The organism is Kribbella sp. NPDC049227, assembly GCF_043197265.1.
GTDB lineage: Bacteria > Actinomycetota > Actinomycetes > Propionibacteriales > Kribbellaceae > Kribbella.
This window is the reverse complement of record NZ_JBICST010000012.1, coordinates 226,261-280,299: the sequence shown is the minus strand read 5'-3', so window position 1 is coordinate 280,299 and position 54,039 is coordinate 226,261. Positions and strand designations below refer to the sequence as shown.

The following is a 54,039-nucleotide window of genomic DNA, read 5'->3' as shown; positions in this document are numbered from 1 at the left end:
GAATGACGCTGTGACGAATCCGTTCGAGGAAGAGTCTGACGCGGCGAAGGACGCGCTGGACCTGGGGGGCGACAGCAAAGAGGACCTTGCTGCCGCAAAGCGCAGTGGTGGGGACGTCGAGTTGAAGCGCAGTGGTGGCGACGTCGAGTTCAGCGGCGGTGACGTCGAGTCCGACTCCGGCGGCGACGTCGAGTCCGAACCTGACGGCAGCGGTGGTGACGTCGAGTCCAGGCCCGGCGGCGACAGCTAATTCCTGTCACGACGGCTGCGGTGCAGGGTCCCACAGTTCGGGGCCGGGAGATGCGAAGATCACCGCTAGCTGTCCGTAAGCAGTTCACTACGCAGGAATGGGAGCCCGACGATGGGCATCTTCGACAAGTTCAAGGGCAAGGCCGAGGACCTGAAGGACAAGGCCGGCGACCTGGTCGACCAGCACGGCGACAAGGTAGGCCAGGGTCTGGACAAGGCCGGTGACTTCGTCGACGAGAAGACCGGCGGTAAGTACGGCGACAAGATCGACCAGGGTGTCGAGAAGGCCAAGGAGGGCCTGGACGGCCTCGACGGCCAGAACGACGACATCCCCGGCACGAACCGCCCCGCCTGACCGCACCACCCGAAGGGCCGCGAGCAACCTCGCGGCCCTTCGGCCTGCAAGGACACCCCACCGCTCCGCAGATCCGGGAAGCTGGAACAGCTTCTCCGCACCCAGCGATCTGACCTGGTGCGAGGTGGTGGAGTGCCGCGCCATCGCCGACGCCGTACGAGAGGTCAACGCGCGCTCGATGGTTACGCCTCAGGAGCCTTGCGGCGAGTGAATCTCGAGCGGAACTTGGAGTCGTACTCCAGTCGCACGTACCCCGAGGAATGCACTCCCACCGCGACGAACCCCACGGCCAGGAACACGATCCCCGCGATCATGGACATGTGCCAGAACGCCGCGGTGATGCCGACGAACGCCGAGCCTTGTGCGACCGCCTTGGCCAGTCCGACCAACGGTGACCTGCTCGCTCGACGGCGAAACTCCTCCTGCCGATTCAGCACCAGGAGCGCAGCCAGCAACGGGATCGAGACGGCGAACGCGATGACGCACACCATCGCCGACGGGTCGAGCGAGGGCTCGGTCAGGAACGGCTGCACCACGACCAGGCCGGCGGCACCCAGTCCGCCGTAGATCAGGTTGGACTGGCGGATCCACTCCTGCTGAGCCGCCGGGTCGGCGGTGGCGTCCTCAGCCTCCTGCCGGATCCGTTCGGCATCGGCTTCGGCTTCCGCCTCGGCGAGCCGCGCCTGCTCAGCCAGGAAGTCCTCGTCCTCGTTCATGGGCACATCCTCCCCGACGCCTCGCTGGTCACGTCAGCCGCGGCCGGTCGGGGCTGAGGGCTAGGCAAGCGTCTTGCGGAGGACGGTGATCATCGTTTCGTACCGGGTCACCGTGCCGTCCGGTGTCTCCCGGTTCCAGCCGCCCGGCTCGCGGCCGACAACGACGTACCCGAGGCGTTCGTAGAGTGCACGCGGCCGTGCGGCGTTCTCGTCGATTCCCAGCTCGGCCAAGGTGAGACCACGTCCGCGGATCCGCTCCTCCAACGCCTGCACGAGGACCGTGCCGATGCCACACGACCGTAGCGGCGCATCAACCTCCAGCTGCCAAAGCACCGGAACACCCGAAGGCTTGGCGTAGTCGACCCCGCCGGTCGCCACAGGAATCCCCGACGGCGGACAGACCGCGAGGAAGTCCACCTCCCCGCGCTTCGCCCGCTCAAGAGCCTCGAAGGTCCCCGCGAGATGCGTATCCGTCCAGCCGGCGAACCCCGGATACAGATCCTCAGCAGCCAGATCCCTCACCGTCAGCGGCACCACGACATCCGACATACGCGCCACCATGTCACCCGCCCAGCGACCACCGCCACAGAATTCCCTACCCATAGCTCCTACGGGGTTGTCGGCGGGGGTGGTTAGGGTCGTGGGCATGGATCGGTTTCGGGTGGTTCCGGCGGCTTATGTGGTGTTGCGGCGGGGGGATGAGGTGTTGATGTTGCTGCGGGCCAACACCGGTTACATGGACGGGTACTGGGCGGTGCCGGCAGGGCATGTGGAGAAGGGCGAGTCGGTGCTCGAGGCGGCGGTGCGGGAAGTGCGGGAAGAGGTTGGGGTGGAGATCGATCCGGCAGACCTCGTGCCGATCACCGCGATGCACCGGACCGGTGGGAACGGTGACCCGATCGACGAGCGGGTCGATTTCTTCTTCACGACGTCCCGCTGGAGCGGTGAGCCCCGGCTGATGGAGCCGGACAAGGCAGGCGGCCTGGAGTGGTACTCGCTGGACAAGCTTCCCGACCCGGTCGTTCCGCACGAGGCGCGGGTGCTGGCCGGTCTGGCCGGTGACGGCCTTCCCGCGGTGATCGCCCACGGTTTCGACTGAGTTCACCAACGCTTGGATCGCCTCGCCCTAGAGTTCGCTGCGATGTCAGCGAGCTTCGGAGGCGAGCGATGAACGAGCGGTACGACGGGACGAGCCGGCGGCGACTGTTGCAGGCGGGTGCACTCGGCGCGGGCGCGGTGCTCGCATCGGGCACGCTGAGCACCGGAGGGGCCGCAGCCGCGGCGACCCAGGCGAGCAGGGCATCGGGTGGGCGGATCGACACCGAGCACCCTCGGTTCACGGTCGCCGTCGTACCGGACACGCAGTACCAGTTCGACCTGGACCGCGGCGACCCGGCGCCGCTGACCGCGAGCTTCGAGTACCTGATCGACCAGCGCTCGGCCGAGAACATCGTGTTCACCGCGCACCTCGGTGACGTGGTCGAGAACGCGCAGGCGTCCGAGTTCGCCCAGGCGGACCCGGTGTTCAAGATCCTCGACCGGGCCCGGATGCCGTACTCCGTCCTGGCCGGCAACCACGACATCGACGCCTCGAAGGACGACACCCGCGGCGACTCGGCGTACCTGCGGACGTTCCCGCCGCAGCGGTTCCGGCGGATGGCGACGTACGGCGGCTCGACGCCCAACGGGTACAACTCGTACCACGTGTTCCGCGCGGCCGGCCGGCAATGGTTGCTGCTGGCAATGGACTGGCGGCCGTCGGACGCCAGCTTCGCGTGGGCGCGGGACGTGATCGCCAGACACCCGAAGCTGCCGGTCATCCTGACCACACACGAGTTGGTGAACGCCGACCACGGCCGGCCGGTGGCCTACTTCACCGACCACGGCAACCGGGTCTGGGACGAGTTGGTGAACGGCAACGACCAGATCTTCCTCACGCTCAACGGCCACTTCTGGCCGCCCGGTCGGGTCGTCCGCCAGAACGCCGCCGGCCACGACGTACACCTGCACCTGACCAACTACCAGGACCGGTACTACGGCGGATCCGGGATGATCCGGCTCTACCACTTCGACCTGGCCCGGAACACGATCGACGTCGAGACGATCGCGCCGTGGCTCCTCGGCCAGGACCCGGCCGAGCGCAACGCGCTGGCCGAGGGCGACCTGGAGCTGACCGACGACACCAACCGGTTCAGCATCCCGATCGACTTCGCCGAGCGGTTCGCCGGCTTCGACCCGGTCCCGGTCCGCCCGGCGCGCCCGGCCGCGCAACTCGTCATTCCGGGTACGGCGGCGTACTGGCGCTTCGACGGGCCGATCACCGACAAGGTGGTCGACCACTCGGGCAAGGGCAACCACCTGACCCGCGTGCAACTGGCCGGCGACGGGCCGCAGGCGTCGACAGAGTTCCACCCGGATCAGCCCGGGCACGCCAGCTGGCTGTTCTCCGGCGGCAAGAACCCGGCCCGCGGCGGCTACCTGCGGACCGCCGACGGCGCGCCGCTCAACGCCCTCACCTTCACCAACGGCTACACGATCGAGGCGTTCGTGAAGCTGGCCGACGACGGCGCCGACCACGCCTGGGAGGGTCTGCTGAGCCGGATGGGCACCGGCGCGGATGCGGGCAAGACCGGCAGCGATCCGTCGGAGCCGGTGGTCAACCTCGCGTTCTCCGGCGGACGCCAACTGCAGTGGGCCGTGTACCCGCTCGACCGCAACGACACGTTCACGAACTGGGGCCACGAACAGGTCGCCGTACAGTGGTTCCACCTCGCGGTGGTCAACGACGGACGGCACAGCACCTTGTACGTCGACTCGTCGCCGCTGCTCCGCAATCCGGCAACGACGTCCAACGGACTGGCGACCGCCGGCAAGCCCTGGCTCGTGGGTGCGAATCACTACGCCAACGTGATCGAGCAGTCCTTCGCCGGCCACATCGGCGAGCTCCGCATCGTCACCCGCGCCCTGAAACCGTCAGCGTTCCTGAACGCCTAGAGATGTGAGCGGATCAGGGCTTCCTGCGCCGGCAGCATCGCCAGCTCTTCGCTGGAGAGGGTGGGGTTGTTGCTACGAGCACGGAGCGCGGCGGGCAGGCCGGGCGTCGGGTCGATGGAGTGCGCGAGGTAGCTGCCGAGGGCCTCGCGCAGGAGGGGTGTCAGCTCCGCGAACGCCGGGTCGAGGGCGACCTGGGCGAAGATGATCGCGCTCATCGCGACGTCGAACTCCGCCGGTCCCTCCTCGGCGTTGCACCAGTCGATGACGACCGGACCATCGGTCGTCGCGATGACGTTGAGCGGATGCAGATCGCCGTGCACGACGACCAGCCCGTCGGCACCGCTCGGAGGCGGGATCGCATGCAGGCGCCGGTGCAGGTCGGCGTGCAGCTCACCCAGTTCGGTCGCGGTCAGCTGACCCGCGATCGCGGCGTCGCCCAGCGTCGGACCGTCGATCCGCTGCATCACCATGTCCGGCCCGTCGACCTCGAAGACCGTCGGCACCGGGTAGTCGTACTTCGCGACATGCCGCATGTACTCGGCCTCGTCGCGCACCGGGTGCCCGTTGCGGTACCGCCGCAGTACCCGGCCGTCGCTCAGGGCGTAGACGTCCGCATCGCGCCCGTTGGCGAACGGCTCGGCGCCGGCTGGAAGCTTCACCCGACCTGACACCCGCCGGTTGCGGGCTCCAGCGGTTCGGCGCCGATCGTGGGCATGCCGAGCATCACTCCTGGTGTCGAGGCCGGTGCGTCCTGGGCTCGCTCCCAGGCGTCGCCGGCGCGCGTACGTCGCACTGCACCGAAGACATCCGCGACGAGGTGGTGTGGCGCGGCGTAGGTGACCTCGACCGTTGCCATGTCACCCGGTCGCGGTGCCTCGACGCTCTCCGGCAACGCGAAGTGGACGAGCCGGTTGTCCCGCGCGCGGCCGCTGAGGCGATGAGTGGCGGCGTCCTTGCGCCCCTCCCCCTCGGCCACGAGCACCTCGAGGGACCGGCCGACGACCTTCTTGTTCTCGTCCCAGGCCATGTCGTCCTGCAGGGCGACCAGACGTTCGTACCGATCCTGGACGACGTCGCGCGGGACCTGGTCCTCCATCGACTCCGCCGGCGTCCCGGGACGCTTCGAGTACTGGAAGGTGAACGCACCCGCGAACCGGGCCTGCCGGACCACGTCGAGCGTGCCCTGGAAGTCCTCCTCGGTCTCACCGGGGAAGCCGACGATGATGTCGGTGGTGATCGCCGCGTCGGGCATCGCGGCCCGCACGTCCTCGATGATCTTCAGGTACCGATCGCGGCGGTACGAGCGCCGCATGGCCTTCAAGACACGGTCCGAGCCGGACTGCAGCGGCATGTGCAGCGAGGGCATCACGTTCGGCGTCTCGGCCATCGCCTCGATCACGTCCGCGGTGAAGTCACGCGGGTGCGGCGAGGTGAACCGGACCCGCTCCAGCCCGTCGATCGTGCCGCAGGCCCGGAGCAGTTTGCCGAAGGCGTAGCGGTCGCCGAACTCGACGCCGTACGAGTTCACGTTCTGGCCGAGCAGGGTCACCTCCAGCACGCCCTCGGCGACCAGCGCCTCGACCTCGGCGAGTACCTCGCCCGGCCGGCGGTCCTTCTCCCGGCCGCGCAGCGACGGCACGATGCAGAACGTGCAGGTGTTGTTGCAGCCGACGCTCACCGACACCCAGGCCGAGTACGGCGACTCGCGCCGGGTCGGCAGCGTGGACGGGAACACCTCGAGCGCCTCGAGGATCTCGACCTGCGACTCCTGCTCCACCCGAGCACGCTCCAGCAACGCCGGCAGCGACCCGATGTTGTGCGTCCCGAAGACGACGTCCACCCACGGTGCCTTCTTGGTGATGCTGGCCTTGTCCTTCTGCGCCAGACACCCACCGACGGCGATCTGCATGCCCGGCGTCTTCGCCTTCACCGGCGCCAGGTGACCGAGGTTGCCGTACAGCTTGTTGTCGGCGTTCTCCCGGACCGCGCAGGTGTTGAAGACGACCACGTCGGCCTGGTCGCCCTCGGGCGCGCGGACGTAGCCCGCGTCCTCCAGCAGACCGCGCAGCCGCTCGGAGTCGTGAACATTCATCTGGCACCCGTAGGTGCGGACCTCATAAGTACGCATGACAGCCACCTAGAGTACGTGCCGCGGTAGACATTTCCCTACCTGGGACCGGGTCCCTGTAACCCCTGACCAGCAAGCCCCCGGCGAGAATAGTGAGGGGCATGAACAGTTCTCGTCGCCAGTTCCTCGCCCGTACCGCCGCCGGCGCCGCCGTGATCGCCGGGGGCTCCTTCACCGCCACCACCGCGTCTGCCCTCGTGAAGCCCACGGTGAACTCCGTGGGTACGACGCCGATCACCGCCCTCACCAACGCCACCGTCATCGACGTCGCCACCGGACGCCGGGACCGTAACCAGACCGTCCTGATCAGCGGCGACCGCATCATCGGCGTCGGCCACAACCTCCCGGTGCCCCGCGGGGCCGTCCGGATCGACCTGACCGGCAAGTTCGTCATCCCCGGTCTCGCCGACATGCACGTCCACAGCCTGGGCGACGAGCGGGTGTCTCCCCCGCTGTACCTCGCCAACGGGCTGACCATGGTCCGCGAGATGGCCGGCAGCGATCCGGCCCTGTACGACTGGCGCGACCGGATCGACGCCGGCACGCTGCTCGGCCCGCGGATGGTGGTGGCCAGCCAGATCATCGACGGCGATCCGACCCTGTGGGACCCGAACCTGCTGCATGTCCTGGTTGTCGAGGACGCTGCCGCCGCTCGGGCCGCCGTACGCCAGGTCAAGGCCGAAGGCGCCGACTTCGTGAAGGTCTACTCGCGGCTCGGCGGGCCGGCGTACGCCGCCATCCTCGACGAGGCGCGCAAAGTGGGCCTGACGGTGCACGGCCACGGTCCCGACGAACTCACCTCGAAGGAGGTCAGCAACGCCGGCCAACGCAGCATCGAGCACATCCATTCACTCGGCCTGTCCGTCTCCACCCGCGAGGCCGAGGTACGCCGGATGGTCCGCGCGATCAGCGTGAAGACCGGTGACTACAACGCGTGGTTCCGGCAGATGCACCCGATCGAGTGGATCGCCGCGAACACCTACAGTCCGAGCCGGGCCGCCGATGTCTTCGGCACGCTGCGGCGCAACCGCACCCGGGTGACGCCGACGCTGACCATGCACAACGTGCTGGACCGGCCCGACTACACCGCCCTCGACCCGGCGACCACGAAGTACCTGAGCGCGGACTCGATCGGCACCTACGACTACGTGATGGAGAACCTCTACAAGGCCAACCGGACCACGGAGGAGATCTCCCACCAGCGGCAGATGTGGGAGTGGCGGCAGCGCTTCGCCCACGAACTTCTCGCCCACGACGTCCCGCTCCTGGCCGGCACCGACACAGGTACGCCGTACTCCGTCCCCGGTTTCGCTCTGCACGACGAACTCGAGCACCTCGTCCGGGCCGGCGCCACCCCGCGTCAGGCCCTGCACGCGGCCACCGTCGAGCCGGCCACGTTCCTCGGACTCGGCAACGACCTCGGCTCGGTCGAACCCCGCAAGATCGCGGATCTCGTTGTATTGGAGGCCGATCCACTCAAGGACATCCGCAACACGCGACGGATCCATTCGGTCGTCACGCGCGGCCGGGTGATCTCGCCGGCCGCCCGTCAGCGCATGCTGGCCAGCGTCGAGGCCGCGGTCCAGGAGCCGCCGTCGGCCGCAGCCATCGCTGCAAGTGGCTGTTGCGGAACAGGGGTTAATGGACACTGAAGCGCAGATCATGCGGGCTGTGACCGGCCGGTCACAGCCCGCTCCGCTTTGTTGCAGATCGTTACCACCGTGGAACCGGGGGGTCGTTTGTCCGTGCCCCCCGCTCCAGTAGGTTCTGGCCATGAGCGATTCCGGAACCTTGACGAAAACCGGTCTGGTCGCCCTGACCGATGTCAACAAACATTTCGGTGACCTGCACGTCCTGAAGGACATCAACCTGTCCATCGCCAAGGGCGAGGTCGTCGTGGTGATCGGTCCGTCCGGATCCGGCAAGTCGACGCTGTGCCGCGCGATCAACCGGCTGGAGCCCATCGACTCCGGCACGATCACCCTGGACGGCCAGCCGCTGCCCAGTGAGGGCAAGGCCCTGGCCCGGCTCCGCGCCGACGTCGGCATGGTGTTCCAGTCGTTCAACCTGTTCGCGCACAAGACGATCCTGCAGAACGTCACCCTCGGCCCGAGCAAGGTGCGTGGCCAGTCCAAGTCCGAGGCCGAGGAGAAGGCCCGGGGGCTCTTGGAGCGGGTCGGCGTCACCGCCCAGGCCGACAAGTACCCGGCTCAACTGTCCGGCGGTCAGCAGCAGCGGGTCGCGATCGCCCGCGCGCTGGCCATGGATCCCAAGGTGATGCTGTTCGACGAGCCGACCTCGGCCCTGGACCCCGAGATGATCAAAGAGGTCCTGGACGTGATGGTCGACCTGGCCAGGCAGAGCATGACGATGATCGTCGTCACGCACGAGATGGGCTTCGCCCGTCGTGCGGCGAACCGGGTCGTGTTCATGGCCGACGGCCAGATCGTCGAGGAGGCCGAGCCGGAGCGGTTCTTCACCGATCCGCAGACCAAGCGGGCCCAGGACTTCCTGTCGAAGATCCTGACCCACTGACCGTCCACAACGCCGTCCCAGCGCAGTACTGATCAACGGAGGAAAAGACAATGCGACAGCGAATCATCGCTGCCCTCGGCATCGCGGGCCTGGCGGCGACCGGACTGGTTGCCTGTGGCGACGACTCTGACGCCGGCTCCGGTTCCGGCTCCAGCGGTGGCGAGAAGGTCACCATCGGCATCAAGTTCGACCAGCCGGGTCTGGGCCTGAAGGAGGGCGCGGACTACACCGGCATGGACGTCGACGTCGCGAAGTACGTCGCCAAGGAGCTCGGATACGCCGAGGACGGCATCACGTTCAAGGAGTCCCCGTCGGCCCAGCGCGAGACGCTGCTGGCCAACGGTCAGGTCAAGATGATCTTCGCGACCTACTCCATCACCGACGCCCGCAAGGAGAAGGTCTCCTTCGGCGGTCCGTACATGGTGGCCGGCCAGGACCTGCTGGTCCGCTCCGACAACACCGACATCACCGGACCGGAGTCGCTGGGCGGCAAGAAGCTGTGCTCGGTGACCGGCTCCACCTCGGCGCAGAAGGTCAAGGACCAGTTCGCCGACACGGTGCAACTGCAGGAGTACGACACCTACTCCAAGTGTGTCGAGGCCCTCGGCGCCGGCGCGATCGACGCGCTCACCACCGACAACACCATCCTGGCCGGCTACGCCGCGCAGGAAGCCAACAAGGGCAAGTTCAAGGTGGTCGGCAAGACCTTCTCGACCGAGCGCTACGGCGTCGGCCTGAAGAAGGGCGACACCGAGACCTGCACCAAGGTCAACGACGCGCTGAAGAAGATGGTCGACTCCGGCGAGTGGCAGAAGGCCTTCGACAAGAACCTCGGCCAGGCCGGTCTGAAGCTGGACACGGCCACCAACCCGCCGAAGACTTTCGACGCCTGCGCCTGATCTAGCATGCTCCGGGGAGGGACCGTCCGCGGTCCCTCCCCGGTGTGCTGGTCTCCGCCTCGTTCCCCAGCAGGAGAATCATGGACGTGATATCGGAGTTCTTCTCCGAGTACGACGGTCTGCAGGCGTTCCGCACGACCATCTACCTCACGCTGCTGTCGGCACTGTTCGCACTGCTGATCGGCACCGTGGTGGCGGTGATGCGGGTCTCCCCGGTCCGGGTGCTGCAGGTGATCGGCACCGCCTACGTGAACATCGTCCGGAACACCCCGCTGACGCTGGTCATCGTGTTCTGCAACCTCGGGCTGTTCCTGCAGCTCGGCGTCTCGCTGGCGAACAAGGACTCGAACACCTTCATCAACGACAACAACTTCCGGCTGGCCGTCCTCGGCCTGTCGGTGTACCACGCGTCCTTCGTCGCCGAGGCGATCCGTAGCGGCGTGAACACCGTGCCGCTCGGCCAGGCCGAGGCGGCCCGGGCGATCGGCCTGCCGTTCCTGAAGACGCTGTGGTACGTCGTTCTGCCGCAGGCGTTCCGCGGCGCCATCGCACCGCTCGGCAATGTGCTGATCGCGCTGACCAAGAACTCGACGGTTGCCTCGGTCATCGGCGTGACCGAAGCGTCGGCGGTGATGAAGGTGATGATGGAGGACCGTCCGGACGTGCTCTTCGTCGTGTTCGGCATCTTCGCGGTCGGCTTCGTGATCCTGACCCTGCCGATCGGCATCCTGTTCACCTCGATGTCGAAGCGACTGGCGGTGAAGCGATGAGCGGCACCGTCCTGTTCGACGCACCCGGCCCGCGGGCCAAGCGCCTGTACGCCGCGGTCGGCGTCGCCAGCGTCGTACTCCTGCTGCTGGCGCTGTGGTTCGTGATCGACAAGTTGAACGAGAAGGGTCAGCTCACCGCGGCGAAGTGGCAGCCGTTCCTGACCGGTGAGATCTGGACCGAGTACCTGATCCCCGGTCTGATCGGCACGCTGACCGCGGCCGCGATCTCGGTCGTCTTCGCGATGACCCTCGGCATCCTGCTCGGTGTCGGCCGGTTGTCCACCCAGGTCTGGGTCCGGTGGCCCTGCGGCATCGTCGTCGAGTTCTTCCGCGCCGTACCGGTGCTGCTGATGATGCTGTTCACGTACGCCCTGTACGCGAACTACAACCTGTTCCCGCCGGATCGGCTCGCCCTGGCCGCGGTCGTCACCGGTCTCACGCTGTACAACGGCGCGGTGGTCGCCGAACTGGTCCGCTCCGGGGTGTACTCCCTGCCGAAGGGGCAGAGCGAGGCCGCGATGGCGATCGGCCTGACCACCGGGAAGTCGATGCGGATGATCCTGTTGCCGCAGGCAATCACCGCGATGCTGCCGGCCATCGTCGGCCAGCTGGTGGTGATCCTGAAGGACACCGCGCTCGGCTACATCATCACCTACGAGGAACTGCTGCGGAAAGCCGAGCAGATCGGCAACTTCAAGTCGAACCTGCTCCCGGCACTGATCGTTGTGGGCGCGATCTTCGTGATCATCAACTACCTGCTGACCGTGCTCGCGCACCGGGTCGAGCGCATGATGCGCCGTCGCGGCCGCTCCGCCGGTGGTCCGCTCACCGCCGAACCGCTCGGCCAGTCCGCGGTCGGCACCACCGAGGCGCTGCCCGTCGGCGACGGGCCGCCCTCGGCCAACTGAGCACGCGAAAGGGTCCCGGGGAGTTGCTCCCCGGGACCCTTTCGCTTGCTCGACAAGCTCCTCAGCGCAGGGTGTTGAAGGAGTCGCGGATGATCTCGAGGGCTTCGGTGGCCTCTTCCTCGGTCAACGTCATCGGTGGCGCCATCCGCAGGACGTTGCCGTACAGCCCGCCCTTGCCCACCAGGAGGCCGCGGTTCTTGGTCTCCTGCTGGAGTTTGGCGGTGGTGGCCGGGTCCGGGCTGTTGTCGTCCGGCTTGACGATCTCGGCGGCCAGCATCAGGCCCTTGCCGCGGACGTCGCCGAGCTCGAGGAACTCCTCGGAGATGCCGCGCAGACCGTCGACCAGTTGCGAGCCGCGCTTGGCCGCGTTCGCCTGCAGGTCGTGGTCGAGCAGGTAGTCCAGCGTCGCCTTCGCCGCGCTGGTGGAGATCGGGTTGCCGCCGAACGTCGACAGCGAGTTGGCGCTCAGGCTGTCCATCAGCTCCGGCGTCGCGACCACACCGCCGATCGCGAACCCGTTGCCGAGGCCCTTGGCGAACGTCATCGCGTCCGGCACCATGTCGTGCGCCTGGATCCCCCAGAAGTGCTCGCCTGTGCGGCCCCAGCCGGTCTGCACCTCGTCGGAGATGAACAGGATGCCGTACTCGTCCAGCACCTCCTTGAAGGCGGCGTACAGGCCGTCAGGCCCGGACGAGAAGCCGCCGACGCCCTGGATCGGCTCGGCGATGAGGCAGGCGACGTCGCCCGCGGTCGTGGTCTCGATGACGTTGCGCAGATCGTCGACGCAGACCTTGATGTAGTCCGCGTCGGGCAGGTCCCGGAACGGGCTGCGGTACCGGTAAGCACCTTGCACGTACTGGACGTTGACCGGTGACAGGCTGCTCGCGGACCAGCCGCGGTTGCCGGTGATCGCGACCGTGCCGAAGCCGCGGCCGTGGTACGAGTTCCGCATCGCCAGCACCTGGTTGGACCGGCGCCGCTGGGTGGCCAGCATCAGGGCCGCCTCGTTCGCCTCGGTACCGGAGTTGGTGAAGAAGACCTTGGCATTCGGGATCCCGGACAGCTGGGCGATCTGCTCGGCCAGCTCGATCTGCTTGCGGATGAGGTAGACCGTCGAGGTGTGCGCGATACCGGTGGCCAGTTGCTCACGCACCGCGTCGGAGATCTCCGCGATGTCGTAGCCGATCGCGTTGGTCAGGATGCCGGCGAAGAAGTCGAGATAGGTGGCACCTTGGCCGTCAGTCACCCGGCGGCCCGATCCCTGCACGATCTCGATCGGCTCCTCGTAGTACAACGCGAGCCAGTCCGGCATGACGGCCTTGTGACGCTCCCAGAGCTCCGCATGTGTCATGCCTAAGCATTACCTCATCGCGTCGCTTGCTCATAGTGGGCATCTATCGCAGTGGCGTCCTGCGCCGGACAGCGCTCGAGTGATTGCGGTGTCCAGGTGCGTGCATCGGGGTGCTTGAGCGGCGTCCTCGATGCGGAGCATCGTGGATGCTGCTCAAGTGCCGCGAGGTGCGTGCCTGGGCGCCGCAAGCGCCGAGAGCTGTCCGGCGCAGGACGCTAAGGTGCTCTCCGTGACATTGCCGAGCATTCCGCATGTGGACATCGAGTCACTGCGGCATTTCGATCGGATCGTGGCGGCGGGCGCCACTTCGATGGCGGGCTGGCGGGTGCAGTCGGTCGACCTGACCGGCCGGACGGCGGAGCTGCTCGGGCTGAGCCCGATGGGCGCCCTGTTCCTCGGCTGCGTGCTGGAGGAGAAGGCCGACGCCTGGATCCGCGACGGCGGCGGGCTCGTGTTCCCGGCGATCCCGTCCCTGCCCTTCGACGCTTACCGCGGCACGCTGTACGACGCCGAGGAGCTCTACGCCGGCCTCGAGGACGGGTACGACGCCACACCGGACGCGCAGATCTACGCATGGTCCCGGCAGCACGACGAGAAGGGCGACACCAGCCGGACCCTCGCGGCCGCCCTGCACGACCACTCCATCGCCGACGCGCTCCACGAGTTGCCCACCGACCAGCCGTGGATCGGTGTCATGGGCGGACACGGTGTCTCCCGCGGGAGTACGTCGTACCGGTCGGCCGTCATGCTCGGACGCAGCCTCGCCCAGGCGGGCCGCACCGTGGTGACCGGCGGTGGTCCTGGCGCCATGGAGGCGGCGAACCTCGGTGCATCCCTGTCCGGGTACGACGAGTCCGCCGTCGACACCGCACTGGCCGCGCTGGCCGCCGTACCGTCGTTCAAACCCTCGGTGGCCGAGTGGGCCGCCGCAGGGCTCCGCGTACGGCGTGAGTTCCCCGGCGCCGGCGGGGTGTCGATCCCGACGTGGTTCTACGGGCACGAGCCGCCGAACGTGTTCGCGTCGTCGATCGCCAAGTACTTCTCCAACGCCCAGCGGGAGGACGTACTGCTCAGCCGGGCGAAGGGCGGGATCGTCTACCTCCCCGGCGCGGCCGGAACGGTGCAGGAGGTCTTCCAGGCGGTGACACCGAACTACTACGGCGATCCGGCGACCCAGATCCCGCTCATCCTCGTCGACGTCGAGCACTGGACCGTCAAGCTGCCGGTCTGGCCGCTGCTGCAGTCCCTGGCCGCGAAACGTGCGATGGCAACATCACTCCACCTGGTCGACACCATCGACGAGGCGACCGCACTGGTCAGCTGAGGACCCTGGTGAGCTTCACGTCCTCCTCCTCGAAGCCGAGGCTGCGGTAGAAGCCGCGTGCGGACGTGTTGGCGGCGCCGGTGTCAAGGGTGATCGTGGTGACGCCCAACCGACGTGCATGGGCGGTCACGGTGTCGATCAGAGCCCGGCCGACGCCTTCGCCCTCGTGACTTGTGGACACCACGAGCTCACCGACGTACAGCTCCTGGTCACCGGACCAGTGCGCCCGCTGCTCGCCGGAGACGAAGCCGGCGACCACACCGTCCACCTCGGCGACGTACACGAACCGGCCTGGCTCGGCGGCTCGCTCGACTGCCTCGAGGACCCAGCCGGTGACGGCCGCACGCACTCCGTCCGGTGAGCGCCAGCGCGCCACTCCCTCCATCAGTCGCGGCGCCAGGTCGAGCACCGCCTGCCGGTCCTTCTCCTCGTATCGACGTACCTCACCACGCATGACCCAAGTTTGTCGGAGCCTTGGTCTACCGTGCCCGGCATGACGAACTTCGTGTTGGTGCCAGGGGCGTGGCTCGGTGCGTGGGCGTGGGACGAGGTGGCGGCCGGGCTGCGCGCAGAGGGGCACGGGGTTTATCCGGTGACGCTGAGCGGGCTCGCGGAGCGGCACGGCCCGGACGCCGCGCAGGTCGGTCAGCAGCAACACGTCGACGACATCGTGACCGTGATCGAGAGCCACGATCTGCGCGACGTCGTCCTCGCCGGTCACAGCTACTCCGGGATCCCGGTCGGCCAGGCCGCCGGGCGGATCGGCGACCGGCTGCGGCGAGTGGTGTACGTGGACTCGAACATCCCCGCCGACGGGAAGTCGTTCGTCGACGGCTGGTCCCCCGAGGGCCGCGCCTGGGTCGAGGGGCAGCTGGCCGAGTCCGGCGGGTTCTGGCCACCGCTCACCGCCGAGGACTACGCCGACCAGGACCTCTCCGACCAGGCGATAGCCCTGATCGTCGCCCGCAGTACGCCGCACCCCGGCCGGGCCATCTCGGAGCCGGCCCGACTGACCCGCCCGATCGGCGACCTGCCGACGACGTACCTCAAATGCCTGCTGGACGGCGCCACACCGTCCGCGGACGTCGTCGAGCAGCTGAAGTCTCCGTCCTGGGAGCTGCTCGAGCTACCCACCGGCCACTGGCCGATGTTCTCCCAACCCGCAGCTCTCACCAAACTACTCAGCGACCGCTGAGCACCGCGGGGCCGATCACTTGTTGGCGGCGGCGAGCTGGCCGCAGGCTCCGTCGATCTCCTGGCCGCGGGTGTCGCGGACCGTGGTCGGGATGCCGCCGGCCTGGAGGCGGCGGACGAACTCGCGCTCGTCGGCCGGGTCGGACGCGGTCCACTTGGAGCCCGGTGTCGGGTTCAGCGGGATCAGGTTGACGTGCACCCAGCCCCAGTCGCCACGGGCGGCCAGCTTCTCCGCCAGCAGGTCCGCGCGCCAGGCGTGGTCGTTGATGTCGCGGATCATCGCGTACTCGATCGACACCCGGCGCTTCGTCTGCCGCGCGTACCCCCACGCCGCGTCGAGCACCTCGTCGACCTTCCAGCGGTTGTTGATCGGCACGAGCTCGTCACGCAGTTCGTCGTCCGGCGCGTGCAGCGACAGCGCGAGCGTGACCGGGATGCCCTCGGTGGAGAGCTGGTTGATCCGCGGCACCAGGCCGACTGTCGACACGGTGACACCGCGCGCCGAGATCCCGAGGCCTTCCGGCGACGGGTCGGTGAACCGGCGGACGGCACCGATCACGGCCTTGTAGTTGGCCATCGGCTCGCCCATGCCCATGAACACGATGTTGTTGACCCGGCCCGGCCCGCCCGCGATCTCACCGCGGGACAGCGCGCGGGCACCGTCGACGACCTGCTCGACGATCTCCGCGGTCGTCATGTTCCGGGTCAGGCCGGCCTGACCGGTCGCGCAGAACGGGCACGCCATCCCACAGCCGGCCTGCGACGACACGCACATGGTGGTGCGGTCCGTGTACCGCATCAGGACGGACTCGACCAGCGAACCGTCCAGCAGCTTCCACAGCGTCTTGCGGGTCTGCCCGTTGTCGCACTCCAGGTCACGCACCCGGGTGAGCAGCGGCGGCATCAGCTCGGCCACCAGCTTGTCCCGGGTCGCGGCCGGAAGATCGGTCATCTCGGCCGGGTCGGACACCAGCCGGGAGAAGTAGTGGTTCGACAACTGCTTGGCCCGGAACGCGGGCTCGCCCAGCGCGGCCACCGCCGTACGCCGTTCCTCCCCGGTGAGATCGGCCAGATGCCGCGGCGGCTTCTTGGCACGGCGCGGCTCATCGAAAACGAGGGGAAGGGAGGTAGTCATAACCGACCTATTGTCGCCCGCCGCCCCAACCGTTCACAAATTCACATCCCATGACCCCTGTCACCCCTCAGCCGGTGGTGGTGATCTGACCGGACTCGGCCAGCTCGACCACCACCTCCCGCACGGCGGGCAGGATCGGCGACGGGTTGGCCGGCAACCACACCATCTCCGTCGACACGATCTGCCCGGCCAGCGGGACGAAGACCACTCCAGTACGACGCAGGCTCTGCGCCGACCGGGCCAGTTTGGTCACCCCAACACCGGCCGCGACCATGCCCAACAGCACCTGGACGCTCGGGTCGCGGTGCACCACATTCGGCACGAATCCGGCCGCCCGGAACTCCTCGTCGTAGAACTCGTGCCACGGTCCCCAGGAGCTCCGCGGAGTCAGAAGCCATGGGTCGTCGGCCAATTCGGTGAGCTTCAGTTCGCTGCGGCCGGCCAGCGGATGCCCAGCCGGCAGCACCGCGCAGACTTCCTCAGTGATGAGCGTCCGGGTCGCCAGCGTGTCGACCAGTGGTGGTCGCGAGAACGCGACGTCGTACCGGCCGCTGGTGATGCCCTCGACCAGCTGACTGATCGTGGTCTCCTCGGTCGACAGCCGCAGCTCGGGAAGGCGCTCGCGGACAGCCCGGACCACCGGCGGCAGCAGATAGTTCGCCGTTGTCGCCAGGAACGCCAGCCGCAGCTGCCCGGCCTCGCCACGGACTGCCTGGCCGACGACGCTCATCGCCGCATCCGCCCGCGCCAGCACCGCTCGCGCCTCGGGAAGGAAGACCGCACCGACCTCGGTCAGTGCCGTGCCCCGGCTGTCGCGGTCGAAGAGCCTCGCACCGACCATGCGCTCCAGCAACGTGATCTGCTGCGACAGGGACTGCTGCGCGATGGTCAGCCGCGCCGCGGCCCGGGTGAAGCTCGACTCCTCCGCCACCGCGACGAAGTACCGCAACTGCCGGAGCTCTGGGGTCACAGGCCCAGGCTACTGCCGCGCCAGGCAGCCGATGTTGGCCCTGGAAGCGGTCCCGGACGAAGACTCGAAGGGTGAACAACACACTGGAAACACACGACGAACAAGGCCGGGTCTGGCTGATCACCGGCTGCTCCACCGGCTTCGGGCGGGAACTCGTCCTGGCCGCCCTCGCGGCCGGCGACCGGGTGATGGCCACGGCCCGGCGCCCCGAAACCCTCGCCGACCTGGCCGAACCGGGCCAGGGCCGGATCAGTACGGCGGTTCTCGACGTCACCGACTCTGCCTCGATCGAGGCCGCGGTGCAGGCGACGATCGCGGTCTTCGGCCGGATCGACGTCCTGGTGAACAACGCCGGCTCGATGGTGATGGGAGCCATCGAGGAGGTGACCATGACGGAGCTGCGTGAGCAGTTCGACGTCGTACTCTTCGGTGCTGCCGAGGTGACGAAGGCCGTCCTGCCGGTGCTCCGCGCGCAGGGCTCGGGCACGATCGTTCAGATGAGTTCGCTCGGCGGCCTGAAAACGTATCCCGGCTACGGCGCGTACAACTCGGCAAAGCACGCGCTGGAAGGTCTGTCCGAAGCGCTGGCGACGGAGGTCGCACCCCTCGGGATCCGCGTCCTGCTGGTGGAGCCGGGCGCCTTCCGGACCGAGTTCAACCGCAACAAGCGAGCCACCGCCGAGCTGGACATCTACCGGGACACCGCGGGCGCGACCCGGGTCGCGACCAGAGAACTGCTCGACTCCGAGCCGAACGATCCGGTCAAGGGCGTCGCGGCGATCATGAAGGCGCTGGACAGCGACAACCCGCCGCTGCGCCTGCTGCTCGGCAATGACGCGGTGGACGGACTCCGCGCACACCATGAGGCGCTCCTGGCCGAGGTGACCGAGTGGGAGCAGCTCAGCCGGTCCACTGCCATCGATTAGCCGGCTGGAGCGAGCGGGCTGGAGCGGTCGCACTCCAGCCCGCTGGGCGATCAGGCCGAGTAACCCTTGGGCGGAATCAGCGTGGCGAGCTGGTTGAAGGTCAGCCAGTACGTCGCGGTCGGGGCGAAGCCGGCCGGGTCGGCGATCAGCACGGTCATGTCGCTGGAGTCGTACCCGACCACGGTGAAGTAGTGGTAGATCGTGTAGTTCGGGTACCCCGGCGGGTGGTTGCTGGCCGGGGCGACGATGTTCGCGACGATCGGGTAGTTGTTGTCGATGTCGAGGGTGACGTCGCGCCAGAGCAGGTCGCGCTGGGCCTGGGTGGGCGGGTCGTTCGGCATCTCCTTGGTCTCGTACCAGCCGGTGCCGAGGTGGTTGTTGAGCACCCGCGTCACCTGCCCGATCCAGTCCGTGCCGTTCGTGGTGGTGGGCAGTTCGTTGGCCAACTGCTGCTGGCTCGGCGGTGAGATCCGGGCGGACAGGGCGATCCGGGTCGCTGCCGGGCCACACCAGTAGCCGGTCTGCTGGTACTGGAAGTCGATGGGCAGCGTCTTGAGGGCCTGCGTGGAGTAGCCGAGCGTCGGCACCGGCTTGGCGGCCGCGGTGGCCTCGGCGGAGATGGCGGGCGCTGTCGGCACCGCGGTCGCCGGAGTGGATGCCATCGGCAACGCTGCTGCCGCGACCAGGGTCAGACCGCTCAGTGCGGCCTTGAGTTTCGTCGTCGTATGCCTCATGTCAGCTCCTCAGCCTCACAGGGACGCCCGGGGCGTGGTCGTCCCATCACTGAGTGCATTCCTGCGTCGCCGCCTTGTAAACCCCTCCAGCACCCCGCCCCGACACCGGCGCTACTGGTGTTTGCCCAGGTCAGAAGCGGTTTCCAGTCACGTCTGGGACGCGTGAAAAAATAACCAACCCTTTCCATCCAGCTCGAAGGGTCAGGCTGCGGAGGTCTCCTCGAGCACCGGATCGATGATCTCCCGGACCAGCCACCGAGCCGCCCGGTCCGGGTACGGGCGGGTCAGCGAGAGGACGATGTGGTCGAATCCCAGTCCCGCCGCCCCGCGGATGATCGCTCGGGTCGCGGCCGGATCGTCGTACGAGACTAGTTGCTGCAGCGATCGGCTGACACTGGCCGGGTCGCGGCCGATGCGGGCGCACTCCGCGTCGAGTCGGCGGGTCCGGTCGGCGAGGACGTCGAAGTCGGTGTGCGGCGGGCCGCTGATGTTCCAGATGTCGGCGTACTCGGCGATCAGCCGCATCATCCGGTTGCCCCAGCCGCCGATCAGGAGCGGCGGTCCCGGTCGCTGGATCGGCTTCGGCTCGTTCCGGTTCTGCTCGAGCGTGTAGTACCGACCGTGGAAGTCGAAGACGTCCTGCGTCCACATGCCACGCAGGATCTCGATGGTCTCGCGGAGTCGATCCACTCCCTCCCCCGGCGGGACCAGTGTCAGTCCGTATGCCTCGTACTCCGCGATGGCCGGGTTCGGTCCGGCGATTCCGCCGGCACCGGGCGGTTGATGCGTGCCGCCGGCACCGAGGCCCATGGTCAGCCGGCCGCCCGAGATCACGTCCAGCGTGCTGGCGATCTTGCCGAGTACGGCGGGCGCGCGGACGCGGTTGCTGGTCACGAGCAGACCGAAGCGAAGGCGGGTCGTCTGCGCGGCGAGCGCGGTGAGCAGCGTCCAGCCTTCCAGTACGTCGCCATCCTTGGGCCCGACGAGCGGCAGGAAGTGGTCCCACAGCCAGGCGTCTCGGAACTGCGGGAACTCGTCGGCCTCGAGCCAGACACGCTGGATGTCGGCGTACGGGACGTGCATCGGGGTGGTTTTCAAGCCGAAGGTCAGAGTCATAATCGTCAGGATAACTGATGATCAGCGATCCTGACGATCAGTGGAGCGGTAGATTTGTCCCATGATGTCCGACCGGCTGGGGTACCTGCTCAAACATGTCCTGGCACAGCTGACCGACGAGCAGGCCAAAGCGCTCGCGCCGTACGGGCTGAACGGCCGGGATCTCGCCGTACTGTCCGCAGTGGTTGCCGGTGAGCCGCTCTCGCAGCTGGAGGTCGCATCCAGGCTCCGAGTCGATCGGACCTCGATCGGCGACCTGCTCGACAGCCTGGAGGAACGCGGACTGGTCGAGCGCCGGCGCAGTCCGGAGGACCGGCGGCGCAATGTCGTGGTGCTCACCGCCAAGGGTGAGTCGACGTTCGAGGAGGCGGAGCGGGTGAGGCTGGAGGTTGAACGCGAGTTCCTGGCCTCATTGCCGGATGCCGACCGGTTCCGTGAGGATCTGCGGCTGCTGCTCGGGGAATGACCGCTGGGCAGCCGCAGTTGGAATTGAGGTCATGACTGCTCTCACTGGGGTTCCGCTCTCCGTCTTGGACCGCTCGCGGACGCGGGCAGGTGAGACGGAAGCAGAGACGTTGCGTGCGACTGTCGAGCTCGCGCAGCAGGTGGAAGAGCTTGGCTACAAGCGTTTCTGGGTCTCAGAGCACCACAGCGTGCCCGGAGTGGTCGGATCGGCTCCCACAGTGCTGGCAGCCGCGATCGCGGCCCGCACGAGCCGGATCCGCGTCGGCACCGGCGGTGTGATGCTGCCGAACCACCAGCCGCTCGTGGTGGCCGAGCAGTTCGGGGTGCTGGAGTCGCTGTACCCGGGCCGCATCGACATGGGCCTCGGCCGGTCTGTCGGCTTCACCAACGGCATCCGCCGCGCTCTGGGCGTCGAGAAGGACGCGGCCGAGGACTTCGCCGCACAGGTCCAGGAGCTACTGGGCTACTTCACCGGCACACTGCAGAACCAGGTCCACGCTCGTCCCGGAGAAGGTCTGCGCATCCCACCCTTCATCCTCGCTGTCGGCGAGGGCGCTCACCTCGCCGCTTCGCTCGGACTCCCCCTGGTCATCGCCGGCAGGGATGAGTCGGCACTGCTCCAGTTGGTCGACGGCTACCGCGCCGGGTTCCAGCCGTCCACGTGGGCCTCGCGGCCGTACGTCGTACTCGCGGTGACTGCTGCTGTTGCGGAGACCACGGAGGAGGCCAGGCAGTTGCTGTTGCCCGAGGCATGGGCGAGTGCCTACTCGCGCACGCGCGGGGTGTTCCCACCACTGGAGCCTTCGGTGCCTGGCGACCTGACCGCGAAGGAGCGCGAGCTCTTCGAGCAGTCGCTCCGCGGCCAGCTCTACGGCACACCCGAGCAGGTCGACGAGGCCCTCGGCGGCCTGGTACGTCGTACCGCCGCCGACGAAGTGCTGATCACCACGAACACCTACGACCGGGCCGACCTGGTCGCGTCGTACACCGCGCTGGCCGAGCTGGCGGGCACTCGCCGTACCGTCAGCGGTTGATCCGGTCCTCGAGGCGCTTGCGGACCTCGGGCCACTCGTCGGCCAGGATCGAGAACACCACGGTGTCGCGGAACGAGCCGTCGGCCTCCCGCCTCTCCCGGCGCAGGACTCCCTCGCGGGTCGCACCGAGCTTGGCGATCGCCGCCTGCGACCGGGTGTTGATGGAGCCGGTCTGGATCTTCACCCGGCCGAATCCGCAGTCCTCGAAGGCGTGCTGGAGCAGCAACAGCTTGGACGCCGGGTTCACCTTCGTACCCCAGACCGCCGGCGCATAGCCGGTCCAGCCGAGGTGGACCGATTCGTTGGTCAGGTCAACGTCGCCGAGGCTCGACGTACCGACGAGGGTGCCGTCGGCAACCAACCGGATCACGTACGCCGTGCGATGTGCCGCGGCCGGGATCCATTGGGCCCGCATGGCTTCGGCATCGGCCGGCATCCCGGCGATCCCGCCGCCGAAGCCTGCCGCGTACACCTGCTCGTTGCCGATGGCGGCGTACAACTCCTCGATGTCGCTGTCCTGCAGCCGATCCAGCCGGACGACGTCGCCCACCAGCGATCGCCCGTCGGGCGCGGCCGTCATCCCTTCACCAGAAGGTGCAGTAGCAGCCAGACCGCGGGGGCCGTGGCCAGCAACGAGTCCAGACGGTCCATCACACCGCCGTGCCCCGGCAGCAGGTTGGACATGTCCTTGATGCCGAGGTCGCGCTTGATCATCGACTCACCGAGATCGCCCACGGTGGCGGTCAGCACGGCCACCGCGCCGACGATCGCGCCGGCCCACCAGTCCCCGTCGAGCAGCCACACGACCGAACCGATGCCGGCACCGATGCACGCGAGGGTCGAGCCCGCGAAGCCCTCCCAGGACTTCTTCGGACTGATCGTCGGAGCCATCGGGTGCTTGCCGAACAGCACCCCGGCCGCGTAGCCGCCGACGTCGCTGGCGACCACGACCAGGAAGAAGGTCAGAACACGCTGCGGGCCGTCCGACTCCGGCTGGACCAGCAGGATCGCGAACCCGGCCAGCAGCGGTACGTAGCCGATCAGGAACACTCCGGCGCTCGCGTCCCGGACGAACCCGACCGATCCGCCCGGCATCCGCCACCAGATCGTCGCCAGCACTGTGAGGGCGAGCGCGATCAGCAGCGCCATCGGTCCCCAGAAGTACGCCGCCATCAGCATCGCCGTCGTACCGGCGAACAGCGGGATCCTCGGGATCACCGCGCCGCCCGCACGCAGAGCCTTGATCATCTCGTCGACGGCCACCAGCACGGCGGCCAGCACGAGGACGGCGAACAGAACCTTCTGCCAGAACAGCGATCCGAGGATCAGCGCGCCGAGACCGACCCCGACCGCGATGGCCGCAGGCAGGTTCCGCCCGGCGCGGCTCGGGCTGGGACTCGGCGCGGGCGTACTCTCGACGCCCATCACACCTCGAGCAGTTCGGCTTCCTTGTGCTTGAGCAGATCGTCGATCGAGTCGACGTACTTCTTCGTCAACCCGTCGAGCCGCTTCTCAGCACTCTTGCCCTCGTCCTCGCCCGCGTCGCCGTCCTTGACGGTCTTGTGCACCTGGTCCATGGCGTGCCGGCGGATGTTGCGGACCGAGACCTTGGCTTCCTCGGCCTTGGTCTTGGCGACCTTGATGTACTCCTTGCGCCGTTCCTCGGTCAGCTGCGGCATCACCACCCGGATCACCGCACCGTCGTTGCCCGGGTTCACCCCCAGGTCCGAGTCGCGGATCGCCTTCTCGATCGCCGCCATCGCACCCTTGTCGTACGGCGAGATCAGCACGGTCCGGGGCTCCGGGACCTGGAAACCGGCCAGTTGCTGCAGCGGCGTCGGGCTGCCGTAGTAGTCGGCCAGGATGCCCGCGAACATCTGCGGGTGGGCCCGGCCGGTGCGGATCGCGGCGAAGTCGTCCTTCGCGACCTCCACGGCCTTCGCCATCTTCTGCTCGGCTTCGCGGAGAGCTTGGTCGATCACGACATTCCTCGCTTCCTCAGGGCCGCCTCGGCGCGGCCACTCCATACCCTACGAACGCAGGTTTACCAGATAACGGACATCCACCCGTGTCGAACGATCCTAGTGGTACGCCGCCGTACCGGCTGCGGCCGGGGGACTACTGACCGGGAGAAACGATGGTCCCGATCTTCTCGCCGTGCACGACCCGGGCGATGTTGCCCTCCTCGAGGCCGAAGATCACGATCGGCAGCGCGTTGTCGCGGGCCAGGCTGATCGCGGTGGCGTCGGCGACCCGCAGTCCGCGGGCCAGGAAGTCGTCGTACGACAACTGGTCGAACTTCACCGCGTCCGGGTTCTTCTTCGGGTCGGAGTCGTAGACCCCGTCCACACCCTGCTTGCCCATCAGCAGCGCCTCGGCGCCGATCTCCAGCGCCCGCTGCGCGGCGACCGTGTCGGTGGAGAAGTACGGCATGCCGGAACCGGCGCCGAAGATCACCACGCGGCCCTTCTCCAGGTGCCGCTCGGCCTTGCGCGGGATGTACGGCTCGGCGACCTGACCCATCGTGATGGCGGTCTGCACCCGGGTCTCGATACCGAGCTTCTCCAGGAAGTCCTGCAGCGCCAGGCAGTTCATCACCGTGCCCAGCATGCCCATGTAGTCGGCCCGGTTGCGCTCCATCCCGCGCTGCTGCAACTCGGCACCGCGGAAGAAGTTGCCGCCGCCGACCACCACGGCGACCTGGACGCCGGCCCGGGCCACCCCCGCGATCTGCTTGGCGATGGAGTTCACCACGTCGGGGTCGACGCCGAGCTTGCCGCCGCCGAACACCTCACCCGACAGCTTCAGCAGCACCCGGTGATAGGCCGGCGCGAACGGCGAAGAGGCCGGACTCGTCTCGGTACCCAGGGTTTCCGTCACGATTCCGGCCTCCTCGATCGTTGCTGTCTTGCTGATCCTTCGAAGATCCCGAAGCTCAGGCGCCGACCTCGAAGCGGGCGAACCGCTTCACGGTCACGCCGGCCTCGTCGAGCACGGCCTTCACGGTCTTCTTGCTCTCCTGGACCGACGCCTGCTCGAGCAGGACGACGTCCTTGAAGAAGCCGTTCACCCGGCCCTCGACGATCTTCGGCAGAGCCTGCTCCGGCTTACCCTCCTCGCGGGCGGTCGCCTCGGCGATCCGCTTCTCGTTCTCGACCGTCTCGGCCGGGACCTCGTCGCGGGTGGTGTACAGCGGGCGCATCGCGGCGGCCTGCATGGCGGCACCACGCGCGGCCTCGACGTTGTCGCCCTCGAACTCGACCAGCACGCCGACCTGGGCCGGCAGATCGGCGGCACGCTTGTGCATGTACGCCGTCACCTGGCCGTCGAACACGGCGACCTTGCCCAGCTCGAGCTTCTCGCCGATGACCGAGGCCAGCGCCTCGATGTTCTCGGCGACGCTCTTGCCGTCGGACAGCTTCTCGTTCAGCAGGCCCTCGACGTCGGCGACCTTGCTGGCGGCAGCGTGCGCGACGATGTCGGCGGCCAGCTGCTGGAACTGCTCGTTCTTGGCGACGAAGTCGGTCTCGCAGTTCAGCTGGACCAGCGCGTTCTCCGCCGCGGCCACCAGGCCGTTGGTGGCGGAGCGCTCGGCGCCCCGCTTGGCGGCCTTGGCCGCGCCGTGGATGCGCAGCTCCTCGATCGCCTTCTCGAAGTCGCCGTCGGTGGTCTCGAGCGCCTTCTTCGCGTCCATCATGCCCGCGCCGGTGGCGTCGCGGAGCTTCTTCACGTCAGCGGCGGTGTAGTTCGCCATTCCTCGTTCTCTCGTCTTGTCGATGCGGCTGGATGGGCGGGCTCGAGTGCCGCCCGGTGTGAACCGGGCGGCGACTCAGGGCTGTCAGGCCTCGTCGGCCTTCGGGGCCTCGTCGGCCTTCACGGCGTCGACGGCCGGGGTCTCCTCGGCAGCAGCCGGGGTCTCCTCGACCGGGGCTTCCTCGGCAGCGGCGGCCGGCGCCTCGGCGGCGGCCTCCGTCGGCGCCTCGGCCGCTTCCGGAGCCTTCGCGGCGTCGCCCTCGGCGGACTTGGCCTCGGAGGTGCCGTTCTGGCTCTCCAGCAGCTCGCGCTCCCAGGCGGCCAACGGCTCCTCGGCGCCGAGCTCCTCACCGGCAGCGGCGGCACCCTGACCCGAGCGGGCCATCAGACCGTCGGCGACGGCGTCGGCGACCACGCGGGTCAGCAGGCCGACCGAGCGGATCGCGTCGTCGTTGCCCGGGATCGGGAAGTCGACCTCGTCCGGGTCGCAGTTGGTGTCCAGGATGCCGATGATCGGCAGCTTCAGCTTGCGCGCCTCGTCGACGGCGAGGTGCTCCTTCTTGGTGTCCACGATCCACACGGCGGCCGGAACCCGGGCCATGTCGCGGATACCACCGAGGGTCTTCAGCAGCTTGTCGTGCTCGCGCCGCTTCTGCAGCAGCTCCTTCTTGGTGACGCCCGAGGCCGCCACGTCGTCGAAGTCGAGCAGTTCCAGCTCCTTGAGCCGCTGGAGCCGCTTGTTCACGGTCTGGAAGTTGGTGAGCATGCCGCCCAGCCAGCGCTGGTTCACGTACGGCATGCCGACCCGGGTCGCCTGCTCGGCGATCGCTTCCTGGGCCTGCTTCTTGGTGCCGACGAACAGGATCGCCCCGCCCGAGGCGACCGTGCTGCGGACGAACTCGTAGGCGCGGTCGATGTACGACAGCGACTGCTGCAGGTCGATGATGTAGATGCCGTTGCGCTCGGTGAGGATGTAGCGCTTCATCTTGGGGTTCCAGCGCCGGGTCTGGTGCCCGAAGTGCACGCCGCTCTCGAGGAGCTGCTTCATGGTCACGACGGCCATGAGGGTGTTGCCTCCTGTCGCGCTTTCCCGGGTTCGTTCGGTCCGGTCGGCGCAGTCTCGGTTGTCTCGCGGCGGACCGGGGCGGTCCGCCGTGCCTGATGCCCGTCGGCACGCAACCCACCCGGGAGGTCCCGGGACCGAGGGAGGCGCGCTGTTGTGCGGGCATGCGTAGTCGTCCCACTCACATGGGACGCCACCGGAAGTGTACGGGACCACCCCGGCCCAAAGCGAACCGGGCCCGGTTGTCCACAGCCCCGAACTCACCGCCGGAAATCAGGGGTTTCGACGGCATGTTCCAGGCATGAACGTCGTCCTTCTCGCCCTGACCCTCGCCACCGCGGGCCCGGATCCTGCGAACTGGCCCCTCCAACCCCGCCCCGAGGTCGTCCGCGGCTTCGAACTGCCCGCCAAACCCTGGCTCCCGGGCCACCGCGGCGTCGACCTGACCGGCTCGCCCGGCCAACCCGTCCGCGCCGCAACCTCCGGCACCGTCACGTACGCCGGTCAGCTCGCCGGCCGCGGCGTGGTCGCGGTCTCACACGGCGCGCGCCGAACCACCTACGAGCCGGTCGTCCCAGCCGTCACCGTGGGCACTCCCGTCACCACGAGCACGGTGATCGGCCACCTCTCGGGCGCGGGCTCACACTGCTCACCCGCGACCTGCCTTCACTGGGGACTGATCGAGGGCAAGCGCTACCTCAATCCGCTCACGCTGCTCCCGGACCGCCCGGTCCGTCTACTCCCCCTGAGATCCGCGCCGGCCGCGGGCGCTGCGCGGCCTGTCGAGGAGCGGCCGGTTCACACCACCGCGCCGCCACCTCCGCAGCCGGTGCGCTCGACCGCTTCACCGCCGGCTTCAAGCTCCAACCGGACAGGCGCGATCGTGGTCGCCAGTACGGCGGCCTTGGCCCTGGCCGGCGGCCTCCTGCTCAAGCGGCACTAGGACACGCTCTGGGCCAGGTTGAGCTGCCACGAGATCCCGAACCGGTCGCCGACCCACCCGAACTTCCGGCTCCAGCCGTACTCCCCCAGCGGCATCATCACCTTGCCCTTCTCGGACAAGACGGCGAACAGGCGGTCGATCTCGGCCTCGTCCGCACAGTCGACCCAGAGCGAGATCGACGGCGTGAAGTCGAACCCGTGTTGCACCGGGCTGTCGCTGCACATGTACTGCTGACCCGCCAACGTGAAGATCGCATGCATCACCGAGCCCTCGGCGCCAGGCCCCTCCGACCCGAAGCGAGTGATCGAGACGACCTCCGCGTTGTCGAAGAGCGACAGGTAGAAGTTCATCGCCTCCTCGGCCCTGCCGTCCTGGAACATCAGGAACGTGGTGGTCTTCTGCTTCCGCTCAGCCATAAGTCCTCCTGTAGTCACGGCTTATATAAGGCCACACTGTAACAGTCGGATCGGGGTCTTGGGAGAGGTCAGCTGCCCGGAACGCGCGCTTGCCAGGCGTCCTCGTCGCGGGAGCGACGCTCGACGCCGGCCGGGAGCTTGTTCTTGGCGAGATCGATGAGCGTGGTGTGCTCGAGCACGTCCCGCAGACTCGCGCGGGCGGCGATCCACACGCGTTGCAGTACGACGGCCCGCTCGTTGTACGCGACGCTCTCGGGCCGCACCCCGGAGATGCTCACGATCGGTCCGTCCACCGCACGCATCACGTCGGCGACCGAGATCTCGTTCGGGTCCACGGCGAGTTTCCAGCCGCCGGACTGTCCCCGCTGACTCGCCAGGATCCCCGCACGCCGGAGGTCGGCCAAGATCCCCTGGAGGAACCCATGCGGAATGCCCTGCGCACGGCTGAGCTCCTCGGCCGACACGACCGACGGGTCGTTCGCCACCCATCGTTGGGTGATCTCGATCAGCGCCCGCAACGCATAGTCAGACTTCGCCGAAACCCGCATGAACCGCAGTCTGCCCCATCCCCGCACCCGCTCGCCGCATCCACCCGCGGACAGCCCGGCAGATCAGGCCCGAGGGTGAGCCTGTTCGTAGGCCCGGCGCAGGCGATCGGTGGAGATGTGGGTGTAGATCTGAGTGGTCGCCAGCGATGCGTGGCCGAGCAGTTCCTGGACGCTGCGAAGGTCGGCACCACCTTCGAGCAGGTGGGTTGCCGCCGTGTGGCGCAGACCGTGCGGCGACAGGTCGGGGGCGTCGACGACTCCGATCCGCTCGTGGACAAGGCGTCGTACCGCTCGCTGATCGATTCGGCCGCCACGGGCACCCAGGAACACCGCCGGCCCACTCCCCTGCCGCGCCAGCTGCGGGCGGGCCTCGTCGAGCCAGCGCCGCAGTGCATCCGAGGCCGGCACGCCGTACGGGACAGAGCGTTCCTTGCGACCCTTGCCGAAGACGCGGACGACTCGGCGCGAGGTGTCGATGTCGTCGATGTCGAGCGCACAGAGTTCGCCGACGCGGATGCCGGTCGCGTAGAGCAACTCCATGATCGCGAGGTCACGCAGGCCGATCGGGCTGCCGTCGTCCGCCGCCACGGCCGCCGCGTCGAGCACGGCACGGGTGTCGGACTGCCCCAACACTCCCGGCAGGGTCTTGTGCGGCCTCGGACTGGCCAGCAACGCGCCCGGATCCGTGCTGATCCGGCCGGTTCGCTGCGCCCAGGCAGTGAAGACACGCGCGGCGGTGGCGCGGCGCGACATCGTGCTGCGCGCCTTCCCGAGGCTTTGCTGCTTGGCCAGCCACGACCTCAGCCCTCGGATATCCAAGGCTTCGAGATCATCGTGACCAAGCCGAATCAAATGTTCGAGTAAATCCGCGACGTCGCCACGGTACGCTCTGATCGAATGTCTGCTGAGGTCCCTCTCCGCCGCCAGATGCCGTTCGTAGTCAGCCAGTAACGCAGTGAAACCTTCCGGCCAGGAAGGGTTCGCGCTGACATCGTCCGGCGTCATGCCTCGACGATGCGGGAGCCGACGCGGCATCGCAAGGCACCGCGCGGGGGCCGAGGAGAGGAGGTCTGGTCGATAGCCCGACGGTCGACTACTGTTCGGCCCGATTGCCCTAGTAGCAACGGAGGCACCCCTGACCATGGCCCCCTCAGCGAACGGACAGACCGTAGGCCGGCGCCTGCCGGTCGAGTCGGCGTTCACTCGAGTCGAGGACGCACGGCACCGTCTGCCGCGCTTGTTCGGTCGTCGCGATCTGGTCGTACTCGGCCTGGGCGTGATGATCGGGTCCGGCATCTTCAGCATCAGCGGCAACCAGGCGGCCAAAGTCGCCGGTCCGGCCGTGATTTTGTCGTTCGTCATCGCGGCGATCGTCTGTGTGCTGGCCGCGGCCTGTTACGCCGAGTTGTCGTCCACGATTCCTGTATCGGGTAGCGCGTACACCTTCAGCTATGTGACCTTCGGCGAGATGTGGGCCTGGCTGGTCGGCTGGGCGCTCGTGCTGGAACTTGTCACCGCGGCCGCGATCGTCGCCCGCGTCTGGTCGGCGTACTTCCTGGCCACACTGGACGGGTTCGGACTGACGCTGCCCGACGGCGTGGCGAAGTTCTTCGGCCCGGATGCGAAGGTCAACCTGGTCGCGCCACTGCTGCTGCTGATCCTGACCGCGCTGATCGTGACCGGGACGAAGCTGTCCGCCCGGGTGCTGACCGTGGTGGTGATCGCGAAGGTCGCCGTGATCGTGCTGGTCGTGGTGGTCGGCGCGGCGCACATCAACATGGACAACTACCACCCGTTCGTGCCGATGGCCCGGGCCGCGCCCGCGACCGCCAGTCCAACCCTGCTGGGCTGGATCCTGGACTCGTCGTTCGGTTCGTTCGGGATGATGGGCATCTTCACGGCCGCGAGCTCGATCGTGTTCGCCTACATCGGGTTCGACCTGATCGCCACCGCGTCCGAGGACGCGCGCAGCCCGCGCAAGACGGTCCCGCAGGGCATGCTGCTCGGCGTCGGCGCCGTCACGATCCTCTACATCGCGATGGCCGTGGTTCTGGTCGGAATGCGCCCGTACGGCGAGCTGGGCGGCAGCGCACCGGTCTCCGAAGCATTGGCGGCAACAGGGGTCGGGTGGGCCGCGAAGGTGGTCAACCTGGGTGCATTGCTCGCGCTGATGACAGTGATCATGGTGGTGCTGATCGCGCAGAGCCGCGTGTTGTTCAACATGGGCCGCGACGGTCTGCTGCCGAAGAGCCTCGGACGGGTCAGCCGGGTGTACTCCTCCCCTGCCCGCGCCGCGGCCGCTGCCGGCTTCGCGGCTTTGGCGCTGACGCTCTACCCGAAGGTGCTGGAGCTCGAGGAACTGCTGGTCATCGGCGCGTTGTTCTGCTTCGCGTTCTGTGCGATCGGCGTTCTCACTCTGCGTCGCTCCGAGCCGAACCTGGAGCGTGGCTTCCGGGTGCCGATGGTGCCGCTGATCCCGCTGCTGTCGCTGGCCGCGACGGTGTGGCTGATGCTGAACCTGAAGACGAGCACGTGGACGAAGTTCGGTATCTGGATGGTCATCGGCCTGGCGATCTACGGGCTGTACGGGCGCTGGCACAGCCGGCTGGCCAACGAGGACAGCTGGGACTACGACATCGGCGACACCGACCCTGGGACCGGCGGTCTGCAGGCGATCCGCACCGAGCAGCCTGGCGAACGGCCGAACGAGTTGCGCGCTGTCCGCACGCCGCCACAGAAGCCGACGCGCGGCAAGCACATGCGCAACTGAGGTTGTCCACAGGCAGAAAGTGAGGTCCGAAATCGAGGCCTGATCCCGGCATGTTCTCTGCCGGAGGTGGTCATCGATGCGGACCAAGAACGCCGTCGGACGGTACGGCGAAGACCTCGCCGCCAGGTATCTGGCCGGAGAGGGCTTCGCCATCCTCGAGCGCAACTGGCGCTGCGAGCTGGGCGAGATCGACATCGTCGCGCGCGAGGGCGACACGCTTGTCGTCTGTGAGGTGAAGACCCGGCGCGGGCTGAACTACGGCAGCCCGCTGGAGTCGATCACGTACCGGAAGCTGACCACGCTGCGGAAGCTGGCGGGTCGCTGGCTGCAGATCCACCAGCTCAAACCCGGCGCGATCCGGATCGATGTCGTCGCCGTGCTCCTCGACCAGAACACGGCGCCGCAGGTCGACCACTTGCGAGGTGCGGCCTGATGGCGCTCGCACAGACGTGGTCCGTCGCGCTGGTCGGCCTCGAAGGCCACCTGGTCGAGGTCGAGGCCGACATCGCGCAAGGCCTGCCCAAGACGACGCTCATCGGCCTGCCGGACGCATCGTTGTCCGAGGCCCGTGATCGGGTCCGCGCCGCGGTGGTGAATAGCGGGGAGCGATTCCCCGATCGCAAGGTCACCATCGGCCTCTCACCGGCCACCCTGCCGAAGACCGGCTCGCATTACGACGTCGCCATCGCGCTCGCCTTGCTCTCGGCCGCCGGAGTGATCGACGCCAAGTCGTTGCGGCAGACCGCGATCATCGGTGAGCTCGGCCTGGACGGCCGGATCCGCGAGGTCCGTGGTGCGCTCGCGATGACCCTGGCCGCGGCCCGCTCCAGCTTCGAGCGCATCGTCGTCCCGGAGCTCAACTCGGGCGAGGCGCGCCTCGTGCCCGGCATCGAGGTGTACGGCGTGCGCTCGCTACGGCAGGTGCTTGCTCTGTTGCGTGGCACCGAGATCCCGGACGAGGCACCGCCGCGGGCCGAGCCCCGGTTGCTGTCCGAGTCGCTGACCCGGGTTCCTGAGGTCGATCTGGACGACGTCATCGGTCAACACGAGGGGCGACGAGCGATCGAAGCCGCGGCCGCGGGCGGGCATCACCTGTTCCTGCACGGGCCGCCGGGCTCGGGCAAGACGATGCTGGCTGAGCGGCTGGCCGGATTGATGCCGGACCTGAGCACGGACGACTCGCTCGAAGTGTCCGCGGTGCATTCGCTGGCCGGGCTGCTGACCAACGACGCCGAGCTGGTGGTGCGTCCGCCGTTCATCGCGCCGCACCACACCGCGTCGCTGTCCAGTCTTGTCGGTGGTGGCTCTGGTATGCCGCGGCCGGGGGCGATCAGCTGTGCGCATCGCGGGATCCTGTTCATCGACGAGGCGCCCGAGATGCATCCGCTGACGCTCGACACGCTGCGGCAGCCGCTGGAGTCCGGGTACATCGAGGTCCACCGGTCGGCGGCTGTGGCGAAGTTCCCGGCCCGCTTCATGCTCGTGCTCGCGGCCAATCCGTGTCCCTGCGGCATGTCCGGCGCCGGGAACGCGATCTGCAACTGCACGCCGCAGGTGCTGGCGCGGTATCGGCAGCGGATCAGTGGACCGATCAAGGATCGCCTCGACATTCAACGGCAGATCCTGCCGGCCGCACGAGGGGTCGCCGACCGCGAGGTCTCCGAGTCGACCGCGGCAGTGGCCGAGCGCGTGAAGGCGGCTCGCGACCGGCAGGCGTACCGCTATCGCGAGACCGGCTGGATCCTCAACAGCGAGGTCCCTGGTCCGGTGCTGCGGCGCGAGTTCCCGTTGAACGCCGCCAGTCACGAACTTCTCGAGGACCTCTACACGGCCGGCCGCCTCACGGCCCGCGGCTTCGACCGCGTCGTCCGAGTGGCGTGGACCCTCGCAGATCTCCAAGGCCTCGACCAACCAACCGTTGCCCTGACCCACGAAGCCTTCCAACTCCGCGCCGGCGAACCCCTGACCGACCTCTCCGACACGCGCCCTCTCAAAGGAATCCCTGCATGACGCTCAACTGCATCACGGCTCCAAGGAACCTGGCCTCGCATGGGCCGGCCTCTGCAATCACCTCACGCAATCAGTTGCCTGCGGCCCCATCCCGTGGCAGCACGTGTGCGACCTCTCCCCCGATGACGTTGCCTCGGGCATCCAGCACCTCCGCGGCTGAGGCGCGTGCCTCGGTGGCGGTTGCGGAGGGGGCGGTGGGTGGAGCTGAGGTGGTGGATGGGGTGGCGATGGATGGCATGGCTGTGGATGGGGTTGGCGGGACGGGTGGTGGGGGGACCGCCAAAGCCGGCGGGGACGGGGATGAGGAGCGGCTGGTTCGGGTGGGTTTGTCGCGGGTGGTGGAGCCCGGGGATCTGGCGGCCTTGAAGGCGTTCGCAGGGATGGAGGTGTTGGAGATCTGGGAGCTCTTGCGGGGGAAGGCGCCAGGAACCGAGCGGTGGTCCACGCGGCTGGCTGCGGCGCAGCCTGAGCGGGACCTCGAGCGGGCGGCTGCTGCAGGAGCGCGATTCGTGATCCCTGGAGACGACGAGTGGCCCGAGCAGGTGGAGGTGCTGGCCGAGGCCGGGCAGCTGACTCGTCGGGCCGGCGTGCCGTTCGGGCTTTGGGTCCGTGGGCCGGCGCATCTGCGCAAGACGCTTGCGCGATCGGTCGCGATGGTTGGTGCTCGCGCGTGTTCGTCGTACGGCGAGCATGTTGCGGCGGAGCTCGCAGGTGGGCTGGCGGACAACGGGATCACGGTCGTGTCAGGCGGGGCGTACGGGATCGATGCTGCGGCGCATCGGGGTGTGCTGGCTGGTTCCGGGGTGACGGTCGCCGTGCTGGCTTCTGGCGTTGATACGAGCTATCCGAAGAGCAACTCCGCGATGTTCAGCCGGATCGTGGAGGACGGGTTGGTGGTGAGTGAGCTGCCACCGGGGTGTTCACCGACCAAGCTGCGGTTCCTCGCGCGCAACCGGCTGATCGCGGCGGGCACGCTCGGCACGGTCGTCATCGAGGCAGCGGTCCGGAGCGGAGCGCTGAACAGCGCAGGTTGGGCCGAGCAGTGCGGACGTGCCGTCCTCGCGGTGCCAGGACCGATCACGTCCCGCATGTCCGCAGGAAGCCATCTCCTGGTCCGCGAACGGGACGCCGTACTCGTCACGAGCGTCGCCGAGATCATCGAGGCCGTCTCCCCGCTCGGCACCGGCCTCGCGCCGCACCCACAAGCCCCCAAGAACCCGAGCGACGACCTGCCCCACGACGTCCGCCGCACCCTCGACGCCGTCCCGGTCGTCAACCCAGCGCCCGCCACCCGCATAGCCACCACCGCAGGCCTGGATCTCCCCACCACCCAGTCCTGCCTGGAAACCCTCGCCGCCCTCGCCCTGGTCCACCCCACCCCAACCGGCTGGCGCCTAACACCAACCACCCCACCCTGAGGTCGGCCGAGACCGGAGCCGACCCAGGTCACCGGCGAACCACCCCAACCGGCTGACGCCCCACACCGACCACCCCACCCTGAGGTTGGCTGGCGCCCGACACCGACCACGCCACCCTGAGGTTGGCTGGGTCGGAGCCGGCCCACGCACCGGCCGAACCACCCCACCCGGCTGGCGCCTCACGCCGACTGCCCCATCCTGAGGTTGGCTGGGTCGGAGCCGGCCAGGTCACCGGCCGAAACAGTCCCGCGCTGGCTGGGGCCTCACGCCGACTGCCCCGCCCTGGGGTGGGGTGGGGTTGGAGTCGGCGGGGTTAGCGGCCGAAGTCGGAGTCCTTGGGGACTTCCAGGTCAGACTTGGCCAGTTCTTCGATGTTGACGTCGCGGAAGGTGACGACCTTGGCGTTCTTGACGAAGCGGGCGGACCGGTAGACATCCCAGACCCACGCGTCGGCCATCGTCACCTCGAAGTACACGTCACCGCCCTCGGTGCGGACCTTCAGGTCGACCGCATTGCACAGGTAGAAGCGGCGTTCGGTCTCCACGACGTACTTGAAGATCCCGACGACGTCCTTGTACTCCCGATAGAGCTGCAGCTCCATATCGGTTTCGTACTTCTCGAGGTCGTCAGCGCTCATACCTCCACCTCGCAACGCTCGGTTCCGGCATGAGCGCTGAGAGCGCTGTGCTTGTCTGGGCGCTCGCTGCGCTCGCTCATCGGCTCTCCACTCCGGTGGGACTGGTCACATTCTGTCCCATATCGGGCCGCAGACTGCGGCGGACATTCTCGAACCGCCGTCGATGTTGTGGGCACGGGCCGTATTCGTCCAGCGCCGCCTGGTGTTCGGGCGTGCAGTAGCCCTTGTGGATCCCGAAACCGTACTGCGGGTACACCTTGTCCCAGTGCTCCATCACCCGGTCCCGCGTCACCTTCGCGATGATTGACGCGGCAGCGATACATGCGGCCACACGATCACCCTTCCAGATCGCGAGGCCAGGTACGCCGAGCCCGTCGACGCCGAACCCGTCGGTCAGCACGTACGCCGGGCGCACGTCGAGGCGGAAGAGCGCGCGGCGGAGCGCCTCCACGTTGGCGACGTGCATGCCCAGGCGATCGCACTCGGTGGACTCGATGGCGACGACCGACCAGGCCAGGGCGCGCTTGCGGATCTCGTCGTAGCAGCGGTCACGGGCCTTCGCGGTCAACAGCTTCGAGTCGGCGAGCTCCGGGATCTGGCCGCGCTTGCCCTCCGGGAGGATCACCGCGGCCGCGACCAGCGGTCCCGCGCACGGTCCGCGGCCTGCCTCGTCCACGCCGGCGATCGGATCCAGGCCGACGCGGCGCAGCGCCCGTTCGTACCCGTACAGCCCGGCATCGCGCCGTACCGTGCTCCCACGCGGCAACACGCTCATCCAGCCCTCCGCATCACAGCTCCCACCCTAGGCACGACCACCCTAGGCATGACCACCGACGTCCCCGCTGAGCGGGGTCTCGTCATTTGGGCGGTGGGGTGAGGGATATCGAGGGTTTGTCCGGCGCCGGCCCGGGCGCCGGGACTGCTTTGAAGGTGTCGGGGACGCCGAGCTTGCCCCAGCGGCCCGCGGGCCAGACGATCATGATGGCGCGGCCGGTGACCTTGTCCATCGGGACGAACGCGGCATCGCCGGGATTGTTGCCGTTGGCGTCCACGTCGCTCAGATGGACGCGGGAGTCGCCGGAGGCAGACCTGTGGTCACCCATCACGAACACGCGCCCGGCCGGAACGGTGACCTGGAACTCCATCTGGGACGGTGCGTCGCCCGGGTACAGGTAACTGGTCTCGTCCAGAGGCTGGCCGTTCACCAGCAGCCGGCCCTTCTCGTCGCAGCAGGCGACCTTGTCGCCCGGCATGCCGATCAGGCGCTTGATCAAGTGGCCGTGGCTGGAGTCCGGCAGCAGGCCGACGATCTCGAAGAACCGGCCGATCGACCCGCGCTTCTGGCCGCTCTCCTCCGGGCCGAGCCAGCCGCCCGGGTCCTCGAACACGACCACGTCGCCGCGCTTGACGTCGGTGAGCTTCTCCACCACGACGCGGTCGCCGACCAGCAGGGTGTTCTCCATCGACTCGCTGGGGATGATGAACATCTGCCCGACGAACGCCCGCAGGATCGACGAGACGATGAGCGCCCCGACCACGATCAGCACGAACTCGCGAGCGGCGGCCGCGAAGCCCGACCGGTGCGCGGGGTTCTCGTCCGTCTTCGTCGGTGTATCGGTCACTTCTTCAGCCCCGGCTTCTTGAAGGTTTCCGGAGGACGCAGCATCGTCATCCGGTCAGACGGCCAGATTACGCAACAGGCCCGGCCAACCACGTTCTCGACCGGCACGAACCCACCACCGGGGCCGCCCATATGGGCGCGGGAGTCGGCGGATTCGGCGCGATTGTCCCCCATCACCCACAGGTGGCCTGGCGGCACCACCACGCTGAAGGGCAGCTCGGACGGCTTCGCGTCCTTGAGCAGGTACTCGCGTTCGTCCAGCGGGATGCCGTTGACGGTGATCCGGCCCGAGCGGTCGCAGCAGATCACCTTGTCGCCGCCGACGCCGATCACCCGCTTGACCAGGTGCCCCTCGCCGCTGCGCGGCAGGATGCCGACGAACTCGCCGACCCGGCGGAACGGGCCGGGCTCGGTCTGGGCCTCGTTCAGCCAGTTGGCGGGGTCCTTGAACACGATGATGTCGCCGCGGTCCACGTCCCGGTGCATGTAGCTGATCTTCTCGGCCAGAATGCGATCGTTCGTGGTCAGCGTGTCGTACATCGACTCCGACGGTACGTAGAACGCTTCCGCGACGAACAGCCGCAGTACCACCGTGATGACGAGGGCGAGCACCGTGACGGTGCTCATCTCGATGAGCAGGCTGAGCAGCGGGTTGCGCTGCTTCAGCCTGCGGTGACGTCCCTTACTGCGACGTGCCCTCCGGGCGACCGGGCGAGGGCGAGCGCGAGTCGCAGTGCTCGGCGCCATAGGTGACCGTCGTCGCTACGACGCTCAGGAGGCCGGGACGTCCCGCTTCTCCTTGATCTTGGCTGCCTTGCCGCGCAGCTCACGCAGGTAGTACAGCTTGGCCCGGCGGACGTCACCGCGGGTCACGACCTCGACCTTCTCGACGATCGGGGTGTGCAGCGGGAAGGTCCGCTCGACGCCGACACCGAAGCTGACCTTGCGGACCGTGAAGGTCTCCTGCAGGCCACCACCCTGGCGCCGGATCACGACACCCTGGAACACCTGGACGCGGGACCGGTTGCCCTCGACGACCTTGACGTGCACCTTGACGGTGTCACCGGGACGGAAGGCGGGGATGTCGTCGCGCTTGCTCGCGTTGTCGAGCTCGTTCAGGATGTTGCTCATCAGGGTGTCTCTTCCTCGCGCGTGCCACAGGTCACCCACGAATCTCGGTGGTGATGAAGTCATCGAAAGGCTGCCGGTCGGTGGTCACCCCCTGTGGCAGGAGCACCGAAGGGCAGCAACGAGCAATCTTGCCACACCGGCCCAGCGGAACCGAAATCAGCGCCGCCTGCGACGCTTGGTCAGCACCACCAGTTCGACCTTCGCGGTCTGCTGCTCGCGTCGTGCCTCACGGTAACCGGCCTTCCGGTACAGCCCGAGGTTCCGCTCACTCTCCGCACCGGTGTTCAGCTCGTACGACGTGACCTCGACCGGAGCGAGCTTTTCCGCGACCCGCAACAACCGGAGACCCAGACCACGCCCCTGCCAGTCCGGCGCGACGATCAACCGCTCGATCCGGCCCACCTCACCGTCGACGCTCAGCTGCACCGACCCGACGATCCTGGTACCGGCCACGGCCTTGAGTACGCCGCCCTGCTTGAGCCGCTCGACACTCGCGGCCGGCTCCTCCGTGAGCGGCGGGATGGTCAGGTCGTCGTAGATCCGCCCCTCCGAGAGGAACGCGGCCAACTGGAGCGTGTGGATCTCCCCCGCGTCCGCCTCCGTGGCCGGCAGCAGCCGTACCTCCGACGCCGGATCGTCCTTCCCCGCGACCGCATCGCCCCACGCCGCCAGCAGATCGGGCCGGCGCTCCGCAGTACGTCGTACCGACTCGTCGTGATGCCACTCCGCGATCAGACGGTGGTTGCCGGACAGCAGCACCTCGGGTACGTCGTACCCGCGCCACACCGGCGGTTTCGTGTAGACCGGGTACTCCAGCAGACCATCGCCCGAGTGGGACTCCTCGGCCAACGACTCCGGGTTGCCGATGACGCCGGGCAGCAGACGGGCGACAGCCTCGACCATGACGAGTACGGCGACCTCCCCGCCGTTCAGCACGTAGTCGCCGATCGAGACCTCGTCGACGCGCATCCGCTCCGCCGCGTAGGACGCCACCCGCGCGTCGATGCCCTCGTAGCGGCCGCAGGCGAACGCAAGCCACGGCTCGGCGGCAAGCTCGTACGCGAGCTCCTGGGTGAACGGTCGGCCCGCCGGCGTTGGCACGATCAGACGAGGCTGCGAAGGGCCGTCCGGGGGCGCGACAGCGTCCAGCGCCTCTCCCCATGGCTCCGGCCGCATCACCATGCCCGCACCGCCGCCGTACGGGGTGTCGTCGACGGTCCGGTGCCGATCGTGGGTCCAGTCGCGCAAGTCATGGAGGCGGATGTCGAGGAGGCCGCTCTTCGCCGCCTTGCCGACCAGGGAGACGTCGAGCGCGGCCAGGTACTCCGGGAAGATCGTGAGGACGTCCAGCCTCATCAGTCGGCGCCCGGCTCGGTCGGAACCACGTCAGCGCCCTCCGGGTCCAGCAGACCCGGCCGGTCGGCCACGACGACGTACTGCCTGTCCAGATTGATCTCGGGCACGAGCGCCTCGACCAGCGGCACCAGTACGGCGTTGCCCGCCGGACGCCGGATCTCCAGCAGGTCCTGCGACGGCAGGTGGACGACGTCGATCACCTCACCGGCCTCAGCGCCTTCCGCGGTCCGGACCGCCAGGCCGACCAGTTCGCGGTCGTAGTACTCCTCCGGGTCCTCCGGCCGGGCGTCCTCGGCCACCTCGGCCTGCACGAACAGGTTGCGCAGTTGCTCGGCCGCGGTCCGGTCCGGCACCTCGGCGAACTTCACCAGCAGCCGCCCGCTGTGCCACCGGCTCGCCTCGACGGTCAGCTTGCGCGGGACCTTCGAGTCCGTCACCACGGTCGCGCCGTCGGCGAACCGCAGGTCCGGCTCGTCCGTCCGGACGTCGACGCCGACCTCGCCCTTGATCCCATGCGCCCGGCCGAGCCGTCCGACTGTCACCAACACCCGCACAAACCTCTCTCTACACACACGATGGACCCGAGGATATGGCGAAGGGCCGCACCAGTGCGGTGCGGCCCTTCGGGGAACTGCTGCGAGTCAGCGGCGCGGACGCCGGTTGAACTCGTCGACGAAGTCGATCCGGATCGACGACTCGGAGCTGAGCGCACCGACCACGGTGCGGATCGCGGTGGCGGTCCGGCCGTTGCGGCCGATCACCTTGCCGATGTCGTCGGGGTGGACGTGCACCTCGAGGGTGCGGCCACGCCGCAGGTTCCGGGCCCGGACGCTGACCTCGTCGGGGTTGTCCACGATGCCACGGACCAGGTGCTCGAGCGCCTCGGTCTCCATCATGGTCAGGCCTTGGCGTCGTCGGCCGGCGCGGCCTCAGCCGGGGCCTCGGCGGCCTCAGCCTTCGGCGCCTCAGCCTGGGGAGCGTCGGCCTTGGCGGCCTCGTCCTTCGGCGCGTCGTCCTTCTTGTCCGCCTTCTTCGCCGCCGACTTCTTGGCGGTGGTGGCCTCGGTCTTCAGCGTGCCGTGGGCCTCGGCCAGCGCCTCGTTGAAGATCTCCTGCTTGTCCCGCTTGGGCTCCTTGACCCGCAGCGGCGCCGGAGCGGCCTCACCCTTGAACTTCTGCCAGTCGCCGGAGGCCTTGAAGATCGCCTCGACGGCCTCGGTCGGCTGCGCGCCGACGCTCAGCCAGTACTGCGCCCGGTCCGACTCGACGTGGATGAACGACGGCTCGGTCTTCGGGTTGTACTTCCCGATCTCCTCGATGGCGCGACCGTCCCGCTTGGTCCGGGCGTCCATCACGACGATGCGGTAGTGCGGCGCACGCTTCTTGCCGATGCGCTTCAAACGGATCTTGACTGCCACGTTTGTGGGGTCTCCCTCGGATTACATGTCTGGGTGAGCAGCACAGCGTCGTGGGGACAACGGGTGACCACTCGAATGGGCCGGCCGGGCAGTGGAGTTAGAGGGCTGCACGAACCTGGACGGACTCAGCAGGCCATTGTGCCAGATTCCGACCCCACCAACCAATCCGGTGTCAAGCCCGGAACCGGGCCAGGTCCGGCAGCTGCTCAGCGTACGACTCCAGCAGCTTGCCGGCCGCTGTCACGGAGTCGACCAGGGGGTGCCAGGCGAAGGCGCGCAGCGCGGCGGACCGGGAGCCACTGACGGCAGCCTCGATCGTCGAGCGCTCGACCGCCTTGACCGAGCAGATGAGCCCGGCCTGGTGGTCGGTCAACTGGGACACCGTGAGCGGCAGCGCGCCGTTCGCATCGACCGTGCACGGGATCTCCACCACCGCGTCGTCGTCCAGGTGATGCAGCACCCCGCGGTTGCGCACGTTGAGGATCAGCGAGGCGCGCTCGTTGTGGGCGATCGCCCGCATCAGCGACAGCGCGACCTGCTCGTAACCGCCGGCGGCCATGTCCCGCTCGTCGCGCTCGCCGGCATCCGCGACCTCGCGACTCTCCACCATGTACGTCGACTCACGCTCGGCCCGGGTCTTCTGCCACAACTCCAGCGCCCGCTCAGGATGCCGAACCGTCTCCGCATAGAACGCGGACTGCTGCTCCAGCAGGAACTTGCCCCGCGTCTGCTGCACAGCCTGTACGGCGGCCAGCGTCTCGCGGGCGAAGTAGTAGTAATGCAGGTACTCGTTCGGAATGGCGCCCAGCGACCGCAACCAGTCCGCCCCGAACAGCCGCCCTTCCTCGAACGACGACAACGCGTCGGAGGACTCCAGCAGCGCCGGCAGCCGGTCGACTCCACCGGACCGCAAGCCCCGCAGCCAGCCCAGGTGGTTCAGCCCCGCGTAGTCGTAGAACGCGGTCGACGGGTCCACCCCGAGCGCCAGCGCGGCCCGGCGCCCCAGTCCGGACGGGGAGTCACAGATCCCGATCACCCGGTCGCCCAGGTACGGGATCATCGCTTCGGTCACCATCCCGGCCGGGTTGGTGAAGTTGATGACCCACGCCTGCGGCGCCACCGCTGCGATCCGCTGGGCGATCCCCACCGCAACCGGCACCGTGCGCAGTCCATAGGCGATCCCACCGGCCCCGACCGTCTCCTGACCGAGTACGCCGAGGTCGAGCGCGACCCGCTCGTCGACGGTCCGCCCTTCCAGCCCGCCCACGCGGATCGCGGAGAACACGAAGTCCGCACCGCGCAGCGCCTCGTCCAGGTCAGTCGTCTCGGTCACCACCGGCGCGTCCGCGACGCCCGCGGCCTGCTGCCGCAACACCGCCGCGATCGACGTCAGCCGAGTCCGATCGGTGTCGAACAGCGCCACCGACGTGATCCGGCCCGTACCCCGGTCCCCGAGCAACGCCTGATACACCAGCGGCACCCGGAATCCCCCACCGCCAAGGATTGTCAGTCTCACGCAAGCACCACCTGTACGCCCGCCTCTGTCAGTTGGGCCCGGGTCACCTCGTCGGCGCCGGGCTCGGTCACCACCATGAACAGCTCCCCCGGATCGCAGACCCGCCCGACGCCGTGGCCCGGGAATTTCGTCGCATCCGCCAGCAGTACCACCCGGTCGGCGGCCTGGATCATGGCGCGCTTCACCGGTACCTCGATCATCGTGCTGTCCATCACCCGCCCGTCCGGCCGCACTCCGCTGGTGCCGAGGAACAGCCAGTCGACATGGATCTGCCGCAGGCTCTCCTCGGTCAGGTACCCCACCAGCGAGCGGTAGCTCCGCCGGACGAACCCACCGAGCACGATCAGCTCGATGTGCTCGTCGTTCTCCAGCTCCTCCAGTACGGCGAGGTTGCTGGTGACCACCGTCAACGACCGGCCATGCAGATGCTGGGCGACGCGCAACGCCGTCGTACCGATGTCGAGCAGCAACGACTCACCGTCGTTCACCAGCTCAGCGGCCCGCCGCGCGATCCGGTCCTTCTCCGCGGCATGGACGGCGTTGACGTCCGCGAACGGCTCGTCGCCACCGTCGACCGCGAGCGCACCGCCGTACACGCGGGTCAATCGGCCTTCCGCGTGCAGTTGCTCGAGGTCGCGTCGGATCGTCGCCTCACTGACCCCGAGTCGCGTGGCCAGCACTTTGACGCCCCCGGCCCCGTCGGCCCGGAGCGCGCGGATGATCTGGTCCTGTCGCTGCTTCGGCAACACACCCAGACCGTATCACGCAAACTCCGTCATTTTCAGTCAAAGTTATGATCAGGTATTGCGCATCTTGAGCAAGCGTTTCAAGATTCATGCACGAGTTTGATCGACCCTGCAGAAGTGTGGTGGAGCGTAAGTGAGCGAGCGGAGCGAGTTCACCATCAGGCACAGCGTGACTTGTGCGTCATCCGCGCCCGGAGCGAAGCGAGGACGTGGATGAGTTCGCTGGACGTGGTCGTGTCCGGCCTGGTCTTTCAGGACCTGGTGCTCGGCCTGCCTACTCCGCCGCGGCCCGGCACCGAGGTGTGGGCCACCGACTCGCAGGAGAGCCCGGGCGGCATCGCGAACTTCGCCGTCGCACTGGCTCGGCTCGGCCTGCACACGGGCCTGGCCGCGGCCTTCGGCGCCGATCCCGACGGCGACAGCGTCTGGGACCGGCTGGCACACGAGGGCATCGATCTGACTCTCTCCCGCAAGCTCGCCGGCTGGCGGACCCCGTTGACGGTGGCCCTTGCCTATGACAACGATCGGGCACTGGTCACCCGGGGCACCCCTCCCCTGCTGTCGGCCGACGAGCTGATCACTGCGCCGCCGGCCGCTCGCGCTGTCGCCGCCCACATCGGCCCCTGGCCGAACGAGTGGCTGGCGAAGGCGAAGGCGGCCGGTTGCGTGGTGTTCGCCGATGTCGGGTGGGACCCGTCGGAGCAGTGGGATCCCGCAGTACTCGACCAGCTCGAGCACTGCGACGTGTTCCTGCCGAACGCCGACGAGGCGATGAACTACACCCGGACGAACAGTCCGGAGCAGGCGCTCGACCGGCTGGCCGAACTGGTGCCGCAGGTCGTCGTCTCGAACGGCGCCGCCGGCGCCCTGGCGATCGACGCCGGCACCGGCGAGCGGGTCGCCGTACCGGCGTATCCAGTGCAGGCGGCGGACACCACCGGGGCGGGTGACGTGTTCGCCGCCGGCTTCATCGCGGCCACGCTGTGGGACCTGCCGCTCGACCTGCGGGTGCGCTTCGCCGCGCTCACCGCGGCCCTGTCGGTGACCCGGCTCGGCGGTGCCGACGCGGCGCCCCGCTGGGAGGACCTGGCGGCCTGGCAGGCCGCGCATCCCGAAGACCACCACCTCCAAGCGCTGATCAGCGCCCACTCAGGAAGGTAAGAACCATGGAGCTCTCACGTCGGACGCTGCTCGCTGGGGGCTTCGCAGCCATGCTCGGCGGTTCCCTCGTCGGCTGCTCGTCCGGGATGGACGCCTCGTCCACGAAGAAGAACGCCACGGGCAACATCGCGTTGTGGTGCTGGCCGGGCGGCCTGGGCAAGACCGTGCTGGACGACACCATCGCGCACTTCCCGGACCAGCACATCAAGTACTCCGAGATCGGCGACGACTTCAAGCAGAAGCTGCTGACCACGTTCAACGGCGGCACCAACATCCCCGACATCACCGGGCTCAAGGGCGAGGACATCGCCTCCTGGCTGCCGCAGGCGGACCGGTTCGTCGACCTGAACACCGTCGGCGCGAAGGACATCCTCGGCGACTACCTGGAGTGGAAGGTCAAGCAGGCCACCACGCTGGACGGCAAGCTGCTCGGCATCCCGATCGACATCGGCCCGACCGCGCTGTTCTACCGCGAGGACGTCTTCACCGCCGGCGGACTGCCCGGCAAGCCGGACGAGGTGGCCGCGCAGCTGAAGACCTGGGACGACCTGCTGGCCGCGGGCCTGGAGCTGAAGGCGAAGAACCCGAAGGCGCTGATCGTGTCCGACGCGACCGACATGTACGGGATCATCGTCAGCCAGGGCACCGAGCGCTACATCGACAAGGACAACAAGTTCATCGGCGACCAGGACCACATCCGCCGCGCCTGGGACTTGGCGGTCAAGGCGATCAACACCAAGGTCGACGCGAAGACCCTCGGCGGTACGCCGGACTGGAACGCCGGACTCGACCAGGGCACGGTGCCGGCGCTGGCCGGTGCGGCGTGGGTCGCGCTGGACGTGAAGGCGGCCTGCAAGACCAGCGTGGGCAAGTGGCGGCTGGCGCCGACCCCGAGCGGCCCGGCGAACTTCGGTGGCTCGTTCCTCGGCATCACCAAGAACGCCGCCGACCCGTCCGCCGCGTTCGAGGTGATCAAGTACATGCTCAGCGCGGACAACCAGGCCAAGGCGTTCGCCGACGCCCAGATCTTCCCGGCCGCCCCGAAGGCGTACGACATGCCGCAACTGAAGGCAGCCGACCCGTTCTTCGGCGGCCAGGTCCCGATCGACGTGTTCGGTCCGGCCGCCAAGGCCATCCCGATCGCGTACGAAGCACCGCTCGACTCCGCGGTCGGAGCGCCGTACGGGACCCAGCTGAAGACCGTGCAGTCCGGCAGCAAGTCGTCGGAGCAGGCCTGGAAGGACGCGGTCGCGCAGGCGAAGCAGATCGGCAAACGTCAGGGCGTGCAGTGACCCTGACCGCCACGGCGCCCCGCAGCGACGTCGGTACGACGGGATCCGGGCGGAAACGTCCGGTCCGGTCGTACTGGCGGTTCTACCTGGCCCTGTCGCCGTTCTACATCCTGTTCGTCGTCTTCGGGCTGTACCCGGTCGCGTCCACGATCCTGCTCGCGTTCCAGAAGTGGGACGGGCTCGGGGCGCGGCAGATGGTCGGGCTGCAGAACTTCAAGTTCCTGATCGAGGACAACACGTTCTGGCTGTCGCTGTGGAACACGCTGGTGCTGTTCGTCATGTCGACCGCACCGACGCTGTGCCTGGCGCTGCTGCTGGCGGTGATGCTGCACTCGGCGGTGCGGTTCAGCAGCGTGTACCGGTTCGCGTACTTCGTCCCGAACATCACCTCGCTGGTCGCGGCGGCGATCTTCTTCGGTGCGATCTTCAGTACGAACTTCGGTCTGATCAACGCCGGCCTGCGGTCGCTGGGACTGCCCACCGAGGACTGGCTCGGGCAGCCGTGGGGCATCAAGATCGCGATCTCGACGATGATCGTGTGGCAGTGGACCGGGTACAACACGATCATCTACCTGGCCGGATTGCAGGCGATCCCGACCGAGCAGTACGAGGCGGCCAAGGTGGACGGCGCCGGACCGGTCCGGACGTTCTTCTCGATCACCCTGCCGCAGCTGCGGCCGGTGGTGTTGTTCACGGTGATCATGTCGACGATCGGCGGTCTGCAGACGTTCACCGAACCGCAGGTGATGGTCGGGACCAGCGGTGGCGCGGGCCAGAGCGGTCTGACCGCGGTCATGTACTTCTACACCCAGGCGTTCGTCGCCAACGACTACGGCTACGCGGCAGCCGTTGCCTTGAGCATCTTCATGCTCGTGCTGCTGGTGACGGCGATCAACTGGCGGCTGTTCCGGGGCAGGAGTGATTCATGATCAGGCGACGCGGACGGATCCTGCTGCACGTCGGCCTCGGGGTGACGGCACTGATCTCGCTGTTCCCGTTCTACTGGTCGTTGGTGATGGCAACCAACACCACGGCCGACATCTACCGGTTCCCGCCGAAGTTCACCTTCGGCTCGCAGCTCGACGACAACATCCACCATGTGCTGACGAACATCGCGTTCTTCCAGTCGATGGGCAACTCGGCGATCGTGGCGGTCTCGGCCACGGTGCTGGTGCTGTTCTTCGACTCGCTGGCCGCGTTCACGTTCGCGAAGTTCCGGTTCCCGGGACGGAACGTGTTGTTCGTGATCCTGCTGGCGACGATGCTGCTGCCCGCCCAGCTGGCGACCATCCCGCAGTTCCAGACGATGGTCGCGCTCGGCTGGGTCGGCTCGCTGAAGGCACTGATCATCCCGGGTGCGGCGAACGCGTTCGGCATCTTCTGGATGCGGCAGTACTTCCAGCGCTCCATTCACGACGAACTGGTCGAGGCGGCGACGCTGGACGGCTGCGGGTTCATGGGGACGTACTGGCACGTGGCGCTCCCGTCGGCCCGGCCGGCGCTGGCGTTCCTGGGCATCTTCACGTTCGTCGCGTCCTGGAACGACTACCTCTGGCCGCTGATCGTGCTCACCAACCCCGACCACCTCACGCTCCAGGTGGCGTTGTCCCAGCTGAACCGGTCCCACGGTGTCGACTACAGCATGGTGATGACCGGTGCCCTGCTGGCGATGATTCCGCTGATCATCGTGTTCGCCCTCTTCGCCCGCCAGTTCATCAAGGGCGCGACTGAAGGCGCACTTCGCGGCTGAGCACACCGACCACGACCAACACGTTGCCGAGGACGGCGGTGATGAAGGCCGGCGGCGAGCTGCCCTGGGTCAGGGCGGGGATGACGGAGATGCAACTCATCACTGCGAACGTCGTCACCGCCGCAGCCAGCCAGATCCGGCTTCGCTTGTCGGTCGCCGCCACAGCGAGCCACCCGAGGCCCGCTGTAAAGACGGGCTCGATCAGAGCCAGCTTCGTGACCGTGAACCAGGAATAGCCGTCGGGGTGGTGGATCAGGGCGCTGACCAGGATCAAGACGCCGCCGGCAACGACCAGCGCCGCGGCCGCGACCGGGACGGGCCAGTACCGCCAACTGGTCGGCCGAAGCACGATCAGCAGTACGGCGACCATCGCGGCCGTGACGACCGTCGAGAGGGCCCACGGTGTGGTCTCGTCCGCCGAGATGCCTCCGCCGAGGATGACCACGCCGTCCTCGAGCACCGACAGCGCACACCCGGCGACGACACCGAGCGCCAGCGGTCCGGACCACCTAGCAACCAGGCTCGCCACCACCGCACAGACCGACGACAGGATCACAGCGTCGCCCCAGCTGCGGTACACCCACCACCCGGTATCGCTGTGGCTCCACAAGTACTGCGAATGCAGAGGACCGGGCCAGTTCAGATAGACGAGCGCCACCGAACCAAGCGCCAGCACGGCAACCGCCCACCACGGAGGCGCGGTTCCAAGCCCGCGCTCCGCCGAAGTCAGAGGCTGCGACGCAGGTTTGGCTGTCGACTCAGAGGGCTTGGACGCTGCAGCCGTCTGAGGCTCCGGCTGGGACGCAGTAGCCAGCTCGGCAACAGGTGCCGGCTTCGACTCGGCAACCGCCTCGAGCTCCGGCTCGGACACTCGGCCCGGCTCGGTAGCAGGCGCCGCTTTGAGCGCCGCAACCGGCTCAGGATCCGGCTGGGACACAGATGTCTTGGACGTGGCAGCTGTGTCGGACTGCGGGGCGGACGTGGGTGCCGGGTCGGACAGGAGTGCTGGCTCGGACACGGGGAGCGGCTGGACGCGCTCCTCGGATGCGGGTGCTGGTTCGGTGGGAGGGGGTGGCTCGGGGTTGGTTTTGGGGAGGGTTAGGTGGACGGGGACTGTGCATTCGCCGGTTGGGCCGGCGACGATGAGCGAGGACTCGTTGTTGCCTGGGTCTGCGGGGTCGGCGCTCACTCGGACAGTCACACCGTCCTGCTCGACCCGGACCCACGCGGCGCCGGGCGACGCCACGGCAGTTCGGGCGATCGGCGGGCCCTCGACCTGCAGCTCAACGCTCGGCACATCTTCGCCGAGTACGACCTCGCCAGGCGTCACCCGCGGGACCGCTGAGGCGATCGCCTCGCCGGCGGCCTCGGACACCTTGCGGCTGTCGTCGGCGACCATCCGGTGCAGTGCCTGCCAGGCGGCGTACGCCTGCCCGAGGTCGTCGCCGTCCAACCGTTCGCGCAGGTAGTCGACCACGCCGAACCTTGCCGCCGGCAACGGACTCTCCATCGCCTCGAGCAGAGCCGGCGCAAGCGGCGTGGGCGTGATCCGGCGGACCCGGCTGCGCGCGATCAGCAGCTCGCCCTGCGATCCGAACGTCCACATCTGCGGGTTCTGATTCGGAGTGACCCGATGGACCCGATCGGTGACGAACCCGACCAGTTCCGTGAGCCCGACCCACCCGTCGCCGTCCCGATCCGCCTCGCCGGTCGTCAAACCGTCGACCACGGCGCTGGTGAACACCGACGGCGCCGGCGTGGCGGCGTCGGTCGCCAACTGCCCGCCCTCGAAGGCGTATTCCATCGCGCTGGAGGCCGTCACCACCACGCGTCCACGACCACCGCCGACCTCTTCCTGACCGACGAAGGCGTCGCGTACCTGCGCCTCACCGGACGCACGCACGACCATGCCCCGCGGGAACGCGCCGCCGTAACAACAATCGAGGAACAGCGCGATCCGCTGCGCGCGACTGTCCGCCATCTGCCGGTTGACGAAGTCCGCGGCCAGCGCGGTCGACGCGAGCCGGGTCGGCTTGGTGTCGGCGACGGCCAGGAACAGCTCACCCGCGGAGTTCTTCAGACCGTGGCAGGAGAAATGCAGTAACAGCAGGTCCTCCGGCGCGCGATCGGCGAAGAAGTCCTCGACCGCGAACCGGATCTCCTGGGCGGACTCGTTGTGCAGGACCTGCACCGCGAACCCACCGACCGACGGATCCGCCAGCACCTCCGCCAGTGCGGCCGCGTCCTGGGCAGGCGCGACAAGCCTGCGCAGACCGGGATCGTCGTACTGGTCGTTGGCGATGACGAGCGCGACCCTCCTGCCGTCCATCTCACCCGTCCGCCATGGAGTGCCTTCGGACGAACGCATCCACCAGTTGCTGCTGGGCCTGGTCGCTGGCGCCGGTCAGCTCGATCACGTCTCCGTCGATCGTGAGCTTCACCGTCCGCTCGTTGCCGGACCGGCGCAGCCAGCCGCGGACCACCGCCACGATCGCACCGACCGCCTGCACCCCTGGCGCCACCGAGACGCTCAGCATGCCGGCGATCGCGGCGAGAGCACTCCGCGATCCCTCCGGTGCTTCGCCTTCGTGGTACGGCTCGACCGACCGTACGTCGAGCGTCAGCAACTCCTGCCGGAGCAGCAACGCCAGTTCCTCGAGCCGTGCGTCGTCCGACCCCTCTTCGACGACCCCCAGCCGTACCTCCGCGCCCATGACCCCTCCCCGCCCCCAGGCCGCGCGTCGATGCCTCCACCATGCGCCTGCGGGCGTCCGTGCCACAAGGCGTTAAGCTGCGGAACCCAGAGCAGCCGCGGTACGTCGGAGGGGCGTCATGGTAGGCAAACGGGGGCGCGTGATCGGGCGGATCGCACCTGGGATCGTCGGCGAGGTGATGCTGCCGGTCCGGGGTGCCACCGAGGCCTTCTACGCTTACCCCGCGACCGACGAGGTGATCGAGGTGGGCACCCAGGTGGTGGTGGTCGACTACGACCCACCGCGCACTGTCTACGTCGCTCGCGCCATCTGATTCATCGTTCCGTTCCCTGGAGGGGAAATGCTCTGGACGTACGTGATCATCGCCGCGGTGGCGGTGGTCGTCCTTCTGATCGTGTTCCGGATGGTCTGGCGGGTGGCGGAGCCGAACGAGGCGCTGATCATCTCCGGTCTCGGCGCGCACTCGAGCCAGGAGCAGGTCAACGAGACCCTCGGCTTCAAGATCGTCGTCGGCCGCGGCACCGCGGTACTGCCGGGATTCCAGACCGTACGGCGGTTGCCGCTGGACATCCGCGCGACGCCGCTGACCGTCACCTGCGTGTCCAGCCAGGGCATTCCGCTGCACATCAAGGGTGTGACGGCGTACAAGGTCGGTGACGACTACGGCTCGATCGCGAACGCGGCCCGGCGGTTCCTGGAGCAGAGCGACGAGCAGGTGATGAGCACGATCCACGAGCTGTTCGCGGGCCACCTGCGTGCGATCGTCGGCTCGACGACGGTCGAGGAGATGCTGCACGACCGGGAGACGCTGACCACGAACATCCGCGGCTCGCTGGCCGGCGACATGGAGAAGCTCGGCCTGGTGGTCGACTCGCTGCAGATCCAGGAGATCGACGACGAGTCGGGCTACATCAAGAACCTCGGCCGCCCGCAGGCCGCCGCGGTCGAGGCCGCGGCCCGGATCGCGCAGGCCGAGCGGGACCGGGAGGCGACCGAGCGCGAGCAGGCCGCGGCGGCGAAGAAGGCCGCGGCGGTGCGGGAGAGCTCGATCGCCCAGGCCGGTTACCAGGCCGAGGTCGACCAGGCGAACTCCAAGGCGTCGCAATCCGGTCCGCTGGCCGAGGCGCTGGCCCGGCAGGAGGTCGTCGTCGCCGAGACGGAGACCGCGAAGCTGAACGCCTCGCTGGCCGAGAAGCAACTGGAGTCGTCGGTGCTGAAGCCGGCCGACGCCGAGGCGTACCGGCAGCGCACACTGGCCCAGGCCGCGCGTGACGCCCAGATCGCTGCCGCGGAGGCGAACGCCCGCGAGGTCCAGCTCCGCGGTGAGGCCGAGGCGAAGGCGACCGAGCTGACCGGTAAGGCCGAGGCCGCCGCGGTGCAGGCGAAGGCGATGGCCGAGGCGGCCGGTATCAAGGCCCGGGCCGAGGCGCTGGCCACCAACACCGACGCGGTCGTCGCGCAGCAGCTGGCCGAGGCCTACCCGGAGATCGTCGCCGCGGCGGCGGGCTCGTTCGAGAAGGTCGGCAACATGGTCGTGCTGAACGGTGCCCAGGGCATTGAGGACACCCTGGTCAAGACGATCACGATGGGCGGCTCCGGCTTCGCCCTGGCCAAGCAGCTGATCGACTCCCTCAGCACTTCGCAGGACCACAAGCCGGCGCTCGAGTCGGTCCCCGATCAGCCGGCCTGATCGGCCGGGTCAGAGACCGAGGTAGGCGAGGACTGCGAGGACGCGGCGGTGGCCGGCATCCGTTGGCGGCAGGTCGAGCTTGAGGAAGACGTTGCCGACGTGTTTGTGGACGGCGCCTTCGGTGACGACCAGGCGGTCGGCGATCGCCGTGTTGCCGAGTCCTTGCGCCATCAGTGCGAGTACCTCGCGTTCCCGAGGGGTGAGCCGGTCCAGCGGACTGCTCCGCTTCACCATCAACTGGCTCACCACCTCGGGGTCCAGCACGGTTCCTCCGGCGGCGACCCGGCGTACCGCTTCGAGGAACTCGTCGACCCGGGAGACGCGGTCCTTGAGCAGGTACCCGACGCCCTCGCTCCCGGCGGCGAGCAGTTCGGCCGCATAGACCTCCTCGACGTACTGCGAGAACACCAGGACGGGCAGGCCGGGCCGCACCCGGCGGGCCTCGATCGCGGCCCGCAGACCCTCGTCGGTGAAGGTGGGCGGCAGCCGTACGTCGACCACCGCGATGTCCACCTCGTGCTCGGCGATCGCCTTCGCGAACCCGTCCGCATCGGCGGCGACCGCGGCCACCTCGAAGCCGGAGTTGCCCAGCAGCAAACCGAGGCCCTCGGCAAGGATCGGGTTGTCCTCGAGGATCATCACCCGCACGGGAGGATCACCTCGACGGTGGTCGGCCCACCGATAGGGCTCTGCAACTCCAGCTGACCATCGATCGCCTGCACCCGGTGGAGGATGCCATGCAGACCACTTCCCCGGCCGAGCAGGTCGGCCTGGTCGTTGATCCGCGCTCCCCCGATCCCGTCATCGGTGATCACCAGGTACAGCTCCGCATCCCGCCGTTCCATCAGTACGTCGACGTGTCCAGCGGCAGAGTGCTTGGTGACGTTGGTGAGCGACTCGGCGACGACGAAGTACGCCGCCGCCTCGACCGGTGCGGGCACTTGCCCGAGCTCACCCAGCCGGAGGTCGACCGGTAACGGGCAGCGGGCGCACAGTGCGGAGACTGCACCGGCCAGACCGCGGTCGGCGAGGATCGGCGGGTACATGGTCCGCAGTACGCCGCGCAGCTCGTGCATGGCCTGCTCCGCCCCGTCGCGGGCATCGTCGAGCAGCTTCGCAGCCTTCTCCGGGTCGTCCACCATGGTCTGCTTGGCGATCCCGATCCGCATCGCCAGCGACACCAACTGCGCCTGGGTGCCGTCATGCAGGTCCCGCTCGATCCGGCGCAGCTCGGCACCGTGCGAGTCCACCGCGCCAGCCCGGCTCTTGGTCAGCTCCTCCACCCGCTGCTCCAACCTGGCCGTCTCCAACTGGGAATCACTAGGCGCCAGCAAGCTGCGGACCGCGCTGGCGTGTGCATGGGCCACAGCGGGCACAACCCATGCCAGGACGGCCAGACTGCCCACTATCTGCGCCGGCCCGTTGGTGAGAGCCTCGGCCCAGCTGTCCACATTGACACCGTTGAGCGAGAAGTTTCCTGGCGAGAGCTTCCACAGCAGCATGCCGGCGAGTCCCGCCGGTGCGCCGACCAGACCGATGACCGTCACGACCAGTTCCGGGATCATGACGAGTGGCATCAGCAGGAGCCGGAGGCTGCGCTTGAAGGAGGCGTCCCGCACCAGGGCGACCACGTCACCCGGCCGGCGCGGCGCAGCGGGTGGCAGTGGAACGCCGGGCGGCAGACCGAGGTACTTCGCCGCCCGCTCCCGCTCGCTGTTGGCCAGTCGCACCAGGCCGCCCGTGAACGGCGGGATCAGCCAGCCGAGCAGCAGGCCGTTCGGCAACGCCAGCAACAACAGGAGCGCCCGCACATACCGGACCGCCAGGTACCCGCAGCCACGGATTCCCCGTGCCAGAAGCCTCTTCACCATGCCAGCATGCCTCCTCCGTCGTTCGTCACCCCTCGATCCTCCAGGACGACGAACGACGGAGTCCCTACAGCAGGCTGTACTCTTCGGCCTCTAGCACTCTGGTACGCCGGGGAGCTTCGGGTTCGGGTCCTGGATGTAGATGTTGCTCATGTAGCCGCCCTGGTCGCGGAGTTTGGCCCACCAGTCGTTGGTGGTGCCCTCGGCCGTCACCGGGTCGCCTTGCACCTGGCACGTGACGAACACCTGGGTCGGGCCGGGCAGCTCGGTGATGATCGAGGCGGTGAGGCTCGGGGCCGAGCGGACCCGGACGCCGCTGCCGTAGGTGGTGAAGTTGTACTCCGGCGGGTTCGGGTTCCCGCCGTTCACCAGCTCCATGTAGTAGTCCCAGTTCCAGTTCGGACCCGGGTCGGTGT

Annotated in this window: 60 protein-coding genes (1 of these 60 only partly in view); 25 read left to right on the top strand and 35 right to left on the bottom strand. The window is 68.4% G+C overall.

Features of this window, described 5'->3' with window-relative positions; all coding sequences use genetic code 11:
- Positions 1-10: 10 nt before the first annotated feature.
- Both ACGFH6_RS43875 and ACGFH6_RS43870 read left to right on the top strand, forming a co-directional pair.
- Positions 11-250: a hypothetical protein gene (locus ACGFH6_RS43875; RefSeq protein ID WP_360452156.1), complete on the top strand. Its 240-nt coding sequence runs from the start codon at positions 11-13 to the stop codon at positions 248-250.
- A 111-nt stretch (positions 251-361) separates the two neighbouring features.
- Positions 362-604, top strand: a complete 243-nt coding sequence (locus ACGFH6_RS43870; protein ID WP_393397133.1) for an antitoxin — start codon at positions 362-364, stop codon at positions 602-604.
- Between the two features lie 182 nt (positions 605-786).
- Here ACGFH6_RS43870 and ACGFH6_RS43865 read toward each other — a convergent pair whose 3' ends face one another.
- Entirely contained in the window at positions 787-1,320 is a 534-nt protein-coding gene (locus ACGFH6_RS43865) for a hypothetical protein (RefSeq protein WP_393397131.1), read from the bottom strand.
- 60 nt (positions 1,321-1,380) lie between these two features.
- Positions 1,381-1,869 (bottom strand): GNAT family N-acetyltransferase, encoded by a 489-nt coding sequence (locus ACGFH6_RS43860; RefSeq protein ID WP_393397129.1) that lies wholly within the window; start codon positions 1,867-1,869, stop codon positions 1,381-1,383.
- Between the two features lie 97 nt (positions 1,870-1,966).
- On the opposite strand from ACGFH6_RS43860, the gene ACGFH6_RS43855 reads away from it, so the two are divergent.
- Both ACGFH6_RS43855 and ACGFH6_RS43850 read left to right on the top strand, forming a co-directional pair.
- The gene (locus ACGFH6_RS43855; RefSeq protein ID WP_393397127.1) at positions 1,967-2,419 is read left to right on the top strand and encodes an NUDIX domain-containing protein; all 453 of its coding nucleotides are present in this window, start codon (positions 1,967-1,969) and stop codon (positions 2,417-2,419) included.
- A gap of 68 nt (positions 2,420-2,487) precedes the next feature.
- On the top strand, positions 2,488-4,314 hold the full coding sequence (locus ACGFH6_RS43850) for a LamG-like jellyroll fold domain-containing protein (protein ID WP_393397125.1): 1,827 nt from the start codon (positions 2,488-2,490) through the stop codon (positions 4,312-4,314).
- On the opposite strand, the gene ACGFH6_RS43845 is transcribed toward ACGFH6_RS43850, so the two are convergent.
- Both ACGFH6_RS43845 and miaB read right to left on the bottom strand, forming a co-directional pair.
- The gene (locus tag ACGFH6_RS43845; protein WP_393397123.1) at positions 4,311-4,973 is read right to left on the bottom strand and encodes a phosphotransferase; all 663 of its coding nucleotides are present in this window, start codon (positions 4,971-4,973) and stop codon (positions 4,311-4,313) included. The genes ACGFH6_RS43850 and ACGFH6_RS43845 overlap by 4 nt on opposite strands.
- Positions 4,970-6,442 (bottom strand): tRNA (N6-isopentenyl adenosine(37)-C2)-methylthiotransferase MiaB, encoded by a 1,473-nt coding sequence (gene miaB / locus ACGFH6_RS43840; RefSeq protein WP_393397121.1) that lies wholly within the window; start codon positions 6,440-6,442, stop codon positions 4,970-4,972. Before miaB ends, ACGFH6_RS43845 begins: the two co-directional genes overlap by 4 nt.
- A gap of 101 nt (positions 6,443-6,543) precedes the next feature.
- Between miaB and ACGFH6_RS43835 the strand changes: the two genes are divergently transcribed.
- From ACGFH6_RS43835 to ACGFH6_RS43815, 5 genes are all read left to right on the top strand, one after another.
- Positions 6,544-8,094, top strand: coding sequence for an amidohydrolase family protein (locus ACGFH6_RS43835; RefSeq protein WP_393397118.1), 1,551 nt, complete (start codon positions 6,544-6,546; stop codon positions 8,092-8,094).
- Positions 8,095-8,215: 121 nt separating this feature from the next.
- Positions 8,216-8,977 carry an amino acid ABC transporter ATP-binding protein gene (locus tag ACGFH6_RS43830; RefSeq protein ID WP_393397116.1) on the top strand — a complete coding sequence of 254 codons (762 nt, stop codon included), beginning with the start codon at positions 8,216-8,218 and terminating at the stop codon, positions 8,975-8,977.
- Between the two features lie 50 nt (positions 8,978-9,027).
- Entirely contained in the window at positions 9,028-9,876 is an 849-nt protein-coding gene (locus tag ACGFH6_RS43825; RefSeq protein WP_393397114.1) for a glutamate ABC transporter substrate-binding protein, read from the top strand.
- A gap of 80 nt (positions 9,877-9,956) precedes the next feature.
- Positions 9,957-10,646, top strand: a complete 690-nt coding sequence (locus ACGFH6_RS43820) for an amino acid ABC transporter permease (RefSeq protein WP_393397112.1) — start codon at positions 9,957-9,959, stop codon at positions 10,644-10,646.
- Positions 10,643-11,554: an amino acid ABC transporter permease gene (locus ACGFH6_RS43815; RefSeq protein ID WP_393397110.1), complete on the top strand. Its 912-nt coding sequence runs from the start codon at positions 10,643-10,645 to the stop codon at positions 11,552-11,554. The genes ACGFH6_RS43820 and ACGFH6_RS43815 overlap by 4 nt, the downstream gene beginning before the upstream one ends.
- A gap of 61 nt (positions 11,555-11,615) precedes the next feature.
- Here the strand turns inward: ACGFH6_RS43815 and ACGFH6_RS43810 are convergent, their stop codons facing one another.
- Positions 11,616-12,905: an aspartate aminotransferase family protein gene (locus ACGFH6_RS43810; RefSeq protein ID WP_393397108.1), complete on the bottom strand. Its 1,290-nt coding sequence runs from the start codon at positions 12,903-12,905 to the stop codon at positions 11,616-11,618.
- Between the two features lie 229 nt (positions 12,906-13,134).
- On the opposite strand from ACGFH6_RS43810, the gene ACGFH6_RS43805 reads away from it, so the two are divergent.
- On the top strand, positions 13,135-14,229 hold the full coding sequence (locus ACGFH6_RS43805) for an LOG family protein (RefSeq protein ID WP_393397106.1): 1,095 nt from the start codon (positions 13,135-13,137) through the stop codon (positions 14,227-14,229).
- On the opposite strand, the gene ACGFH6_RS43800 is transcribed toward ACGFH6_RS43805, so the two are convergent.
- Complete coding sequence (locus ACGFH6_RS43800; protein WP_393397104.1) at positions 14,222-14,683, bottom strand: GNAT family N-acetyltransferase; 462 nt, start codon at positions 14,681-14,683, stop codon at positions 14,222-14,224. The two genes, ACGFH6_RS43805 and ACGFH6_RS43800, sit on opposite strands and share 8 nt — an antisense overlap.
- Positions 14,684-14,722: 39 nt before the next feature.
- Between ACGFH6_RS43800 and ACGFH6_RS43795 the strand changes: the two genes are divergently transcribed.
- Entirely contained in the window at positions 14,723-15,424 is a 702-nt protein-coding gene (locus ACGFH6_RS43795) for an alpha/beta fold hydrolase (RefSeq protein WP_393397102.1), read from the top strand.
- Between the two features lie 15 nt (positions 15,425-15,439).
- Here the strand turns inward: ACGFH6_RS43795 and rlmN are convergent, their stop codons facing one another.
- Positions 15,440-16,558 carry a 23S rRNA (adenine(2503)-C(2))-methyltransferase RlmN gene (gene rlmN, locus ACGFH6_RS43790; protein ID WP_393397100.1) on the bottom strand — a complete coding sequence of 373 codons (1,119 nt, stop codon included), beginning with the start codon at positions 16,556-16,558 and terminating at the stop codon, positions 15,440-15,442.
- A gap of 67 nt (positions 16,559-16,625) precedes the next feature.
- Positions 16,626-17,528 carry a LysR family transcriptional regulator gene (locus ACGFH6_RS43785; protein WP_393397098.1) on the bottom strand — a complete coding sequence of 301 codons (903 nt, stop codon included), beginning with the start codon at positions 17,526-17,528 and terminating at the stop codon, positions 16,626-16,628.
- A gap of 71 nt (positions 17,529-17,599) precedes the next feature.
- Here ACGFH6_RS43785 and ACGFH6_RS43780 point away from each other — a divergent pair, with 71 nt between their 5' ends.
- Positions 17,600-18,454, top strand: coding sequence for an oxidoreductase (locus ACGFH6_RS43780; protein ID WP_393397096.1), 855 nt, complete (start codon positions 17,600-17,602; stop codon positions 18,452-18,454).
- A gap of 50 nt (positions 18,455-18,504) precedes the next feature.
- Here ACGFH6_RS43780 and ACGFH6_RS43775 read toward each other — a convergent pair whose 3' ends face one another.
- Together ACGFH6_RS43775 and ACGFH6_RS43770 are read right to left on the bottom strand one after the other, a co-directional pair.
- Positions 18,505-19,188 (bottom strand): C39 family peptidase, encoded by a 684-nt coding sequence (locus ACGFH6_RS43775; protein ID WP_393397094.1) that lies wholly within the window; start codon positions 19,186-19,188, stop codon positions 18,505-18,507.
- Positions 19,189-19,389: 201 nt separating this feature from the next.
- A complete protein-coding gene (locus ACGFH6_RS43770) occupies positions 19,390-20,304 on the bottom strand; it encodes an LLM class flavin-dependent oxidoreductase (protein WP_393397092.1) in 915 nt (304 codons plus the stop codon).
- 61 nt (positions 20,305-20,365) lie between these two features.
- Here ACGFH6_RS43770 and ACGFH6_RS43765 point away from each other — a divergent pair, with 61 nt between their 5' ends.
- Together ACGFH6_RS43765 and ACGFH6_RS43760 are read left to right on the top strand one after the other, a co-directional pair.
- Positions 20,366-20,770 carry a MarR family winged helix-turn-helix transcriptional regulator gene (locus tag ACGFH6_RS43765; RefSeq protein WP_393397090.1) on the top strand — a complete coding sequence of 135 codons (405 nt, stop codon included), beginning with the start codon at positions 20,366-20,368 and terminating at the stop codon, positions 20,768-20,770.
- Positions 20,771-20,801: 31 nt separating this feature from the next.
- Entirely contained in the window at positions 20,802-21,803 is a 1,002-nt protein-coding gene (locus tag ACGFH6_RS43760; RefSeq protein ID WP_393397088.1) for an LLM class flavin-dependent oxidoreductase, read from the top strand.
- Here the strand turns inward: ACGFH6_RS43760 and ACGFH6_RS43755 are convergent.
- From ACGFH6_RS43755 to rpsB, 6 genes are all read right to left on the bottom strand, one after another.
- Entirely contained in the window at positions 21,793-22,383 is a 591-nt protein-coding gene (locus ACGFH6_RS43755) for a GNAT family N-acetyltransferase (protein WP_393397086.1), read from the bottom strand. The two genes, ACGFH6_RS43760 and ACGFH6_RS43755, sit on opposite strands and share 11 nt — an antisense overlap.
- Complete coding sequence (locus ACGFH6_RS43750; RefSeq protein WP_393397084.1) at positions 22,380-23,228, bottom strand: phosphatidate cytidylyltransferase; 849 nt, start codon at positions 23,226-23,228, stop codon at positions 22,380-22,382. Before ACGFH6_RS43750 ends, ACGFH6_RS43755 begins: the two co-directional genes overlap by 4 nt.
- The gene (frr, locus tag ACGFH6_RS43745) at positions 23,228-23,782 is read right to left on the bottom strand and encodes a ribosome recycling factor (protein ID WP_360452262.1); all 555 of its coding nucleotides are present in this window, start codon (positions 23,780-23,782) and stop codon (positions 23,228-23,230) included. The genes ACGFH6_RS43750 and frr overlap by 1 nt, the downstream gene beginning before the upstream one ends.
- 139 nt (positions 23,783-23,921) lie before the next feature.
- The gene (gene pyrH / locus ACGFH6_RS43740) at positions 23,922-24,683 is read right to left on the bottom strand and encodes a UMP kinase (RefSeq protein ID WP_238163420.1); all 762 of its coding nucleotides are present in this window, start codon (positions 24,681-24,683) and stop codon (positions 23,922-23,924) included.
- 55 nt (positions 24,684-24,738) lie between these two features.
- Positions 24,739-25,557, bottom strand: a complete 819-nt coding sequence (tsf, locus tag ACGFH6_RS43735) for a translation elongation factor Ts (RefSeq protein ID WP_393397082.1) — start codon at positions 25,555-25,557, stop codon at positions 24,739-24,741.
- Positions 25,558-25,641: 84 nt separating this feature from the next.
- Complete coding sequence (gene rpsB / locus ACGFH6_RS43730) at positions 25,642-26,619, bottom strand: 30S ribosomal protein S2 (RefSeq protein WP_393397080.1); 978 nt, start codon at positions 26,617-26,619, stop codon at positions 25,642-25,644.
- Between the two features lie 301 nt (positions 26,620-26,920).
- Between rpsB and ACGFH6_RS43725 the strand changes: the two genes are divergently transcribed.
- Positions 26,921-27,562: a M23 family metallopeptidase gene (locus tag ACGFH6_RS43725; protein ID WP_393397078.1), complete on the top strand. Its 642-nt coding sequence runs from the start codon at positions 26,921-26,923 to the stop codon at positions 27,560-27,562.
- Here ACGFH6_RS43725 and ACGFH6_RS43720 read toward each other — a convergent pair.
- From ACGFH6_RS43720 to ACGFH6_RS43710, 3 genes are all read right to left on the bottom strand, one after another.
- Positions 27,559-27,978, bottom strand: coding sequence for a VOC family protein (locus ACGFH6_RS43720; protein ID WP_393397076.1), 420 nt, complete (start codon positions 27,976-27,978; stop codon positions 27,559-27,561). The genes ACGFH6_RS43725 and ACGFH6_RS43720 overlap by 4 nt on opposite strands.
- Before the next feature lie 68 nt (positions 27,979-28,046).
- Positions 28,047-28,526: an Rrf2 family transcriptional regulator gene (locus ACGFH6_RS43715; protein ID WP_131354981.1), complete on the bottom strand. Its 480-nt coding sequence runs from the start codon at positions 28,524-28,526 to the stop codon at positions 28,047-28,049.
- 63 nt (positions 28,527-28,589) lie between these two features.
- Positions 28,590-29,531 carry a tyrosine recombinase XerC gene (locus ACGFH6_RS43710; RefSeq protein ID WP_393397073.1) on the bottom strand — a complete coding sequence of 314 codons (942 nt, stop codon included), beginning with the start codon at positions 29,529-29,531 and terminating at the stop codon, positions 28,590-28,592.
- A 136-nt stretch (positions 29,532-29,667) separates the two neighbouring features.
- Here ACGFH6_RS43710 and ACGFH6_RS43705 point away from each other — a divergent pair, with 136 nt between their 5' ends.
- The 4 genes from ACGFH6_RS43705 (at position 29,668) to dprA (ending at position 34,724) form a co-directional block, all read left to right on the top strand.
- Entirely contained in the window at positions 29,668-31,296 is a 1,629-nt protein-coding gene (locus ACGFH6_RS43705) for an APC family permease (protein WP_393397071.1), read from the top strand.
- Between the two features lie 76 nt (positions 31,297-31,372).
- Positions 31,373-31,729 (top strand): YraN family protein, encoded by a 357-nt coding sequence (locus ACGFH6_RS43700; protein WP_393397069.1) that lies wholly within the window; start codon positions 31,373-31,375, stop codon positions 31,727-31,729.
- Positions 31,729-33,306 carry a YifB family Mg chelatase-like AAA ATPase gene (locus ACGFH6_RS43695; protein WP_393397067.1) on the top strand — a complete coding sequence of 526 codons (1,578 nt, stop codon included), beginning with the start codon at positions 31,729-31,731 and terminating at the stop codon, positions 33,304-33,306. The genes ACGFH6_RS43700 and ACGFH6_RS43695 overlap by 1 nt, the downstream gene beginning before the upstream one ends.
- 320 nt (positions 33,307-33,626) lie before the next feature.
- Positions 33,627-34,724, top strand: coding sequence for a DNA-processing protein DprA (gene dprA / locus ACGFH6_RS43690; RefSeq protein ID WP_393397065.1), 1,098 nt, complete (start codon positions 33,627-33,629; stop codon positions 34,722-34,724).
- Positions 34,725-35,037: 313 nt separating this feature from the next.
- Here the strand turns inward: dprA and ACGFH6_RS43685 are convergent, their stop codons facing one another.
- The 11 genes from ACGFH6_RS43685 to ACGFH6_RS43635 all read right to left on the bottom strand — a co-directional run bounded on the left by ACGFH6_RS43685 (position 35,038) and on the right by ACGFH6_RS43635 (position 43,151).
- Positions 35,038-35,361, bottom strand: a complete 324-nt coding sequence (locus ACGFH6_RS43685; protein ID WP_012922325.1) for a DUF2469 domain-containing protein — start codon at positions 35,359-35,361, stop codon at positions 35,038-35,040.
- 76 nt (positions 35,362-35,437) lie between these two features.
- Positions 35,438-36,136, bottom strand: a complete 699-nt coding sequence (locus ACGFH6_RS43680; protein WP_131517714.1) for a ribonuclease HII — start codon at positions 36,134-36,136, stop codon at positions 35,438-35,440.
- Positions 36,137-36,218: 82 nt separating this feature from the next.
- Positions 36,219-36,983: a signal peptidase I gene (gene lepB / locus ACGFH6_RS43675; RefSeq protein ID WP_393397062.1), complete on the bottom strand. Its 765-nt coding sequence runs from the start codon at positions 36,981-36,983 to the stop codon at positions 36,219-36,221.
- Positions 36,980-37,609, bottom strand: coding sequence for a signal peptidase I (gene lepB, locus ACGFH6_RS43670; RefSeq protein ID WP_238163422.1), 630 nt, complete (start codon positions 37,607-37,609; stop codon positions 36,980-36,982). Before lepB (ACGFH6_RS43670) ends, lepB (ACGFH6_RS43675) begins: the two co-directional genes overlap by 4 nt.
- Positions 37,610-37,753: 144 nt before the next feature.
- Entirely contained in the window at positions 37,754-38,113 is a 360-nt protein-coding gene (gene rplS / locus ACGFH6_RS43665) for a 50S ribosomal protein L19 (protein WP_131355015.1), read from the bottom strand.
- A gap of 156 nt (positions 38,114-38,269) precedes the next feature.
- On the bottom strand, positions 38,270-39,469 hold the full coding sequence (gene trmD / locus ACGFH6_RS43660; RefSeq protein ID WP_393397060.1) for a tRNA (guanosine(37)-N1)-methyltransferase TrmD: 1,200 nt from the start codon (positions 39,467-39,469) through the stop codon (positions 38,270-38,272).
- Positions 39,469-40,017: a ribosome maturation factor RimM gene (gene rimM / locus ACGFH6_RS43655; protein ID WP_393397058.1), complete on the bottom strand. Its 549-nt coding sequence runs from the start codon at positions 40,015-40,017 to the stop codon at positions 39,469-39,471. Before rimM ends, trmD begins: the two co-directional genes overlap by 1 nt.
- 93 nt (positions 40,018-40,110) lie before the next feature.
- Positions 40,111-40,362 (bottom strand): RNA-binding protein, encoded by a 252-nt coding sequence (locus ACGFH6_RS43650; protein WP_131356518.1) that lies wholly within the window; start codon positions 40,360-40,362, stop codon positions 40,111-40,113.
- Positions 40,363-40,367: 5 nt separating this feature from the next.
- Positions 40,368-40,886, bottom strand: a complete 519-nt coding sequence (rpsP, locus tag ACGFH6_RS43645; protein ID WP_393397056.1) for a 30S ribosomal protein S16 — start codon at positions 40,884-40,886, stop codon at positions 40,368-40,370.
- 172 nt (positions 40,887-41,058) lie between these two features.
- A complete protein-coding gene (locus tag ACGFH6_RS43640) occupies positions 41,059-42,402 on the bottom strand; it encodes a 6-phospho-beta-glucosidase (protein ID WP_393397055.1) in 1,344 nt (447 codons plus the stop codon).
- Positions 42,399-43,151 (bottom strand): DeoR/GlpR family DNA-binding transcription regulator, encoded by a 753-nt coding sequence (locus tag ACGFH6_RS43635; RefSeq protein WP_393397053.1) that lies wholly within the window; start codon positions 43,149-43,151, stop codon positions 42,399-42,401. Before ACGFH6_RS43635 ends, ACGFH6_RS43640 begins: the two co-directional genes overlap by 4 nt.
- Positions 43,152-43,361: 210 nt before the next feature.
- Here ACGFH6_RS43635 and ACGFH6_RS43630 point away from each other — a divergent pair, with 210 nt between their 5' ends.
- The 4 genes from ACGFH6_RS43630 to ACGFH6_RS43615 are packed head-to-tail and all read left to right on the top strand — an operon-like array spanning position 43,362 to position 47,351.
- Positions 43,362-44,309 carry a carbohydrate kinase family protein gene (locus tag ACGFH6_RS43630; protein ID WP_393397051.1) on the top strand — a complete coding sequence of 316 codons (948 nt, stop codon included), beginning with the start codon at positions 43,362-43,364 and terminating at the stop codon, positions 44,307-44,309.
- A 5-nt stretch (positions 44,310-44,314) separates the two neighbouring features.
- The gene (locus ACGFH6_RS43625; protein ID WP_393397049.1) at positions 44,315-45,601 is read left to right on the top strand and encodes an extracellular solute-binding protein; all 1,287 of its coding nucleotides are present in this window, start codon (positions 44,315-44,317) and stop codon (positions 45,599-45,601) included.
- Positions 45,598-46,530 (top strand): sugar ABC transporter permease, encoded by a 933-nt coding sequence (locus tag ACGFH6_RS43620; RefSeq protein ID WP_360452242.1) that lies wholly within the window; start codon positions 45,598-45,600, stop codon positions 46,528-46,530. Before ACGFH6_RS43625 ends, ACGFH6_RS43620 begins: the two co-directional genes overlap by 4 nt.
- Positions 46,530-47,351: a carbohydrate ABC transporter permease gene (locus ACGFH6_RS43615; RefSeq protein WP_393397220.1), complete on the top strand. Its 822-nt coding sequence runs from the start codon at positions 46,530-46,532 to the stop codon at positions 47,349-47,351. The genes ACGFH6_RS43620 and ACGFH6_RS43615 overlap by 1 nt, the downstream gene beginning before the upstream one ends.
- On the opposite strand, the gene ACGFH6_RS43610 is transcribed toward ACGFH6_RS43615, so the two are convergent.
- On the bottom strand, positions 47,317-49,680 hold the full coding sequence (locus tag ACGFH6_RS43610; RefSeq protein WP_393397046.1) for a caspase family protein: 2,364 nt from the start codon (positions 49,678-49,680) through the stop codon (positions 47,317-47,319). The two genes, ACGFH6_RS43615 and ACGFH6_RS43610, sit on opposite strands and share 35 nt — an antisense overlap.
- Position 49,681: 1 nt before the next feature.
- Positions 49,682-50,065: a hypothetical protein gene (locus ACGFH6_RS43605; protein WP_393397044.1), complete on the bottom strand. Its 384-nt coding sequence runs from the start codon at positions 50,063-50,065 to the stop codon at positions 49,682-49,684.
- 118 nt (positions 50,066-50,183) lie between these two features.
- Between ACGFH6_RS43605 and ACGFH6_RS43600 the strand changes: the two genes are divergently transcribed.
- Both ACGFH6_RS43600 and ACGFH6_RS43595 read left to right on the top strand, forming a co-directional pair.
- A complete protein-coding gene (locus ACGFH6_RS43600; protein WP_360452250.1) occupies positions 50,184-50,378 on the top strand; it encodes a hypothetical protein in 195 nt (64 codons plus the stop codon).
- Positions 50,379-50,405: 27 nt separating this feature from the next.
- Positions 50,406-51,755, top strand: coding sequence for an SPFH domain-containing protein (locus tag ACGFH6_RS43595; protein WP_393397042.1), 1,350 nt, complete (start codon positions 50,406-50,408; stop codon positions 51,753-51,755).
- A 9-nt stretch (positions 51,756-51,764) separates the two neighbouring features.
- On the opposite strand, the gene ACGFH6_RS43590 is transcribed toward ACGFH6_RS43595, so the two are convergent.
- The 3 genes from ACGFH6_RS43590 to ACGFH6_RS43580 all read right to left on the bottom strand — a co-directional run.
- Entirely contained in the window at positions 51,765-52,403 is a 639-nt protein-coding gene (locus ACGFH6_RS43590; RefSeq protein ID WP_131355058.1) for a response regulator transcription factor, read from the bottom strand.
- Positions 52,394-53,626, bottom strand: a complete 1,233-nt coding sequence (locus ACGFH6_RS43585) for a histidine kinase (RefSeq protein WP_393397039.1) — start codon at positions 53,624-53,626, stop codon at positions 52,394-52,396. The genes ACGFH6_RS43590 and ACGFH6_RS43585 overlap by 10 nt, the downstream gene beginning before the upstream one ends.
- 90 nt (positions 53,627-53,716) lie before the next feature.
- On the bottom strand, positions 53,717-54,039 hold the final stretch of the coding sequence (locus tag ACGFH6_RS43580; protein WP_393397037.1) for an N-acetylmuramoyl-L-alanine amidase. It continues 1,048 nt past the right edge of the window; the window shows 323 of its 1,371 coding nt (coding positions 1,049-1,371); its start codon lies beyond the right edge, outside the window; its stop codon occupies positions 53,717-53,719.

What these genes read in the sequence shown, in the direction of transcription:
- ACGFH6_RS43765 (WP_393397090.1), top strand. Translation starts at nt 20,366, where the DNA reads ATGATGTCCGACCGGCTGGGGTACCTGCTCAAACATGTCCTGGCACAG.
- ACGFH6_RS43755 (WP_393397086.1), bottom strand. Translation starts at nt 22,383, where the DNA reads ATGACGGCCGCGCCCGACGGGCGATCGCTGGTGGGCGACGTCGTCCGG.
- lepB (WP_238163422.1), bottom strand. Translation starts at nt 37,609, where the DNA reads ATGAGCACCGTCACGGTGCTCGCCCTCGTCATCACGGTGGTACTGCGG.
- ACGFH6_RS43710 (WP_393397073.1), bottom strand. Translation starts at nt 29,531, where the DNA reads ATGACGCCGGACGATGTCAGCGCGAACCCTTCCTGGCCGGAAGGTTTC.
- ACGFH6_RS43860 (WP_393397129.1), bottom strand. Translation starts at nt 1,869, where the DNA reads ATGTCGGATGTCGTGGTGCCGCTGACGGTGAGGGATCTGGCTGCTGAG.
- ACGFH6_RS43695 (WP_393397067.1), top strand. Translation starts at nt 31,729, where the DNA reads ATGGCGCTCGCACAGACGTGGTCCGTCGCGCTGGTCGGCCTCGAAGGC.
- ACGFH6_RS43800 (WP_393397104.1), bottom strand. Translation starts at nt 14,683, where the DNA reads ATGCGTGGTGAGGTACGTCGATACGAGGAGAAGGACCGGCAGGCGGTG.
- miaB (WP_393397121.1), bottom strand. Translation starts at nt 6,442, where the DNA reads ATGCGTACTTATGAGGTCCGCACCTACGGGTGCCAGATGAATGTTCAC.
- trmD (WP_393397060.1), bottom strand. Translation starts at nt 39,469, where the DNA reads ATGAGGCTGGACGTCCTCACGATCTTCCCGGAGTACCTGGCCGCGCTC.
- ACGFH6_RS43810 (WP_393397108.1), bottom strand. Translation starts at nt 12,905, where the DNA reads ATGACACATGCGGAGCTCTGGGAGCGTCACAAGGCCGTCATGCCGGAC.
- ACGFH6_RS43725 (WP_393397078.1), top strand. Translation starts at nt 26,921, where the DNA reads ATGAACGTCGTCCTTCTCGCCCTGACCCTCGCCACCGCGGGCCCGGAT.
- ACGFH6_RS43610 (WP_393397046.1), bottom strand. Translation starts at nt 49,680, where the DNA reads ATGGACGGCAGGAGGGTCGCGCTCGTCATCGCCAACGACCAGTACGAC.
- rpsB (WP_393397080.1), bottom strand. Translation starts at nt 26,619, where the DNA reads ATGGCCGTCGTGACCATGAAGCAGCTCCTCGAGAGCGGCGTGCACTTC.
- tsf (WP_393397082.1), bottom strand. Translation starts at nt 25,557, where the DNA reads ATGGCGAACTACACCGCCGCTGACGTGAAGAAGCTCCGCGACGCCACC.
- ACGFH6_RS43595 (WP_393397042.1), top strand. Translation starts at nt 50,406, where the DNA reads ATGCTCTGGACGTACGTGATCATCGCCGCGGTGGCGGTGGTCGTCCTT.
- ACGFH6_RS43700 (WP_393397069.1), top strand. Translation starts at nt 31,373, where the DNA reads ATGCGGACCAAGAACGCCGTCGGACGGTACGGCGAAGACCTCGCCGCC.
- rlmN (WP_393397100.1), bottom strand. Translation starts at nt 16,558, where the DNA reads ATGACTACCTCCCTTCCCCTCGTTTTCGATGAGCCGCGCCGTGCCAAG.
- ACGFH6_RS43585 (WP_393397039.1), bottom strand. Translation starts at nt 53,626, where the DNA reads ATGGTGAAGAGGCTTCTGGCACGGGGAATCCGTGGCTGCGGGTACCTG.
- ACGFH6_RS43830 (WP_393397116.1), top strand. Translation starts at nt 8,216, where the DNA reads ATGAGCGATTCCGGAACCTTGACGAAAACCGGTCTGGTCGCCCTGACC.
- ACGFH6_RS43605 (WP_393397044.1), bottom strand. Translation starts at nt 50,065, where the DNA reads ATGGGCGCGGAGGTACGGCTGGGGGTCGTCGAAGAGGGGTCGGACGAC.
- ACGFH6_RS43650 (WP_131356518.1), bottom strand. Translation starts at nt 40,362, where the DNA reads ATGGAGACCGAGGCGCTCGAGCACCTGGTCCGTGGCATCGTGGACAAC.
- ACGFH6_RS43820 (WP_393397112.1), top strand. Translation starts at nt 9,957, where the DNA reads ATGGACGTGATATCGGAGTTCTTCTCCGAGTACGACGGTCTGCAGGCG.
- ACGFH6_RS43825 (WP_393397114.1), top strand. Translation starts at nt 9,028, where the DNA reads ATGCGACAGCGAATCATCGCTGCCCTCGGCATCGCGGGCCTGGCGGCG.
- ACGFH6_RS43685 (WP_012922325.1), bottom strand. Translation starts at nt 35,361, where the DNA reads ATGAGCGCTGACGACCTCGAGAAGTACGAAACCGATATGGAGCTGCAG.
- ACGFH6_RS43680 (WP_131517714.1), bottom strand. Translation starts at nt 36,136, where the DNA reads ATGAGCGTGTTGCCGCGTGGGAGCACGGTACGGCGCGATGCCGGGCTG.
- ACGFH6_RS43775 (WP_393397094.1), bottom strand. Translation starts at nt 19,188, where the DNA reads ATGAGGCATACGACGACGAAACTCAAGGCCGCACTGAGCGGTCTGACC.
- ACGFH6_RS43795 (WP_393397102.1), top strand. Translation starts at nt 14,723, where the DNA reads ATGACGAACTTCGTGTTGGTGCCAGGGGCGTGGCTCGGTGCGTGGGCG.
- ACGFH6_RS43625 (WP_393397049.1), top strand. Translation starts at nt 44,315, where the DNA reads ATGGAGCTCTCACGTCGGACGCTGCTCGCTGGGGGCTTCGCAGCCATG.
- ACGFH6_RS43835 (WP_393397118.1), top strand. Translation starts at nt 6,544, where the DNA reads ATGAACAGTTCTCGTCGCCAGTTCCTCGCCCGTACCGCCGCCGGCGCC.
- ACGFH6_RS43855 (WP_393397127.1), top strand. Translation starts at nt 1,967, where the DNA reads ATGGATCGGTTTCGGGTGGTTCCGGCGGCTTATGTGGTGTTGCGGCGG.
- ACGFH6_RS43815 (WP_393397110.1), top strand. Translation starts at nt 10,643, where the DNA reads ATGAGCGGCACCGTCCTGTTCGACGCACCCGGCCCGCGGGCCAAGCGC.
- ACGFH6_RS43770 (WP_393397092.1), bottom strand. Translation starts at nt 20,304, where the DNA reads ATGACTCTGACCTTCGGCTTGAAAACCACCCCGATGCACGTCCCGTAC.
- ACGFH6_RS43630 (WP_393397051.1), top strand. Translation starts at nt 43,362, where the DNA reads ATGAGTTCGCTGGACGTGGTCGTGTCCGGCCTGGTCTTTCAGGACCTG.
- ACGFH6_RS43750 (WP_393397084.1), bottom strand. Translation starts at nt 23,228, where the DNA reads ATGGGCGTCGAGAGTACGCCCGCGCCGAGTCCCAGCCCGAGCCGCGCC.
- ACGFH6_RS43715 (WP_131354981.1), bottom strand. Translation starts at nt 28,526, where the DNA reads ATGCGGGTTTCGGCGAAGTCTGACTATGCGTTGCGGGCGCTGATCGAG.
- rplS (WP_131355015.1), bottom strand. Translation starts at nt 38,113, where the DNA reads ATGAGCAACATCCTGAACGAGCTCGACAACGCGAGCAAGCGCGACGAC.
- ACGFH6_RS43870 (WP_393397133.1), top strand. Translation starts at nt 362, where the DNA reads ATGGGCATCTTCGACAAGTTCAAGGGCAAGGCCGAGGACCTGAAGGAC.
- ACGFH6_RS43600 (WP_360452250.1), top strand. Translation starts at nt 50,184, where the DNA reads ATGGTAGGCAAACGGGGGCGCGTGATCGGGCGGATCGCACCTGGGATC.
- ACGFH6_RS43720 (WP_393397076.1), bottom strand. Translation starts at nt 27,978, where the DNA reads ATGGCTGAGCGGAAGCAGAAGACCACCACGTTCCTGATGTTCCAGGAC.
- ACGFH6_RS43705 (WP_393397071.1), top strand. Translation starts at nt 29,668, where the DNA reads ATGGCCCCCTCAGCGAACGGACAGACCGTAGGCCGGCGCCTGCCGGTC.
- ACGFH6_RS43850 (WP_393397125.1), top strand. Translation starts at nt 2,488, where the DNA reads ATGAACGAGCGGTACGACGGGACGAGCCGGCGGCGACTGTTGCAGGCG.
- ACGFH6_RS43760 (WP_393397088.1), top strand. Translation starts at nt 20,802, where the DNA reads ATGACTGCTCTCACTGGGGTTCCGCTCTCCGTCTTGGACCGCTCGCGG.
- ACGFH6_RS43865 (WP_393397131.1), bottom strand. Translation starts at nt 1,320, where the DNA reads ATGAACGAGGACGAGGACTTCCTGGCTGAGCAGGCGCGGCTCGCCGAG.